At 64.6% G+C, this 57,377-nt stretch carries 50 protein-coding genes, 1 tRNA gene and 1 pseudogene (1 of these 52 only partly in view); 25 read left to right on the top strand and 27 right to left on the bottom strand.

Translation table 11 applies throughout. From position 1 onward, the window contains the following. The 3 genes from BHK69_RS31810 to BHK69_RS31220 all read right to left on the bottom strand — a co-directional run. Positions 1-260, bottom strand: the start of a protein-coding gene (locus BHK69_RS31810) for a B12-binding domain-containing radical SAM protein (RefSeq protein WP_148663284.1). Its footprint begins 1,708 nt before the window's first position; the window shows 260 of its 1,968 coding nt (coding positions 1-260); its start codon is at positions 258-260; the stop codon falls past the left edge of the window. 1,143 nt (positions 261-1,403) lie between these two features. After that, the gene (locus tag BHK69_RS31225; protein WP_083269044.1) at positions 1,404-2,069 is read right to left on the bottom strand and encodes a putative 2OG-Fe(II) oxygenase; all 666 of its coding nucleotides are present in this window, start codon (positions 2,067-2,069) and stop codon (positions 1,404-1,406) included. A 1-nt stretch (position 2,070) separates the two neighbouring features. Then, positions 2,071-3,210 carry a JmjC domain-containing protein gene (locus BHK69_RS31220; protein ID WP_083269043.1) on the bottom strand — a complete coding sequence of 380 codons (1,140 nt, stop codon included), beginning with the start codon at positions 3,208-3,210 and terminating at the stop codon, positions 2,071-2,073. A 361-nt stretch (positions 3,211-3,571) separates the two neighbouring features. On the opposite strand from BHK69_RS31220, the gene BHK69_RS01020 reads away from it, so the two are divergent. The 3 genes from BHK69_RS01020 to BHK69_RS31215 all read left to right on the top strand — a co-directional run bounded on the left by BHK69_RS01020 (position 3,572) and on the right by BHK69_RS31215 (position 7,591). Further along, a complete protein-coding gene (locus BHK69_RS01020; RefSeq protein WP_069688486.1) occupies positions 3,572-4,750 on the top strand; it encodes a JmjC domain-containing protein in 1,179 nt (392 codons plus the stop codon). Between the two features lie 153 nt (positions 4,751-4,903). After that, positions 4,904-5,095, top strand: a complete 192-nt coding sequence (locus tag BHK69_RS01015; RefSeq protein ID WP_069688485.1) for a hypothetical protein — start codon at positions 4,904-4,906, stop codon at positions 5,093-5,095. Positions 5,096-5,737: 642 nt separating this feature from the next. Next, positions 5,738-7,591, top strand: coding sequence for a YcaO-like family protein (locus BHK69_RS31215; protein WP_158516137.1), 1,854 nt, complete (start codon positions 5,738-5,740; stop codon positions 7,589-7,591). Here the strand turns inward: BHK69_RS31215 and BHK69_RS31210 are convergent. Beyond that, positions 7,536-8,744: a radical SAM/SPASM domain-containing protein gene (locus BHK69_RS31210; RefSeq protein WP_244548568.1), complete on the bottom strand. Its 1,209-nt coding sequence runs from the start codon at positions 8,742-8,744 to the stop codon at positions 7,536-7,538. The two genes, BHK69_RS31215 and BHK69_RS31210, sit on opposite strands and share 56 nt — an antisense overlap. Positions 8,745-8,955: 211 nt before the next feature. Beyond that, positions 8,956-9,192: pseudogene (locus BHK69_RS31205) on the bottom strand (IS3 family transposase); the annotation flags it as partial. Positions 9,193-9,266: 74 nt separating this feature from the next. On the opposite strand from BHK69_RS31205, the gene BHK69_RS32515 reads away from it, so the two are divergent. After that, positions 9,267-9,422: a hypothetical protein gene (locus tag BHK69_RS32515; protein ID WP_158516135.1), complete on the top strand. Its 156-nt coding sequence runs from the start codon at positions 9,267-9,269 to the stop codon at positions 9,420-9,422. A gap of 242 nt (positions 9,423-9,664) precedes the next feature. Here the strand turns inward: BHK69_RS32515 and BHK69_RS32510 are convergent, their stop codons facing one another. Beyond that, positions 9,665-9,811, bottom strand: a complete 147-nt coding sequence (locus BHK69_RS32510; protein WP_158516134.1) for a hypothetical protein — start codon at positions 9,809-9,811, stop codon at positions 9,665-9,667. Positions 9,812-9,975: 164 nt separating this feature from the next. On the opposite strand from BHK69_RS32510, the gene BHK69_RS00995 reads away from it, so the two are divergent. Next, positions 9,976-10,479: a hypothetical protein gene (locus tag BHK69_RS00995; RefSeq protein WP_069688482.1), complete on the top strand. Its 504-nt coding sequence runs from the start codon at positions 9,976-9,978 to the stop codon at positions 10,477-10,479. A gap of 249 nt (positions 10,480-10,728) precedes the next feature. On the opposite strand, the gene BHK69_RS00990 is transcribed toward BHK69_RS00995, so the two are convergent. From BHK69_RS00990 to cpdR, 3 genes are all read right to left on the bottom strand, one after another. Then, positions 10,729-11,034: a hypothetical protein gene (locus tag BHK69_RS00990; protein WP_069688481.1), complete on the bottom strand. Its 306-nt coding sequence runs from the start codon at positions 11,032-11,034 to the stop codon at positions 10,729-10,731. A 177-nt stretch (positions 11,035-11,211) separates the two neighbouring features. After that, positions 11,212-11,286, bottom strand: a tRNA-Val gene (locus BHK69_RS00985). Positions 11,287-11,415: 129 nt separating this feature from the next. Continuing rightward, entirely contained in the window at positions 11,416-11,775 is a 360-nt protein-coding gene (cpdR, locus tag BHK69_RS00980; RefSeq protein WP_054143348.1) for a cell cycle two-component system response regulator CpdR, read from the bottom strand. A gap of 261 nt (positions 11,776-12,036) precedes the next feature. On the opposite strand from cpdR, the gene BHK69_RS00975 reads away from it, so the two are divergent. Further along, complete coding sequence (locus BHK69_RS00975) at positions 12,037-12,957, top strand: N-formylglutamate amidohydrolase (protein ID WP_083269039.1); 921 nt, start codon at positions 12,037-12,039, stop codon at positions 12,955-12,957. Positions 12,958-13,346: 389 nt separating this feature from the next. Beyond that, positions 13,347-14,129, top strand: coding sequence for a histidinol-phosphatase (hisN, locus tag BHK69_RS00970; RefSeq protein ID WP_069688480.1), 783 nt, complete (start codon positions 13,347-13,349; stop codon positions 14,127-14,129). Here the strand turns inward: hisN and BHK69_RS00965 are convergent. Beyond that, positions 14,034-15,089 carry an alpha/beta fold hydrolase gene (locus tag BHK69_RS00965; RefSeq protein WP_069688479.1) on the bottom strand — a complete coding sequence of 352 codons (1,056 nt, stop codon included), beginning with the start codon at positions 15,087-15,089 and terminating at the stop codon, positions 14,034-14,036. The genes hisN and BHK69_RS00965 overlap by 96 nt on opposite strands. 326 nt (positions 15,090-15,415) lie before the next feature. On the opposite strand from BHK69_RS00965, the gene BHK69_RS00960 reads away from it, so the two are divergent. Further along, a complete protein-coding gene (locus BHK69_RS00960) occupies positions 15,416-15,886 on the top strand; it encodes an Hsp20 family protein (RefSeq protein ID WP_069688478.1) in 471 nt (156 codons plus the stop codon). A gap of 81 nt (positions 15,887-15,967) precedes the next feature. On the opposite strand, the gene BHK69_RS00955 is transcribed toward BHK69_RS00960, so the two are convergent. Further along, a complete protein-coding gene (locus tag BHK69_RS00955) occupies positions 15,968-16,846 on the bottom strand; it encodes a hypothetical protein (RefSeq protein WP_069688477.1) in 879 nt (292 codons plus the stop codon). A gap of 83 nt (positions 16,847-16,929) precedes the next feature. Next, positions 16,930-17,991 (bottom strand): threonine aldolase family protein, encoded by a 1,062-nt coding sequence (locus tag BHK69_RS00950; RefSeq protein WP_069693263.1) that lies wholly within the window; start codon positions 17,989-17,991, stop codon positions 16,930-16,932. A 614-nt stretch (positions 17,992-18,605) separates the two neighbouring features. Here BHK69_RS00950 and gltB point away from each other — a divergent pair. Continuing rightward, a complete protein-coding gene (gene gltB / locus BHK69_RS00945; RefSeq protein ID WP_069688476.1) occupies positions 18,606-23,306 on the top strand; it encodes a glutamate synthase large subunit in 4,701 nt (1,566 codons plus the stop codon). 4 nt (positions 23,307-23,310) lie between these two features. Beyond that, the gene (locus BHK69_RS00940; protein ID WP_069688475.1) at positions 23,311-24,732 is read left to right on the top strand and encodes a glutamate synthase subunit beta; all 1,422 of its coding nucleotides are present in this window, start codon (positions 23,311-23,313) and stop codon (positions 24,730-24,732) included. A 158-nt stretch (positions 24,733-24,890) separates the two neighbouring features. Here BHK69_RS00940 and BHK69_RS00935 read toward each other — a convergent pair whose 3' ends face one another. The 3 genes from BHK69_RS00935 to galE all read right to left on the bottom strand — a co-directional run bounded on the left by BHK69_RS00935 (position 24,891) and on the right by galE (position 28,531). After that, positions 24,891-26,105: an SGNH/GDSL hydrolase family protein gene (locus BHK69_RS00935; RefSeq protein ID WP_069688474.1), complete on the bottom strand. Its 1,215-nt coding sequence runs from the start codon at positions 26,103-26,105 to the stop codon at positions 24,891-24,893. Positions 26,106-26,164: 59 nt separating this feature from the next. After that, positions 26,165-27,397 carry a lytic murein transglycosylase gene (locus BHK69_RS00930; protein WP_069688473.1) on the bottom strand — a complete coding sequence of 411 codons (1,233 nt, stop codon included), beginning with the start codon at positions 27,395-27,397 and terminating at the stop codon, positions 26,165-26,167. Between the two features lie 144 nt (positions 27,398-27,541). Then, a complete protein-coding gene (gene galE, locus BHK69_RS00925) occupies positions 27,542-28,531 on the bottom strand; it encodes a UDP-glucose 4-epimerase GalE (protein ID WP_069688472.1) in 990 nt (329 codons plus the stop codon). 180 nt (positions 28,532-28,711) lie between these two features. Here galE and BHK69_RS00920 point away from each other — a divergent pair, with 180 nt between their 5' ends. The 6 genes from BHK69_RS00920 (at position 28,712) to grxD (ending at position 33,905) form a co-directional block, all read left to right on the top strand. Then, positions 28,712-29,593, top strand: coding sequence for a UTP--glucose-1-phosphate uridylyltransferase (locus tag BHK69_RS00920; protein WP_069688471.1), 882 nt, complete (start codon positions 28,712-28,714; stop codon positions 29,591-29,593). Positions 29,594-29,635: 42 nt separating this feature from the next. Then, entirely contained in the window at positions 29,636-30,517 is an 882-nt protein-coding gene (locus BHK69_RS00915) for a methyltransferase domain-containing protein (RefSeq protein ID WP_069688470.1), read from the top strand. Then, positions 30,514-30,951, top strand: coding sequence for an acyl-CoA thioesterase (locus tag BHK69_RS00910; RefSeq protein WP_069688469.1), 438 nt, complete (start codon positions 30,514-30,516; stop codon positions 30,949-30,951). The genes BHK69_RS00915 and BHK69_RS00910 overlap by 4 nt, the downstream gene beginning before the upstream one ends. Positions 30,952-31,065: 114 nt before the next feature. Continuing rightward, positions 31,066-33,273, top strand: a complete 2,208-nt coding sequence (purL, locus tag BHK69_RS00905; RefSeq protein ID WP_069693262.1) for a phosphoribosylformylglycinamidine synthase subunit PurL — start codon at positions 31,066-31,068, stop codon at positions 33,271-33,273. An 11-nt stretch (positions 33,274-33,284) separates the two neighbouring features. Further along, complete coding sequence (locus tag BHK69_RS00900) at positions 33,285-33,521, top strand: BolA family protein (RefSeq protein WP_069688468.1); 237 nt, start codon at positions 33,285-33,287, stop codon at positions 33,519-33,521. A 48-nt stretch (positions 33,522-33,569) separates the two neighbouring features. Next, positions 33,570-33,905: a Grx4 family monothiol glutaredoxin gene (grxD, locus tag BHK69_RS00895; RefSeq protein WP_069688467.1), complete on the top strand. Its 336-nt coding sequence runs from the start codon at positions 33,570-33,572 to the stop codon at positions 33,903-33,905. Between the two features lie 79 nt (positions 33,906-33,984). Here grxD and BHK69_RS00890 read toward each other — a convergent pair whose 3' ends face one another. The 6 genes from BHK69_RS00890 to tlpA all read right to left on the bottom strand — a co-directional run bounded on the left by BHK69_RS00890 (position 33,985) and on the right by tlpA (position 39,325). After that, positions 33,985-34,626, bottom strand: a complete 642-nt coding sequence (locus BHK69_RS00890) for a glutathione S-transferase family protein (protein ID WP_069688466.1) — start codon at positions 34,624-34,626, stop codon at positions 33,985-33,987. Beyond that, positions 34,623-35,228 (bottom strand): ATPase, encoded by a 606-nt coding sequence (locus BHK69_RS00885; protein WP_069688465.1) that lies wholly within the window; start codon positions 35,226-35,228, stop codon positions 34,623-34,625. The genes BHK69_RS00890 and BHK69_RS00885 overlap by 4 nt, the downstream gene beginning before the upstream one ends. A 37-nt stretch (positions 35,229-35,265) precedes the next feature. Beyond that, a complete protein-coding gene (locus BHK69_RS00880) occupies positions 35,266-35,514 on the bottom strand; it encodes a DUF1272 domain-containing protein (RefSeq protein WP_069688464.1) in 249 nt (82 codons plus the stop codon). A gap of 73 nt (positions 35,515-35,587) precedes the next feature. After that, positions 35,588-37,318: a carbamoyltransferase family protein gene (locus BHK69_RS00875; protein WP_069693261.1), complete on the bottom strand. Its 1,731-nt coding sequence runs from the start codon at positions 37,316-37,318 to the stop codon at positions 35,588-35,590. 71 nt (positions 37,319-37,389) lie between these two features. Continuing rightward, positions 37,390-38,391, bottom strand: coding sequence for a hypothetical protein (locus tag BHK69_RS00870; RefSeq protein WP_069688463.1), 1,002 nt, complete (start codon positions 38,389-38,391; stop codon positions 37,390-37,392). Positions 38,392-38,695: 304 nt separating this feature from the next. Next, complete coding sequence (gene tlpA / locus BHK69_RS00865; RefSeq protein WP_069693260.1) at positions 38,696-39,325, bottom strand: thiol:disulfide interchange protein TlpA; 630 nt, start codon at positions 39,323-39,325, stop codon at positions 38,696-38,698. A 31-nt stretch (positions 39,326-39,356) separates the two neighbouring features. Between tlpA and argH the strand changes: the two genes are divergently transcribed. The 4 genes from argH (at position 39,357) to BHK69_RS00850 (ending at position 45,436) form a co-directional block, all read left to right on the top strand. After that, positions 39,357-40,748 carry an argininosuccinate lyase gene (gene argH / locus BHK69_RS00860; protein WP_069688462.1) on the top strand — a complete coding sequence of 464 codons (1,392 nt, stop codon included), beginning with the start codon at positions 39,357-39,359 and terminating at the stop codon, positions 40,746-40,748. 219 nt (positions 40,749-40,967) lie between these two features. After that, entirely contained in the window at positions 40,968-41,213 is a 246-nt protein-coding gene (lptM, locus tag BHK69_RS31805) for an LPS translocon maturation chaperone LptM (RefSeq protein ID WP_158516133.1), read from the top strand. A gap of 106 nt (positions 41,214-41,319) precedes the next feature. Next, on the top strand, positions 41,320-42,624 hold the full coding sequence (gene lysA, locus BHK69_RS00855; RefSeq protein ID WP_069688461.1) for a diaminopimelate decarboxylase: 1,305 nt from the start codon (positions 41,320-41,322) through the stop codon (positions 42,622-42,624). 130 nt (positions 42,625-42,754) lie between these two features. Continuing rightward, positions 42,755-45,436 carry a TIGR02302 family protein gene (locus tag BHK69_RS00850; RefSeq protein ID WP_069688460.1) on the top strand — a complete coding sequence of 894 codons (2,682 nt, stop codon included), beginning with the start codon at positions 42,755-42,757 and terminating at the stop codon, positions 45,434-45,436. 125 nt (positions 45,437-45,561) lie between these two features. On the opposite strand, the gene yddG is transcribed toward BHK69_RS00850, so the two are convergent. Next, on the bottom strand, positions 45,562-46,416 hold the full coding sequence (gene yddG / locus BHK69_RS00845; RefSeq protein WP_069688459.1) for an aromatic amino acid exporter YddG: 855 nt from the start codon (positions 46,414-46,416) through the stop codon (positions 45,562-45,564). A gap of 224 nt (positions 46,417-46,640) precedes the next feature. Between yddG and BHK69_RS00835 the strand changes: the two genes are divergently transcribed. Further along, positions 46,641-47,849, top strand: coding sequence for an MFS transporter (locus BHK69_RS00835; RefSeq protein ID WP_148663282.1), 1,209 nt, complete (start codon positions 46,641-46,643; stop codon positions 47,847-47,849). 52 nt (positions 47,850-47,901) lie between these two features. On the opposite strand, the gene BHK69_RS00830 is transcribed toward BHK69_RS00835, so the two are convergent. Further along, positions 47,902-48,945 carry a MerR family transcriptional regulator gene (locus BHK69_RS00830; RefSeq protein ID WP_069688457.1) on the bottom strand — a complete coding sequence of 348 codons (1,044 nt, stop codon included), beginning with the start codon at positions 48,943-48,945 and terminating at the stop codon, positions 47,902-47,904. A gap of 143 nt (positions 48,946-49,088) precedes the next feature. Between BHK69_RS00830 and BHK69_RS00825 the strand changes: the two genes are divergently transcribed. The 3 genes from BHK69_RS00825 (at position 49,089) to BHK69_RS00815 (ending at position 52,201) form a co-directional block, all read left to right on the top strand. Then, entirely contained in the window at positions 49,089-50,225 is a 1,137-nt protein-coding gene (locus tag BHK69_RS00825) for a serine hydrolase domain-containing protein (protein WP_244548368.1), read from the top strand. Between the two features lie 87 nt (positions 50,226-50,312). Further along, positions 50,313-51,134, top strand: a complete 822-nt coding sequence (gene aidB / locus BHK69_RS00820; protein ID WP_069688456.1) for an AidB family quorum-quenching N-acyl homoserine lactonase — start codon at positions 50,313-50,315, stop codon at positions 51,132-51,134. 212 nt (positions 51,135-51,346) lie between these two features. Beyond that, a complete protein-coding gene (locus tag BHK69_RS00815) occupies positions 51,347-52,201 on the top strand; it encodes an arginase family protein (RefSeq protein WP_148663281.1) in 855 nt (284 codons plus the stop codon). 262 nt (positions 52,202-52,463) lie between these two features. On the opposite strand, the gene phbB is transcribed toward BHK69_RS00815, so the two are convergent. The 3 genes from phbB to BHK69_RS00800 are packed head-to-tail and all read right to left on the bottom strand — an operon-like array spanning position 52,464 to position 54,626. Next, the gene (phbB, locus tag BHK69_RS00810; RefSeq protein ID WP_069688454.1) at positions 52,464-53,186 is read right to left on the bottom strand and encodes an acetoacetyl-CoA reductase; all 723 of its coding nucleotides are present in this window, start codon (positions 53,184-53,186) and stop codon (positions 52,464-52,466) included. A gap of 36 nt (positions 53,187-53,222) precedes the next feature. Further along, a complete protein-coding gene (locus BHK69_RS00805; protein WP_069688453.1) occupies positions 53,223-53,438 on the bottom strand; it encodes a DUF1737 domain-containing protein in 216 nt (71 codons plus the stop codon). 9 nt (positions 53,439-53,447) lie between these two features. Next, complete coding sequence (locus BHK69_RS00800) at positions 53,448-54,626, bottom strand: acetyl-CoA C-acetyltransferase (RefSeq protein ID WP_069688452.1); 1,179 nt, start codon at positions 54,624-54,626, stop codon at positions 53,448-53,450. 313 nt (positions 54,627-54,939) lie between these two features. On the opposite strand from BHK69_RS00800, the gene phaR reads away from it, so the two are divergent. Continuing rightward, complete coding sequence (gene phaR, locus BHK69_RS00795) at positions 54,940-55,536, top strand: polyhydroxyalkanoate synthesis repressor PhaR (RefSeq protein WP_069688451.1); 597 nt, start codon at positions 54,940-54,942, stop codon at positions 55,534-55,536. A 63-nt stretch (positions 55,537-55,599) separates the two neighbouring features. On the opposite strand, the gene BHK69_RS00790 is transcribed toward phaR, so the two are convergent. Continuing rightward, entirely contained in the window at positions 55,600-57,291 is a 1,692-nt protein-coding gene (locus tag BHK69_RS00790) for a bifunctional diguanylate cyclase/phosphodiesterase (protein WP_069688450.1), read from the bottom strand. Positions 57,292-57,377 lie beyond the last annotated feature (86 nt).

Raw genomic sequence — 57,377 nt, 5'->3', positions numbered from 1 at the left:
GGATTGCCCGGCGCTGGCGCATAGTCGCGCTGAGAAACCGAATCGGCTTGCCTAACGTGGAATCCGATAAGGCTCGGACTGGTATCGATAATGGCTCGGGAGATGGCATCCTCGTAGCGCGGCTGGGGTAGACCCAATAGGTCCAAACACGAGACGGTAATCCCTTGCCGGCGGGCCAGCGCACTCAGTTGCACGAACGCGTAAGGGTAAATCGGGTTTGCCGGAAAATTTGAGGCGTTTATCAGAAGCAGGTCAGCCATCAGGGCTCTGCGCTCCGCAAGTCGATCTTGAGTACGTCATCTGCACGTCCTCTCATTGCGCCGCGACAGTTGGAGGACAGGGTCGTTCAGCGCTGAAGGCTGAGTGCTAGATCGGGGCCAACCCACGGCTGCCTCCGGCCATGGCCGGCTACGCCCTGCCATTGAACCACAGGGTCGCACCACCGTCTGAGATGGAACACGAGAGCGACGTCGTCGATGCACGGAAGCGTGGCCCCGAACAGTCGCTGTGCTCATTGTCGCGAAACACGTTCCGAACGCATCTACCGTCCTCCAACCTTCCGACGCGCACCCTGCTGTGACTGGAGCGGCTTCTGTAAGCGCGCAATCCGGTGCCCGAACTCTGACAACTTGTCCCTATTTTCCTAGGCTCGCCGCGCTATCACGTACGCGAGCGGCGGAGGTTTACGCACAAGGCAAATTATTGCCACACCGAAAGGGGCGCGGTGACAAGATCAGGTAAAGCCGGATCGGAGCAGAACCTCCAAGGACACACCAATGCGAATAATAGGTCCAATCAGTCCCACCTCTTGGGGCTGTGCGTAAGTTAGCACGTGAGCGGGATGTAAAATGAGCATACCGGGCTGAAGCTCAACACGGATATCCCCCTCTGGGTTTAGTTGCTGATACCAATTCGGGGCTGCAGTAGGAGCACTTGGCCGCATGAGCGCAAGTTCCAAGGCGCGGTCATCATCGTTCGTCGAGGCCCCACAATGATACCACCCGACGATAAGGGAGCCCGCTGGTACGTGGGAGATGGGCGGGAATCCATATCCATCTCGGTTAGGTAGAAGTCGGTTCAACATCAGATCGTCTGTGGTGACCTGAAACTCGAAGCCGGGCTGAATCCACCTTAGGAACGAGTTGATTTCCGAGCAAAAGAAGGCGAGCAGGTCAGGTGAAATAGCTCCAGCCTCAATGTTCTTCAGTGCCGCAGCTTGGCGCATCACGGCAGAGGTGTCGACCTGCTCTACCTCCAAAAAGCGATCTTCCAATTCCCTGCTGGTCAGCTCTGTGTCTGTCGGGGATCTCGTACTCCTTTCATACCGAGCTTTTCGCATAGGCGTGGCCCATAGAGCCCGAAAATCGATCTCGGGCTCACCGCTCCTACATGAAGCTGCCCATTCAAAAATCGGCACTGCCCGTTCCTCCGGCTAGCGCTGCCTTCGAGACATTGAACGAAATTGAGTATCGGACGGCTGTTGTCGATCTATGAGGATAAACGTAGTGCACCACGTGTGGAGGAAACAGTACAAGCTTTCCAGGGACAGGCTGAACGATATACTCGCTTGCACCGTGGAATTTGTTATACTCAGCCGAGGCGCTAATTCGTCCCCTCGGATCCATCAGCGCCAAACAAGCCTCTAATTCACTGCGCACTTCCGGAACGCCAACATAATACGTGCCGACGAGTACGGACCTCTCAAAAGAGTGGAAGTGAGGCGCGTGGAACTCGCCGATACGATGAATATTCGGCCACAATTCCGAGACCTGTTTGCTGCCAATCGGGTATAAGCCCGGACGTACGGCAGCAAGGTGTGCCTGTATGCTCTTCAGAACGAAGGTCCACCATTCTCTTGGCAGGTCCTTCCGTATTCCCACAAGCTCCGGCCGCATAGTCAACTCAGGCAGGCGGCCAGTCTGGCCAGAGACCCCGGCGCGGCTCGCTGCCCTCTCAATTATGTTTATAAGAGTGTCACGGTATTGGTCCGCCTCCTCGAATACGGCCTCGCTTATGATGGTTGGCCAAGCAAGATCCATCGCGACGTTTTGTTCCGCTGCTGCGTACATATCATTCGTCCGGAACGATTTCTAAGCAACCACCCACCGCTAGGCGTTTGAGCAGATGGAGCGCTGCTTCGATTGTCAAGGCCTGCGAAAAGTCTGTGCTGGAGAAATGTGTCTTCGTCAGCAGTGCTCGTACGGCAGGCTCGATCTTTCTTGGAAAAGGTAACGCAAAATCATGGGCAAGCAGAAACAATCGATCACCGTCGAGGACGCATCGAAATCGAACTCCTGGCCTACGCCGAAACAGAGTACCCGCCCCGGCGGAGTCGATTTTCCGAACCGTGTTAAGGTAATTACCAGGTAAGGGATTCTGCCGTGAAAGGTCCCATCTCAGAAGTTGTAGAACATGTTCGCCTGCATCTCCACAAAGTGCAAATTGCTTGATCTCTTGCGCGAGCGATTCCAATTCTCGCCCGATACCCCCCAGGTCTTGGACGGATATCGGCTGATCAGCGGTCGTGAGACCTCGGCGAGGACTGAGGAGGCGAGTTCCCAGGTCGCCAATACGGACTGGGTGAATTCCAAGCGCGGTATGAGTCGAACCGCAATCGGCAGCGCTTACGCTATGATAGTGGCCGCGAGGCACATACAGGCATCGTCCGGATGAAAGTTTAGTCTCGATTATGGGCGGCCCGAGATGGTCAATCGACACAGATGGGTCGTCGCTGACTTCCCATTTTCGAAATACCCGCCACTGCTTCTCACCCTCCGCTTGAAGAATGAAAAGATCTTGGGTGTCGTAATGGAGCGGGTAGGCCTGCCCCCCCGAGAGCGCAATAAATACATTCACGACAACATGGCTGCCGAAATACTCCCCCACTTCTGATGCGAAGCGCCCAGCCGCCGGCCATCGGCGCTGGATTCCATGTAGCGAAAGGGTTGATCCTGCCGAAAGACCACGCAATATGTCATCGGTCGAACTGACCGCGAGCGGTCTCCCATTATGCGCCATACTGAACAGGTCGGGGTCGGCGGCAACGCCGGCCGTGAAAAGGTAGGTCTCAAGATCGTCCGTTGAGAAAATCTGCTTTATGAAATCGCTGTCGAGTTCGAACGCGAGTGGACGTCCGGAATGGTAGATTTCTAGTAGGGTTCCAGACCGCGAATTACCGGCGCTTTCCAACCGCGCGAACGAATCGAGCATGACGAAGCTCTCCGTTTGATCCCCATGGGCAAATGCCCCGAGCTAGCTCGTTTAGCTTCACTTGTCTGCTTTAGCGGAGATTCGACACGGTGTTTACCCTCCTGCTGGCACTGCCGAAGAAATCTATATCTCGCGACGTGTGGGTCCCGTGCCAGTCTTATCCGTACCCTGGCTGTCCAGTCCATACTGAAGCTATCGCGCTTTCCCACGCCATGAACCATCGTTGTTGATTCGCGAGGGCTCCAGAAGGGTTCCGAAGGTGTCCAGGTCATCTCGAAAGAGGGAAAGGGATTTGGTTGCGGTGGGCGGGGCTCCGGGGCATTCTCACTAATGCGCATACTTGGATTGTAGGCAAAGGCAGATGGACGCTCTCTCCTCTCTGTTCCCCATGCTTCGAAGGGAGGGCTTCTTGCTGGGCCCATACCTTCGATATGCATGCTCAGGTACGGGCGGGATTGATCGGCTAGTGGGATTGCGCGAGATTTCGGAGATTACAGGGCAAGAGATACTCGCTCGCTTGATCCCTCCTATCGAGTTGATCGTTTACGAGCAGCGAGACGGATTTATCCCACGGCAGATTAAAAGTAACCCGAGAGACGCTTCCCGTCTCCTCGCAGAGGGCCATTGCGTAACGATCGAAGACGGGGAAGCCGTTTTTCCAATCCTACGCGACTGGAAAAACCGATTCCAGCTTGAACTTGGCTTGATTGGGCCGGTTGCTCCGGCGTCGATTATAATCTCTCCTCCAGGGTCTAGAGTTCCAATTCATCATGATGGGGTGGAGTTGGTTGTTATTCAGTTGGCTGGCGAGAAGCTCTGGTGGTACTGCTCGCCGAGTTCTGATTACAACGCGGACTACACGTACTTCCCATCCGAGCGCGGGCCTGGACCACGCGGCGGAACTCGGCCTCAGCACCGCCTCATGGCCGACCATCCGCCCCCAAACGAGAATGGCACTGAGTTAGTCATGTCGCCGGGCGATTGCCTGTTCCTTCCGTTCGGGTGGTGGCATGAGACTGAGGCTTTGGGCAATTCCATCAATCTAGTATTTCGCCTTCAAGCAAAGCCAGCGTATTGGCTGGCCGCCAATGCCATAGCTGAAGCGCTCAAGGAGCATTCACACTGGAGGACGCCGATCCCCGGCCTGAACGGTGGCGAAGGCCTCAGGTTGCTTGCTATGAAATCCTTGATTGATCTTGCTCCGCGCCTCATTCACGACTTGAATCTAACAGATATCGCATCCCCACAAGCGTTGTTGCGCCATCTGTCTGGAGCGGAATTTCGTCATCTTGAAGGACAGTCTGGCAGAGACCTCATGGAGCTTGCGCAAACCGATTGCAACTCACCTGGAGATGGGCTCGGCCTCGCGCCGGCAGCCTTAGAAGCTGGACTCGAATGGATTTCGGCGCGGACACGGGCGTTCACCGAGTCGGATTTCTACTCGGCTACCGGCATAGACATCGAAAATGGCTCGTCTCTGCTCAGGAATCTTGTCAACGCGAAGGTATTGAGTGCGTCAGGGCCGCTCCACTTTATTTGAACGCATAGAGCAGAGTTGGCCCTCCATATGACCCATTGAAGAGGGCGTGCCGGCGCTCGACTTGGCGGTTGAAAGGCTCCCCCCGCCGGCCGCTCTTGACGCATCTTCGCGGGCACAATAGGCTCTAGTAATTGGCAATCTTGGGAGCTTACAATGCAACCTGAGGATAAGAAGGACGAAGACGTCGTAGAGATTGACGTGAACGAACTGAAAGAAATTTTGGCCGGTGTCGATCGCGTCACGGTGCCAAGAAATCTTCGAGAGAGGTTGGCCCAACAGGACGACCCGGCGAAGGTGAAGGCGGAAATAAGTCTGAATTTTCGGAGCAACATCGCTTGGCAGTAAGGATGAGATTACTGCTTCGCGTGAAGAGTAATAAGTCCTCGCTGATGCCTTCGGTGCCAGAGTCGAACCCGTGCTTTTGAGAGTGGAAGGGCCGCGTTGCGCAGTGTGAGCCGTCTAAGTGTTGCTTGGCTGTAAAGTGAGCTTTAGTATCGATCTGACCCCCGGTATGACCGTGTAAATTCCAATAAATTGATGTATCTCCGTTGATGGGAGAGCGCAAGCGTCTGTAGATGGCTAGGCCATCTCACTGCCTTCTCGCGGATTGCCGACCGGATCCTAGCCGATCTACTACGAGAGTTGGCTGTCACGCCGCAAGGGTCTGTGAAGTAGGGCTGGGTAGACTGCAGGCCGATGGTCGGATTGGCACGCTTGATTTCTCCAGCCCCACGCGAGGCGGTGGCGCGGAGAGGATCCGCGCATAAGAGACGCTGCAACGCTGGCCTAGCGCATCTCGGCTGTAGAAAGCTTCGGCCTCGCCTGTTGCAGAAAACCCTTTACTTGGAGCGTGCAAGCTTGACAGCGGAGCACCACGGAGACTTGGGCCAGGATTGGACAATTTTCTGCGGGCCGTCGATAGCTGCCGCCGAGGTTGGCACGTCTCTCCCATTCGCTCGCTGTGAGCCTCCTATCAAGCGAGGCGACTTGCCACGCCTGTTTTCAGACGGGCGAAGGCGCTTCGCTATCATCGACGGAGAGTTTTCGCAGTCTCTTTCCGTATCCGTCCATGAAATCCGGGCGGCGATTGAAGGAAACGCTGCCGTTGTGGGGGCGTCCTCGATGGGTGCACTTCGTGCCGCCGAAGCTTGGCCAATAGGTATGGTGGGAATTGGCTGGGTCTATGGGATGTACAGAAACGGCGAGATTGAAGCTGACGCCGAAGTCGCGCTTGAGTTTGACCCCCGAACTGGCGTGGCTCTTTCCGTCCCACTCGTGAACATCCGGTGGGCGCTGAAGCTAGCAAAAAAGGCGGGTCTGATAGGCTGGGAGGAAGGCGATTTGATCGTGCGCCTCTGTAGGTCGCAGCATTACAGAGAACTCAGTTTCGATATTTGTAAGGACCTTGGCGGGGCCCAGCTAGGGGTAGATCATCCTCTTTGGGACTTCCTTGACAAACATAGAGCATCTTTCGACCGAAAGCATTCCGACGCTAAGTTGCTGATTCAGTATATACGCCGCTCTCCGTGGACGGAGATGCCCATACCGTCTCAGTCGCCCGTAATATTTCGGCGTGACGCCAGTCCACCGCCGACCGCTGCTGTGTTCCTTATGTCTGAGCAGGAAACACAAAAATCGCCTGGTATTCACAGGCAGATTTATCCAGAAGATTTCCTAAAAATTGCTTTGAAGGACGCAAAAGCGCTGGGTATGTCGAGGCTAGCTGATCTAACTGGCCTTGATCCCTGTAGGATACCTGTCGTTAGCGCAGTTCGCCCCTTTGCTGACTACCGCGATGTGACAGTAAATGGGGGCAAGGGCATCTCCCTCACCGAAGCGAAGGTTGCTGCATTGTGCGAGTCAATCGAGCGGAGCTGTATGAGCGTGTCTGGACGACCGCTTATGCGCGGAACATTCGGCGAGCTAGCCGCGACAGGTCAGGAGGTCGTTAATCCTAGGGAGTTGATTTTAGATCACAGAAGCAACTGGCGTGAAGACCAGGAGATAAACTGGTGGCCGATGCGCGACCTACTGAGTGACAAAGTCGTTTGGGTCCCAGCGGAAGCGGTATTTTACCCTTACGACGAATCGCCCTTTTTGTTCGGGACGTCCAGTGTTGGCTTGGCAGCCGGAGGGTCTCCGGCTGAGGCCACTCTTTACGCGTTGCTTGAGGTCATCGAGAATGATGCGGAGGCTTTTTCGTCAATGCTCCGAGAAGCCGATTCCATCGATCTCAAAAACGTCTCCGACGGTGAATGCTGTCGGCTGATCGATGCTCTTCGCAACGCGCAACTGAATGTGTTTGCTTGGCAGATTGGGGGCCAAGTTAGTGTGCCAACTGTGCAGGTTGCCGTTGAGGATTTCCTCCGGCGAGATGCGATGTATCTCACTGGAGGGCGCTGCTCTCATTTATCTCCAACCGTTGCGCTGAGGGGAGCGCTTCTGGAGGCAGTGTTTAGCCGGTTGACGACTATCTCAGGAGCGCGCGAAGATCTCGCGCAACACGCCGCCGCAATTAAAGAATTAGACTACTCGATTTTTCGAGAGTATGTCTTATCCTATTCGCCGCGCGCGCATCGTCGCTCATTGTCTATCGAGTCAGATCTTAGTACGCAATCAATTTCGGAAGACCTAGATCGCGTGGTACTTGCATTATCAGAGGCCGGGTTTGCCCGCGTGCTTGTTTGTACCCTCGCCCCTCCAAGCATAGATACCTGTGTGGTGAAGTGCGTAGTCCCAGGTGCTGAACGGCTTTGCGCTGGGCGAACCAGAATCGGCTTGAGACTTATACGAGAGATGAAGATGAAGATCGGTCGCTCCAGTCCGCAGCGTACCAACTAAGATAGTCAAGATCGGGCGCACTACGCTTCACCACGGCGACGTAGGTCTTGAGTTCGTTGCGATCCCGAGAGCGGAGGACCTCGACGTTCATGCGCACCAGTCCGAGGTCGTGGAAGCCAACCCCGTCGTATCCCTGCCCAACCGAGGGGTAGATAGTGATAGCTTCGCCGATGTTTAAGGCGGCCGTAGTCCAAATTTCGACCTGCCGGCTTTCTGTTGACACACCCGTTACGGCCGCGGAGAAAGTGACGCCATCCTCGCGTTCGCACGTGATCCCATTGGCGACAAAACTCTCGCACGCTCCGCTGCTTCCTGCCGGAGCAAGGTCCCCCGCATCTCCGAGGACGCGCTGAACGTATCGGCGTCGGTCCACTGCTCTGCAAGGCGTGTCACATTTCTCGCACTGCGCTAAGTCGCGTATTTGTCCCTGCATACTTTTGAGGCGCGCTTTTTGTAAATTGTCACAGTTCCAAACCTCTTGGATTGTTTGACGGTTGAGATCACCATAGATTGTCTCATGAGACCAATCGTGACAGCATAGAATCACTTCGCCTGAACCCAGGATTGACATCGTATCTATAGGAAGAGAACAATGTCCGAAATTTTGATCGATACGATCGATTTCTGAGGTGGCCAACCCAAAATTCGCACGGTTCACGAGCGGATTGATCCGAATGCCGTATCCGTGATCTGCGCTGAACCGCTTGATATCCTTTGCTTCGAGCGCACCCTCCGGCGAATCTTGGATCACAGCAGAGAGGCAAACTCGCCTTCGATCTCCTCGCCAACCTTTAAGCGTATTCGTGAGTCTATCATAGTTGTCGCGACCGTGTATTCTTTTGTAAACATCGCGATTAGTTGAATTAAGGGAAATTGTCAAATAAAATCGGTTGTTAGACATGAGTTCATCGAGTAGAGATTCGCTCAAGGTGCTTCCATTTGTGACGGTATGAATAGATGTAATGTTTTCGCATTCTGATGCTTGTTTCACTAAAGTCTGAAATCTTTTGTCCAAAAGAGGTTCATTTTGCAGCATCCAGCATAACTCTACGTTGGACGCTGAGTTTGAGATTTCGGTCAAAATCTTTGTTAGAAGCGCATCCTGCATGTATCGATTTTCGCGCTCGGCTGATAGCTGAGGATGCGGGCACATGGTGCAAGCGAAATTGCACATGTTGTGGGTCTGAATTTGTAATCTGCCGGGAAACTTGTTGCTCCGAGCTTCTCGCATGTGCGCTGGCCTTCGAGCAGGGCGGGACTAGGTTTCGAGATTGCTTCAGAATCTGCCTCCTTGGCAACAGGCACAGTCACAGTGACGCCCATGGTTGCTCTGACGTTGCCCGCAATTTGCCCTCGTTCATAACTGGGTCTAGCCCGATCAGTCCGCACGCCGACGCTGCGAGTAGCTCTTCTCTTCGATCGCCCAGGTCACGAACGCTCTCCGCGATCCGGGCTTCAGAAGTTTTTCCGAGTCCCTCGCGCAGCATGGCGATGTCCAGCATGGATCCCGCCAGTAGCTTCTTAAGCTTGCGGTTCTCGTCGTCGTGCGCCTTCAACCGGAGGGCGTCGTACACCTCCATCCCGCCATAGCGATTGCGCCAGTTAATGGGATGGGCCGCTCCCCCGATCTGCCTTGAGTTGAAGTAGACGTCCGCGAGAGGAAGGAGAGGATCTCATGACCGTGCTTGTGGTCGGGATCGATCAGGCCAAGAGCGTGATGGGATTTAACCACCAGGTGGAGATGAAGCTGGACCAGCAGTCCCTGCCGGAGCCTCTGCATAAGATTGAAAGCTGGTGCGCCGATTGGCAGCTGGGTTCCCGTGTCCTCTAACCCGGCTGCGGTATGGTTCGCGTAGTCTTTGAAGACCCGCGGTTCGCCTGGGCATTCCATAGCCACTTCGGCGGCGTCATCGTGCCGGAGGACGAGGTTTCCACGGCCCTGGATGCCGACGCGGCGCCGAGAACGTCTACGATCGGCTCGCGAAGGAATATGACTTCGAGGCCTGATCACCACTCGCTTTCGGGGCGTCCGGTCTTGCTCCGCCCGGGCACCACGCCCGTCCGCCTGGCAACCTACCTCGCAACACGGCCCCAGAGACGCTCCGCATCCGGATCGCCCTTCTCACGGGCCAGCCAGACAATCTGGCGAACCATGTAATAGCCGGCGCTGCCCTCTGTTTCGACGAGCCGGGTTGCCTCGGCCGCGACGAGGTCGTTCAATGCTCTGCGCCGAGCGAGGAAATGACCCGAAACCAATATCCGACATCCGCCCAATCTTATTTCTGGAGAGCCCGCCAGCGCGTCCTGGAGGGCAAGGTTGAATCCCTTTTCTACGCTGCATTCGAGCTGCGAGCGTGCGTTGAGGCGCAGAGTATGCTGAGGCCTTGCCAAATATCAAAGGCAAGAAGGTGACATCCTGGCAACTCGCCAAGGCCCGAGTGGTGCTTCAGAAAGCCGTCCCCGATCGACGCTACACGTTCCTGACGATAAAGATCGGAATTGTTGAGCACACAGTGACCCATACCCCGAGACCGAACGAGCTCTGGAAGAACGTCGGGAAGCTCGGCGACTACCTGCACTATCGTCATGAGTTCGACGGGAATGATCGTCAGCAGATCCTCACCTTCGTCGAATTTGTGCTGACGGTGTACAAAGATGCCTGGGTTGCTTGCAAGGGTGACTTGATCGGGCCTTTGCTGAGCAAGGGTAGGCCGGGATCGCAGGTAACGACCTTGATCCGCCTCGATAGTCCTGACGCCTTAGCGTTCAACGAAATCATCAAGAAAGCTGTGGCGGACGAGACCCCGGCTGTCATGGGAGTCGAGCATCCCAAACATCTCCCTCCCGACTGGGATCTCGATCTTCCTCCGGCTTCAACGCGGAGATGATGTTGGCGATAGCCACGGGAGACGCCGGCGTTCCGCGTCTGTCTTAGATGTCGACGCAGCGGACTTGGACGCCCTCGACCTTCTCCAGCTTCGGGTGCCGGCCGGGCTCGATCCCGGGGGAGTAGAAGAAGGCGTAGCGATGCCGGGCGGGATCGCCGGCGAGACGTTTCAGATCCTTGTCGAGCTTGCGATTGCTCTGCGGGCTCGTCGCTGCGAAGGCCTCACCGCCGACGAGATCCGGCTCGATACTCAGATATCCAGCCGCTGCGACGCGTGCGCTCCCGGAGCCAGGGAAAACCCGCCGGCGTCGGGATGCGCCTCCAGCAGCCACTTCGCTGCGTTGAGCGCCACCAGATAGCTGAAGGTCTGATTGATCTGCTCGACGATGTTGAGGGCTCGGTCCTCGATCGGATGGCGCCCGGTCTTCCCGAACTTCATCTGCCGGAGCGCGTCTGCCGGCGACGTGAGGGCGGCGAGCGCCTGGATCGCGTGCTTGGTCGATAGCTCGATCGTCGCGAGGTGCCGGTCGATCTCGACGATGGTGTCAACGATCATAGCGGTTCCTTCCCGTCCCATGACGCGGGCAACGGGTGCCATGCTCTCATACGGGTTGACCGCCTGGGAGCCCGGCTCGCCGGGCCTCCTTGCGTTGTTTCCGACCCAGTCTCCGGCCAAGCAAAAAGGCCGCCCTTTCGAGGCGGCCTTTTGTCCCTATATCTCAAGGGCTTCATATGGTGGGCGCGACAGGGATCGAACCTGTGACCCCTACGATGTCAACGTAGTGCTCTCCCGCTGAGCTACGCGCCCGTCTGCCGCGTCGGGATATCGTCGCGGCTGCCGGAACAGGGTGTCACCGTTGCCGGCTGACCATGTTGCGAGGTGTGCGGCTATAGCGGCTCATGCGGCGCCTTGCAAGCCGCTTGAGCTGCAAAAGCGTCAGGCCGCCAGAAGCTTTTCGACCTCGCTGACGAGCTCGCGCAGATGGAAGGGCTTGGACAGCACCTTGGCATCCTTGGGCGTCTGCGAATCGGGGTTCAGGGCGACTGCCGCAAAGCCGGTGATGAACATCACCTTGATGTCGGGGTCGAGCTCGGTGGCGCGCCGCGCCAGTTCGATGCCATCCATCTCCGGCATCACGATGTCGGTCAGGAGCAGCTCGAAGGGCTCTTCGCGCAGGCGGTTATAGGCGGAGAGGCCGTTGTCGAACGAGGCCACGTCATAGCCTGCATTCTGCAAGGCCTTGACCAGGAAGCGGCGCATGTCGTTGTCGTCTTCGGCGAGAAGTATCTTCGTCATGGGCCTGCTATGTCCGTCCCGAAAGGCCTGTCTCAAGATGAAGGCCGCCGGGCGCGGCGGTTTCCATCCGGTCGTATTGTCTGGCGCCTGCGCCTTATCCCGGGCCGGCGAGCAGCCGGGTTAGCCGGCCGGCTGCGGGCTTGGAACCATGTCCTTCTATAAGGCATGGGCATGGTAAACAACGCGTGAATCCGGTCTTGGTTAAACAGCCGCGCGGGTAATGCTTCTACAGCGTCGTTTTGTGTGCTTCAGTTCGGTGACATGAGCGTCCCAACCGCCTTCTTCAAAGCTGATCCCGAGGATGTCGTCGCCGAGATCGAGCGGCCCTTCACGCTGCATCAGCCGGCGCTGCAGGTCGTGCCCGTGGTGGTCGACGTGCCCCATGCCGGACGGCGCTATCCCAAGGCCTTCGTCGAGCGGGCGCGATTGCCTCTGCGCAGCCTGCGCCGCTCCGAGGACGCCTATATCGACCTGCTCTTCGCCCAGGCCGTGGCGCTTGGAGCCCCGCTCCTGGTCGCCGAGTTCCCGCGCGCCTTTCTCGACGTCAACCGCGAGCCCTATGAGCTCGATCCGCGCATGTTCGATGGCCGTTTGCCGGCCTTCGCCAATACGCGCTCGATGCGGGTCGCGGGTGGGCTCGGCACGATTCCGCGAATCGTCGGCGATGCGCATGAGATCTATTTCGGCCGCATACCGGTCGAGGAGGGGCTGGCGCGGATCGACGCGCTCTACCGGCCCTATCACGCAGGCTTGCGCAGCCTGATCCAGCGCACGCATGGCGCCTTCGGCACCTGCATCCTGGTCGATGCCCATTCGATGCCGTCGAGCGGGCTCGACCGCGACGGGCTCGCCAAGGCCGACGTCATCCTGGGCGACCGCTTCGGCACCAGCGCCTCGGGCTATATCGTCGACATCGCCGAGGAGGCCTTCCGGCGGCTAGGCCTGAGCGTCACGCGCAACCGGCCTTATGCCGGGGGCTTCATCACCGAGCATTACGGCGCGCCGACCTCGGGCGTGCACGCGCTGCAGATCGAGATCAACCGCGCGCTCTACATGGACGAGGCGACGCTGGAGCCGCATGCCGGCTTCGTGGAGCTGGAGCGGGGCATGACCGCGGCGATGGCGGATTGCTTCGCGCGCTGGAGCGGCTGGCTCGACGAATGGCGCGAGGCGGCCGAATAGAGCATCGGCTACGAAAAGCGGGTTGCGGTCTTCGGAGCAGGCCGATGCGAAACAAAAAATTCCCGGCGGCCGGATTGCTTGCCACCGCAACCCAGAAAAAAGGGCCGCACACTTGCGTGGCGGCCCAAGTCTAGGGAGGAAACGCCCAAGGAGGGCAACGAAGGCTTGAGGTGATCGCCCCTTCGCAGTGCACAATATGACGGTGCAGCGCAAAAACGCAAGTGGTTTTGCGTAAAGTCTTATGCGCCATGCGTCAGACGCAAGAAGGATGGCGAATTAACGGCCGATTCCCTTGTTTTCCGATGATTCCACTTGCATGACAGGCTCGTGCCGGAGGGCTCCGGTCGGGTGCAATGCTGCGCAGCAACAAAATAACGGGAGGCTGGTATATGAGCACTGTCGATTTCGGCGCTTTCATCGCCGAACTGGCGACGCAGTCCGGCCAGGCGATCCTGCCGTTCTTTCGCGCCCATCATGCCACCGAAGACAAATCGCTCGGCGGCGTGTTCGATCCGGTGACGGAGGCCGACCGGGCCGGCGAGAACGTGATGCGCCATCTGATCAAGCGCAGCTTCCCCGCCCATGGCGTGCTTGGCGAGGAGTTCGGCAATGAGAACATCGACGCCGAATATGTCTGGGTGCTCGACCCGATCGACGGCACGCGCGCCTTCATCTCCGGCATTCCGGTCTGGGGCACGCTGATCGGGCTGACGCGTGGCGGCGTGCCGGTCTATGGCATGATGCACCAGCCCTTCACGGGCGAGCGCTATTCCGGCGATGGCCGGCAGGCGCGCTATGAGGGGCCCAACGGCCCGCGCGTCCTGCGCACGCGCCAGATCACGAATCTTAGCGAAGCGACGCTGATGACCACGTCGCCAGGGCTGTTCAAGGGCGCGGAAGCTGAAGCCTATGCCCGTGTCGAAAGCCAGGTGCGGCTGCCGCGTTATGGCTGCGATTGCTATGCCTATTGCATGCTGGCGGCCGGCCATGTCGATCTGGTGATCGAATCCGGCCTCAAGCCCTATGACATCGTCGCGCTGATCCCGATCATCGAGGGCGCGGGCGGCATCGTCACCTCATGGGATGGCGGCAGCGCCGCCGGGGGCGGCACGGTCATCGCCGCCGGCAACAAGACGCTGCATCAGGCCGCGCTCAGCCTGCTCGCCGGTTGAGCTGGCCGCGGCATTGTCCTCGCCGGGAATGAAGGCGTCGAAGGCCGCCCAGAACTGGGCGCGGATCTCGTCGCTCTCCATCAGGATCTCGTGGCGCGCGGTCGGCAGGACGAGCGCGGCGCCGGTCTTGAGCCGCGCCGCGAAACGCTCGATCGCCGGGGTGGAGACGATCGGGTCCTGGCCGGCGGCGATGACCAGCGTCGGCACGCGGATCTCGCGGGCGGCGGAGGGAGCGTTCAGGCGCGCCATCAACTGGAAGGCCGTATGCACCCAGGCGATCGTCGGGTCGCCGATGCACAGATGCGGCGCGCCGGCCGAGAGCGCGCTGTTGCGGGCATAGCGGGCGGGGTCGCTGGTCAGCCGGTTGCCCTCGAAGGGTTTGGTCGCGATCGCGGTGTCGCCGCCGCCGGGCACGAAGGATTTGCCCAGACCGAGCCAGAACAGCAGGTTTGCCAGCCGCCGCGCCATATCGGGGCGCTCGATCATCGAGAGGCCCAGCATGGGAGCGAGAGCCACCAGCCGCGAGACCGGCAAGGCGTCGCGGCGCGCGGCGTCCAGGCACAGGGCCGCGCCCATCGAATGCGCCAGCGCGAAATAGGGCTCGGGCAGTGTCTCGCGCATCTGCGCCTGCGCCAAGGCGAGGTCGTGCTCAAAATGTCTGAGCCAGCCGACATGGCCCTTGCGCCAGCGCCGCACGAAGCGTTGCGAGCCGCCCTGGCCGCGCCAGTCGAAGCTGATCACATGGAAGCCGCGCCGGCGCAGCTCGACGATCGTCTCACTGTAGCGCTCGATGAATTCGGCCCGGCCCTGGACGAGGAGAATGGTGCCGCGCATCAGCTTGACCGTCGGTCGCCAGCTCGCGAAGCGCAATTGCGCGCCGTCGCGCGTTTTCGCGAACCAGGCCTTGCCATGCCCCGGAACGGGATAATCGGGATGGGCGAAGAGCTGGGCCTCGGCCATCACGACGTGGCGCGAAGAAGAGGAAGCCGGTCTTTCGCGTGAGCCATGTCTTTCGCGTGAGTCATGCGCTTAACCCCGAGTTGACGACCACGTTTCGCACTCGGACATGACAGCCCGGATGCGAAGCGATCGAAGGGCTTCCGAATCGGACGGGCCTTCGCGGCCGCACCGGCTTATTTATGCCTGTCTTCGCACCCCCTTGAAAAGCCGAAAAGGCGAGACCAGATCATCTCTGCGCAGGCCGAGACCGGCTGCGCGAACTAAACCAGGCCCGTGCTCATGATGAGGCGGGCTGGACTGAACTTGTCGCTTCCCAGGAGGACATCATGCGTCACTTCGATCTTTCCCCGCTCTATCGCTCGACCGTTGGTTTCGACCGCCTGTTCTCGCTGCTTGACCAGGCCACCGCTGCCGAGGCCGCGCCGAGCTATCCGCCCTACAACATCGAGCGCACTGCCGAGAACGCCTACCGCATCAGCATCGCGGTCGCGGGCTTTGGCGAAGCCGACCTTGCCATCGAGAGCAAGGAGAATGCGCTGACGGTGCGTGGCGAGAAGCAGAGCACCGAATCCGCTGAAAAACGCGAGGTTCTGCACCAGGGCATCGCGGCGCGCGCTTTTGAGCGTCGCTTCCAGCTTGCCGATTATGTGCAGGTAACCGGCGCCAGCCTCGAGAACGGCTTGCTCCATATCGATCTCGTCCGCGAGATCCCCGAGGCCAAGAAGCCGCGCCAGATCGCGATCAGCGGGGCCAAGCCCGCCAAGGTGCTCGAGGCCAAGGTCGCCAAGGCCGCGTAACGCGCCTGACCTGATGCCTTGCAACGAATGGGGCGTCCCCGGGTGACCGGGGACGCCCTTTTTCTGGCCGAAAGGCTGGCCTCAATCCAGCGGCGTAACCGGAACGGCAGGCGTCTCAGGCTTCGGCGTCGAGGGCGTCGCATCCGGGAGCTGGACGGGGGGCAGTTCGACGGGCGCTATCGTGATGCCCGATGGGTCGGCCCGGGCCAGCGGCGGCTTGCGCTCCGCCTCGTCCGTGCCGCGCACGTCGTTGGGGTTGACGAACTGGGGGTTGACGAGCTGGGGATTGACGAGCGCGGGCTTGTCCGCGCCGGTCGCGGGATTGACCGGGCCGGGTGTCGGTAGCGCCGGGGCCGCTGGCGAGCTCGGGGCTGTCGTCGCGGGGGCGCTGGCCGTCGCGGCAGGTTTTTCCGCTGGGGTGAGCGGTTCGGTCGCGCGCGGCGGTGCGGCCGGGCTCGGCGGCAGGATCGTCGCCGGGGCGCTCGCCTGGCCTGGCGGCTTCAGCGCGGGCGGGCGTTCGGGCGGGCGTGGTACCAGCCGCGGCGCCGGCCTGTCGTCGCGCGGATCGACGCGAGCGATATGCGGGGCCGGTGCGGGCCTCGGCCGTGCATCGGGCAGGGGGATGCGGTCGATCAGGTCGCCGCTATGGGCGTCGAAGATCAAGCGGGCGCGGCCGCCATTGGCGGTCTGACCGTCGAGCACATAGGAGGAGCCGGTGCGCACCATCCGGTCGACCCGGGCGAGGCCGAAGTCGCGCGCGGCGATGCGGCCGATTGCGCGGGGCGGGACCGGAGCGGGAGGCAGCGGCGCGTAGCGTTCGTAATAGCCGCGCGGATAGGCCTCTTCCTCCTCATAGAGGTAGTACTGCGCTGCCGCTCCGCCAACGGAACCTGCGAGCGCGCCGGCTACCGCCAGGCTCGTCAGGACCAGGCGCGAGGGCGCGGTCGATCGAAATACCATGTCGTCTCCTTTGGGCGACTGAACTGGGTCTTCAGTCTTCCTTAGGGATTACGGCGTGCGTGGGGCTGAAATCGGGGGAGAATTCAGCCTTTTGCCGCGGCGAACACATTGATCAGGCGCTCGACATCCGCCTCGCGGGTCGAGAACGCCATGACGAAGCGGCCGATGGTCTCGCCCTCCGCGAAGGGGATATCCTTTGGCAGGGCGGTCTGCGACCAGGGCAGGTAGCCGACGCCGGCCGCTTTCAGCTTCGTCTGGAGCTCCGCCGACAGAATCGGAAACACTTGATTGACCTGGCAGGGCCAGGCGAGCGGGATGTCCAGGGCGATGAGCGCATCGGCCAGGCGCTTGGCCATCGCATTGGCGTGGCGCGCCAGTTCGAGCCAGTGGCCGCCACCGAGCAGGCCCTCGAACTGCGCCCCGATCAACCGGCCCTTGGACAGGGTATGGCCCGCGCGCTTGCGCCGCCACTTCATCTCGGCGGCGGCCTCGGGCTGGAAGAAGATCACGGCCTCCGCCGCCCAGGCGCCGTTCTTGGTGCCGCCGAACGTAAGTACGTCGACGCCGGCCTGCCAGGTGATCGCGGCCGGCGAGCAGCCAAGGGCGACGAGCGCGTTGGTGAAGCGGGCGCCGTCCATATGCATGGTCAGGCCGCGCGGCGCGACGGCGTCCTTCAGGGCGCGCACTTCGGCTTGGGTGTAGATCTGCCCGCATTCGGTCGCCTGGGTGATCGAGATCGCCTGCGGCTGGACCTGATGCAGCGCGCCTTCGCGCATGCGGGCGAGGGTCTGCGTCACGGGGCCGGGCGAAATCTTGTTGCCGGCGCCTGGCAGGCCGACGAGCTTGGCGCCGTCGCTGAAGAATTCCGGCGCGCCGCATTCATCGTCGGCGACATGGCTTTCCTCATGGGTCAGCACGGCGCCCCAGGGGCGGGTGATGCTGGCGAGCGCCAAAGAGTTGGCCGCCGTGCCGCTGGTGACGAGGAAGACCGCGACCTGATGCTCGAAGATCTCGGCGAAAAGGCGCTCGACGCGGCCCGTCCAGGCGTCGGTGCCATAGGCTGTCGCGGTGCCGTCATTGGCGGCCGCCAATGCTGCCATGACAGGAGCGCTCGCGCCGGCGGTGTTGTCGCTGAAGAAGTTCATATCCAAGGGGTAGCGCCGGGCCATGACGCTAACAAGCGCGTCGGTGGATCGCCGGTCTGCATGCGACGATGGTCGAAACGCGGCGGGGTTGGAAAACCGGCGGAAAACAAGAAGCGTGCTGGCAATGTTGGGCTTTCGCTCCGGATATGTCCCAGGGGCGAGCGATATCGCAATAAAATTTCAGCCTCGCTCGCAATCGGCGCTTGTGCCGAGATTAGAATTCTGGCAAATTCATCGCGATAGGACAGTGTTGCTGTCCCATTTTCACTGCGCCGACCGTGAGCCGCCTAGCGCTTGCGGCGGCCGATCGCAACGGAGCGGACACATGACGAGGGGTAAGGCCACGACCGCCAAAACCAATCGTACGCGCGCCGCCCGTAAAGCGGCGGCTTAGACAGGCGCGGCAGGGCGACAAGCCCGAGGCGCCTGCGGAGGACGCGGGCGCCCCAAGACAGCGCAAGCCACCCTCCCCAGGAATGACTTGGCCATGTTGGCCCCATCCTTGCTGCATGCCCGATCGGGCTCGGCAAGCGGGCTGGCGCGGCGAAGGACGGTGTGGACTCGAAGGCGACTGTTGGCGGAAGCTGGCAGGCAGCGTGAAGCGGGGTTTGACGATGAGCGAAACCAGCAAGTCGAGCGTGGCGGCGGCAGCTGCGGCTTTCCCGGCAGTGCGTGATCCTGCAATGCCCGAGCGCCAGGGGCTCTACGACCCGTCCTATGAGAAGGATTCCTGCGGTGTCGGCTTCATCGCCGACATGAAGAACCGTAAGACCCATGCGATCGTCCAGCAGGGCCTGCAGATCCTGCATAATCTCGACCACCGCGGCGCCGTCGGGGCGGACCCCAAGCTCGGCGACGGCTGCGGCATCCTCGTCCAGATCCCGCATGGCTTCTTCATGGAGGAGTGCGCCAAGCTCGGCATCGAATTGCCGGCGGCCGGTCACTACGCCATCGGCCAGTTCTTCATGCCCCAGGAAGCTGAGGATCGCGCCGTCTGCGAGGAGATCGTGGTGCAGGCCGTCACCGAGGAGGGGCTGATCTTCCTGGGCTGGCGCGACGTGCCGGTCGACTCGTCGGATCTCGGCGAGGCCGTGAAGGAGAGCGAGCCGGTCCATCGCCAACTCTTCGTCGGCCGTCCCGCCGAGATCGCCGACGAGGACGATTTCGAGCGCAAGGTCTATGTCCTCAGAAAGTCGGTCTCCAACAAGGTCTATAAGCGCCAGGATCGCGCCACCGCGACCTATTACCCGGTCTCGATGTCGGCCCGCACCATCGTCTACAAGGGCATGGTGCTGGTGACCCAGCTCGGCTCCTATTTCAAGGATCTGACCGATACGCGCTTCGTCAGCGCGCTCGCGCTGGTCCATCAGCGCTTCGCCACCAACACCTTCCCGTCCTGGCGGCTCGCCCACCCCTACCGGATGGTGGCGCATAACGGCGAGATCAACACGCTGCGCGGCAACGTCAACTGGATGGCGGCGCGCCAGGCCTCGGTCGATTCCGAACTGTTCGGCCCCGATATCTCGAAGCTCTGGCCGATCTCCTATGAGGGCCAGTCCGACACCGCCTGCTTCGACAACGCTCTCGAATTCCTGGTCCAGGGCGGCTATTCGCTCGCTCACGCCATGATGATGCTGGTGCCCGAAGCCTGGGCCGGCAATCCGCTGATGGATGAGGAGCGGCGCGCCTTCTACGAATATCATGCCGCGCTGATGGAGCCCTGGGATGGGCCGGCCGCGATCGCCTTCACCGATGGCCGCCAGATCGGGGCGACGCTCGACCGCAACGGCCTGCGTCCCGCGCGCTATCTCGTCACCGATGACGGGCTCGTGGTGCTGGCCTCCGAGTTCGGCGTGCTGCCGATCCCCGAGGAGCGCATCGTCCAGAAGTGGCGCCTGCAGCCGGGCAAGATGCTGCTGATCGATCTCGAACAGGGCCGCATCATCGGCGACGACGAGATCAAGACGAGCCTGTGCCTCGCCAACCCCTACAGGGACTGGCTGAAGCGCACCCAGATCGTGCTGGAGGAACTGCCCCCGGTCGAGGCACGGGCGCAGCGCACCGATGTGCCGCTGCTCGATCGCCAGCAGGCTTTCGGCTACACTCAGGAAGACACCAAGATCCTGATGGCGCCGATGGCCGTGACCGGCCAGGAAGCTGTCGGCTCGATGGGCACGGACACGCCGATCTCGGCGCTCTCGTCGAAGTCGAAGCTGCTCTACACCTATTTCAAGCAGAACTTCGCGCAGGTCACGAACCCGCCGATCGACCCGATCCGCGAGGAGCTCGTGATGAGCCTCCTCTCCTTCATCGGGCCGCGTCCCAACATCCTCGACCTGGAGGGCACCTCGCGGCGCAAGCGGCTCGAAGTGCGCCAGCCGATCCTGACCAATGACGATCTCGAGAAGATCCGCTGCATCGGCCATTACGAGGACCGGTTCGACACCAAGACGATCGACATCACCTACCCCGCCCGCGATGGCGCGGCCGGCATGGAGCATGCGATCGAGCGGCTCTGCGAGCGCGCCGAGGCTGCCGTCAACGGCGGCTACAACATCATCATCCTGTCCGACCGGCAGGTCGGCCCGGACCGCATCCCGATCCCGGCGCTGCTGGCGACGGCGGCCGTGCACCACCACCTGATCCGCAAGGGTCAGCGCACCTCGGTCGGTCTCGTGCTGGAATCAGGCGAGCCGCGCGAGATCCATCACTTCGCCTGCCTCGCCGGCTTCGGCGCCGAGGCGATCAACCCCTATCTCGCCTTCGAGACGCTGGAGGCCCTGTTCGAGGCCGGCGAATTCCCGAAGGAAGTCGACCGCTACGAGGTGGTGAAGCGCTTCATCAAGTCGGTCGGCAAGGGCATGCTCAAGGTCATGTCCAAGATGGGCATCTCGACCTACCAGTCCTATTGCGGTGCGCAGATCTTCGACGCTGTCGGGCTCAAGACCGAGACGATCGAGAAGTATTTCACCGGCACGATCTCCTCGATCGAGGGCGTCGGCCTGCCCGAGATCGCGGAAGAGACCGTGCGCCGCCACCGCGACGCTTTCGGCGATTCGCCGATCTATCGCGACTCCCTCGATATCGGCGGCGAATACGCCTACCGCCTGCGCGGCGAGGACCATGCCTGGACGCCGGAGAACATTGCGCTGCTCCAGCACGCGGTGCGCGGCAATGCCCAGGACAAGTACAAGGCCTATGCCGAGCTGGTGAACGACCAGAGCTCGCGCTTCTCGACCATTCGCGGCCTGTTTGAGATCAAGGACGCGTATGCGCTCCAGCGCAAGCCGATCCCGATCGAGCAGGTCGAGTCGGCCGCCTCCATCGTCAAGCGCTTCTCGACCGGGGCGATGTCCTTCGGCTCGATCAGCCATGAGGCGCATTCGACGCTCGCCATCGCGATGAACACGATCGGCGGCAAGTCGAACACCGGCGAGGGCGGCGAGGAGCCGGAGCGCTTCGCGCCGATGGCCGACGGGCGCTCGATGCGCTCGGCGATCAAGCAGGTGGCGTCGGGCCGCTTCGGCGTGACGACGGAGTATCTCGTCAATTCGGCGATGATGCAGATCAAGATCTCGCAGGGCGCCAAGCCGGGCGAGGGCGGTCAGCTTCCCGGTCACAAGGTCGATGCCCGCATCGCCAAGGTGCGTCATTCCACCCCTGGCGTCGGCCTGATCTCGCCGCCGCCGCATCACGACATCTATTCGATCGAGGACATCGCCCAGCTCATCTTCGATCTGAAGAACGTCAACCCGGCTGCCGACGTCTCGGTCAAGCTCGTCTCCGAGCTCGGGGTCGGCACGGTTGCGGCCGGCGTCGCCAAGGCGCGGGCCGACCACATCACCATCTCGGGCTATGAGGGCGGTACGGGTGCGTCCCCGCTGACCTCGATCAAGCATGCCGGCTCGCCCTGGGAGATCGGCCTCGCCGAGACCCACCAGATCCTGGTGATGAACAAGCTGCGCGGCCGCATCGCGCTGCAGGTCGATGGTGGCCTGCGCACGGGCCGGGATATCATCATCGGCGCATTGCTCGGGGCCGACGAATTCGGCTTCGCGACCGCGCCGCTGATCGCGGCCGGCTGCATCATGATGCGCAAATGCCATCTCAATACCTGCCCGGTCGGCGTCGCGACGCAGGATCCCGTCCTGCGCAAGCGCTTCAAGGGCGCGCCCGAGCACGTCATCAACTTCTTCTTCTTCCTCGCCGAGGACGTACGCGAGATCATGGCGAGCCTGGGCGTCGCCAATTTCGACGACCTCGTCGGCCGCTCCGACTGGCTCGACAAGAAGCAGGCGATCGAACACTGGAAGGCCAAGGGGCTCGATTTCTCCCGCATCTTCCATAAGCCCGATGTCGGCCCCGAGGTTGCGATCCGCCATGTCGAATTGCAGCAGCACCCGATCGACACGGTGCTCGACCGCATGCTGATCGCGCAGTCGCAGGGCGCACTCGAAAAGGGCGACAAGGTCGTGATCGAAAGCCCGATCCGCAATGTCGACCGCTCGACCGGCGCGATGCTCTCAGGCCAGGTCGCCAAGCGCTACGGCTATGCCGGCCTGGCCGAGGACACGATCACGGTGAAGCTCACCGGCACCGCCGGCCAGAGCTTCGGTGCCTGGGTCGTCAACGGCGTCACGCTCGATCTCACCGGCCAGGCCAACGACTATGTCGGCAAGGGCCTCTCGGGCGGCAAGCTGGTCATCAAGCCCTCGCCCGATGCCCGGCCGCTGGCCGAGCAGTCGATCATCGTCGGCAACACCGTGCTCTACGGGGCGATCTCGGGCGAGTGCTATTTCCGCGGCGTCGCCGGCGAGCGCTTCGCGGTGCGCAATTCCGGCGCGATCGCGGTGGTCGAGGGCACGGGCGACCATGGCTGCGAATACATGACCGGCGGCGTCGTCGTCGTGCTCGGCCAGACCGGCAGAAACTTCGCCGCCGGCATGTCGGGCGGTGTCGCTTATGTGCTCGACGAGGACAAGAGCTTCGCCAAGCGCTGCAACCTCTCCATGGTCGACCTCGAACCGGTCATCGAGGAGGAGGAGCTGATGCAGCGCATCCACCACCATGGCGGCGACCTCGAATTCAAGGGCCGCATCGACGTGATGGCCAATATGTCCGGCTACGATGCCGAGCGCCTGCATCAGCTGATCAGCGATCACCTGCGCTATACCGGCTCGCTTCGCGCCAAGGACATTCTCGACAACTGGGTGGAGTACCTGCCCAAATTCGTCAAGGTGATGCCGGTCGAGTACCGGCGTGCGCTACAGGAAATCGAGCAGGCGCAGGCCAGCATGTCGGTCGCGGCGGAGTAAGACGATGGGCAAGGTAACCGGCTTTCTCGAGATCGACCGCCGCGACCGGAAGTATCTTCCGGCCTCGGACCGGATCCGGAATTACAAGGAATTCGTGATCCCGCTCGGGGTCGAGGCGACGCGTGACCAGGCGGCACGCTGCATGAATTGCGGCATCCCCTATTGTCACAATGGCTGCCCGGTCAACAACCAGATCCCGGACTGGAACGACCTCGTCTACAACGACAAGTGGCGCGAGGCGCTGACCAATCTGCACTCGACCAACAACTTCCCGGAGTTCACCGGTCGCGTCTGCCCGGCGCCCTGCGAGGCATCCTGCACGCTGAACCTCGAGGACACGCCGGTCACCATCAAGTCGATCGAATGCGCCATCGTCGACAAGGGCTGGCAGGAGGGCTGGATCACGCCCGAGCCGGCCAAGGTCAAGACCGGCAAGAAGGTCGCGCTGATCGGCTCCGGCCCGGCGGGCCTCGCTGCCGCGCAGCAGCTCGCGCGCGTCGGCCACGAGGTGCATCTCTATGAACGTCAGGCCAGGGCCGGCGGGCTGCTGCGCTACGGCATCCCGGACTTCAAGATGGAGAAGTCCCATGTCGAGCGCCGCGTCCGCCAGATGGAGGCCGAGGGCGTCATTTTCCATTACGGCGTCAATGTCGGCGTCGATATCGACCCCGCCGAGCTGCTCGCGCAATATGACGCCGTCGGCCTGACCGGCGGCGCCGAGAAGCCGCGCGACTTAGCCATCGAGGGCCGCGAGCTCGACGGCGTCCAGTTCGCGATGGACTTCCTGCCGCAGCAGAACCGCCGCGTCGGGGCCGAGCCCGCGACCGGCAACGCCAAGCCGATCCTGGCCTCGGGCAAGCATGTCGTCGTCATCGGCGGCGGCGATACCGGCTCCGACTGCATCGGCACCTCGGTGCGCCAGGGCGCGCTCTCGGTGACGCAGATCGAGATCATGCCGGAACCTCCCGTCAAGGAGAACAAGGCGCTGACCTGGCCGAACTGGCCGCTCAAGCTGCGCACCTCGTCGAGCCATGAAGAAGGCGCCGAGCGCGACTTCGCCATCGGCACGATCAAGTTCATCGGCGAGAACGGCCAGGTCCGCAAGCTGCGCTGCGCCAGGGTCGACGGCCAGTTCAAGCCGATCGAGGGCACCGAGTTCGATCTCAAGGCCGATCTCGTGCTGCTCGCCATGGGCTTTGTCTCGCCGGTCCATGAGGGGCTGCTGGCGAAGCTCGGCGTCACGCTCGACAAGCGCGGCAATGTCGAGGCCAATACGCTCGCCTACAAGACCTCGGTCGAGAAGGTCTTCACCGCGGGCGACATGCGGCGCGGCCAGTCGCTGGTGGTCTGGGCCATCCGCGAAGGCCGCCAGATGGCCCATGCGATCGACAAGCATCTGATGGGCGAGACGATCCTGCCGCGGTGAGCCTGCCGCGTAACTCTACTCCGGCGGCCGTTTGACGCGGCTTTCTGCGCTTCCGGTGCTCACGGACATGAAGTCCGCTGCGCTCCGGTTCTCGAAAGCCACGCCAGCCGACTCGCCGGAGCGAGTTTCGCGACAAGCTCCCAGGAGTCGGCCCGGATTCAGCGGGGCCATTTGTAATCGTCGAGACGCCCGGGCTTCGGCTCGGGCGCGATGCCTTCACCGAAGATGCGGTCGAGCTGGGCTGCAGCCTCGCCGCGTCCGCGGGCATCCGGGATCGAGGCCAGCAGCGCCTGTTCTCCGACGCTCGCTTGCCCGGTCAGGGGCTGGATCGGCCCGGCCAGCGGCTTGACCTGCAAGGCGGTCGGCAGCCCCGGCGCGGCGGGCAGGTTGCCGACCATGGCGTCGATCAGGCGCTCGATGCCGCCGGGCTGGAGCTCGGGATTGGTCGGAGCACCGGTTCCCGGCGCTGCCGGCACGGCGCTGAGGCCCGGCTGCGGCTGGCTTTCGATCTGCCGGCGGATCAGCACATCGACGAAATGCGCGGCCTTGCGGGCTCCTGGCGTGGTGAAATGGATGCCGTCGCCGAGCCGCAGCCGCATGGCCTGGCCCGACACATCCGGCCCCATCGCCGTGTAGCGGTTCTCGGCGTCGACGAAGGCGCCCCAGAGATCGACATATTGCCCGCCGGCCTTCTCGGCCTGCTGGCGGTAGAGCTCGTTGAAGGAGACGAAATCGGCGGAGAGGCGGGGGTTCTGGACGGGTGGTGCGCCGACCCAGATCAGCGGAACCCGCCTCGCCGCGAAGGCGTTGGCGACCGCGTCGATGCGGGCCTTGTAGAGTTCGCTCCAGCGTGGGCTGAGCGGCTCGTGCACCGTCTCGCCCTCGCGGATCGCCTGCCGGTCGTTGAGGCCGAGCAGCATCACGCCGAGGCTGATTTTCGAGTCACTCGCCAGCAGATCGTTGGCGGCCTTGGGCCAGTCGTAGAAATCGCTCCTGACCAGGCCGGAATCGGGCTTGGCCTTGTTGACCACCACCACGTCGGGCCTGTCGTTCAAGGCATCGTCGAGCCCGCCGGCAAGGAGCACGGCGAGCGAGTCGCCGATCACCACGACATGATGGGCGACATCGACCTTCGGAATGACGGGGTCGTCCCTGACGATGACCGGCGGCGCACGTCGTTTCACGACCGGCGGCGGCACGAAGCGCGGACGCCTCGGCACGACGGCGGGAGGTGGTGGCGGCTGCTGCCAGAAGAAGGAGAAGAAACCGCGCTGCTGCGGCGGGGGCGCGCCTTGGGCGAGCGAGGATGGCCCGCCGGTCATGAACAGCAGGCAGGCCGCACCCAGCACTGTGACGAGGGAACGCAAACGCATGAGTCTTTCGATCCTGCGCCGTGGCTTCGCAGCCATCATAGCCCAGGATCGGGACAGCGTCAGCGGGCGTCGCGCATCTTGGCCAGCAGGGCCGGTGTCGGATAGCCGTCGGCGATCTCGCCGGTCTTGAGCTGGTATTGCCGCACGGCCTCGCGCGTGCCGGTTCCGATGCGCCCGTCGGCGTCGTGATTGTAGAGGCCGACCGCCTTGAGCCGGCGCTGCACCTCCTGCAGCCCCGTCTTGTCGAGGCGCGGCGCCTGGACCGGCCAGTCGGCCTGGATCGCCGGCCGGCCCATGATGCGGTCGCCGAGATGGCCGACGGCAAGCGCATAGGCGTCGGAGGAATTGTACTTCTTGATGACGTCGAAATTCTCGGTCAGCAGCATGACCGGTCCGCGATGGCCGGCGGGGAAGAACAACCGCGCTTCGCCGGAGGCGGGCAGCGGCCGCCCATCCGCCCGGCGCACGCCGGCGGCGGCGAAGGAAGAGAAGCTCGCCTTGTTGATGCGATAATCGAACCGCTCGGGCAATGTGACCTCGAGGCCCCAGGGCAGGCCCGGCACCCAGCCATAGCCCTTGAGGTAATTGGCGGTGGAGGCGAGCGCGTCGCTGGTCGAGGTCCAGATGTCGGCATGGCCGTCTCCGGTCCAGTCGACGGCGTATTTCATGTAGCTCGACGGCATGAACTGGGTGTGGCCCATCGCGCCGGCCCAGGAGCCGCGCAGTTCGGCGCGCTCGACATGGCCCTTCTCGATCAGCTCCAGCGCAGTCAGCAATTCGTCGCGGAAGAAGTCGCCGCGATAGCGGATCTGCGCCAGGGTCGCGAGGCTGCGGATCGTGTCCTTGTCGCCCTTGAACGAGCCGTAATTGGTCTCCATGCCCCAGATTCCGAGCACGACCTCCTTGGGCACGCCGTAGCGCGCCTCGACCTGCGCCAGGACGCCGGCATTCTCATTTGCCGCGTCGCGCCCACGCGGGATGCGCGTGCCGCCGAGCGCGCTGTTGAGATAGCCCCAGATCGGCGCGGTGAACTCGGATTGCTTCTTGGTCAGCGCCACGATCGAGGCATCAGGCGTCACGCCGCGAAAGCCGAGGTCGAAGGTCGCGCGCGAGATGCCGCGCGCCTGGGCCTGCGGCCAGAGTCCCTTCAGGAAGGCGTCAAAAGAGGCATTGGCCGGCGCCGGCTTGGCGTCCTTGGCGCGCGCCGCCGAGAGGTTGATCGAGCCGGTGGTCTGCGCAAGCGCGGGGGCGAGGCTGATGATGGCCGCGGCGGCGATCACGGACAGGCGCATGACGAACCTCGCTCGGGCAAGCTAGTGGGAAAGAGACCTTTCCCCACAGCGCCCGAACAAGATTAACCAAGGGTAAACGGCGCGCAATCGCGCGCCGGTTTCGCAGGTAGTTTTGCTTGGCCGCAAGCTTATTTGGCCGCGGGCTTATTTCGCGTTGCGCGTTTTCAGCTGGTCTTCCCAGGCCAGGGCCTGGCGCACGATCTGCTCGAGATCGTCATGCTCGGGCTGCCAGCCGAGCTCGGAGCGGATGCGATCGGCCTTGGCGACGAGCGAGGCGGGATCGCCGGCGCGGCGGCCGGAGAGCTTGACCGGGAAATCGACGCCGGAGACCTGCTTCACCACATCCACCACCTGCTTGACCGAATAGCCGCGCCCATAGCCGCAGTTCAGGGTGAGGTTCGCGCCACCTGCACGCAGATGGTCGAGGGCGGAGAGATGCGCCCGCGCCAGGTCGGTGACATGGATGTAGTCGCGCACGCAGGTGCCGTCGGGCGTCGGATAATCGGTGCCGAAGACCTCGAGCCCGGCGCGCTGGCCGAGCGCCGCCTGGCAGGCGACCTTGATCAGATGAGTCGCGTTGGGGGTCGACTGGCCCGAGCGGCCCTTGGGGTCGGCGCCGGAGACGTTGAAATAGCGCAGCGCGACATAGGTCAGGGGAAAAGCGCGCGCCACGTCGCTCAGCATCCATTCGCTCATCAGCTTGGAGCGGCCATAGGGGTTGATCGGATTGAGCGCGATCTCCTCAGGCACGGGGCTGACCGGCGGCTCGCCATAGACGGCCGCCGTAGAGGAGAAGATGACATGCTTTACGCCGCCGCGGACCGCGCTTTCCAGAAGCGCGCGCGTCTTCACTGTGTTGTTGAGATAGTAGCCGAGCGGGTCGGAGACGGAATCGGGCACCACGATCTTGGCGGCGAAATGCGCGATTTCGGTGATACCGTGCTCGGCGATGACGCGCTCGACGAAGGGCTGGTCGCCCATATCGCCCTGGACGAGGGTGGCTTCCTTCGGCACCGCCCACCAGAAACCGGTCGAGAGATCGTCAAGTACGACGACCTGCTCACCACGATCGAGCAATTCCAGAACCATATGGCTGCCGATATAGCCGGCGCCGCCCGAAACCAGAATCGCCATTACACATCCTCATCCGTCACAATCGTTTCGACTCATCTAAGCAAAAGATGTTGACGAGCCATCAAGGTCGTCCTGCTATTTGCCATCATCGGCGGGCTCAGTGAACATGTGAGCCAAGTCGCCACCTCCACCCCACCCGCCGCCGTCATCGCACGGCTAAGCGCGCGAAATGGATTCTTCATGACGAAACGCATTCGCAAGGCCGTTCTTCCCGTCGCCGGGCTCGGCACACGCTTCCTGCCCGCCACCAAGGCGATCCCCAAGGAGATGCTGACCGTCGTCGACCGTCCGGTCGTGCAGCATGTCGTGGACGAGGCGAGGGCCGCCGGCATCGAGCATTTCGTCTTCATCACCGGTCGCAACAAGGGCGTGATCGAGGATCATTTCGACCTTGCCTACGAGCTCGACGACACCTTGCGCAAGCGCAACAAGCTCAAGGAGCTGGAAGGGCTCCTGGCCGATCTGCCGGCCGCCGGTGCGACCAGCTTCACCCGCCAGCAGGCTCCGCTCGGCCTGGGTCACGCCGTCTGGTGCGCGCGTGACATCATCGGCGACGATGAGCCTTTCGCGCTGCTCCTGCCCGACATGCTGCATCACAGCCATGGCAAGGGCTGCCTCGCCGAGATGATGGATGCCTATGAGAAGCATGGTGGTAACCACGTCGCGGTGGCGCCCGTACCTGAGGACCAGACCCATCAATACGGCATTGTCGGCGTCGAGGATCGCAACGCCAAGGTGTCCAGGGTGACGAAGATGGTCGAGAAGCCGGCCAAGGGCACGGCGCCCTCGAACCTGCACATCACCGGCCGCTACATCCTGCAGCCGACGATCTTCAACCTGCTGGCCAATCAGGAGCCGGGCGCCGGCGGCGAGATCCAGCTCACCGATTCGATGATCGCGCTGTCGCGGCTAGAGCCGTTCTATTCCGTGCGCTTCGACGGCGATATCTACGATACCGGCTCGAAGATCGGCTTCCTGACCGCCAACATCGCCTATGCGCTCGACCGCGGCGATCTCGGCCCGCAGCTGCGGGCTGAGATCGAGCGGCTGCTGGAGCGTTGATGGGGCGCACTGGCGAGGAGCCGTGCGCGAGGAGCCGTGCGATTGAGCGAGAACCCGCCCGTCTTCGATCGCGATCTTGGCCGGCGCCGGCTGGCGCGGGCGCTTGCGGCCGGCTATCCGGACTTCCTGCTCGTGCGGGCGGCCGGGGATCTGGCTGAGCGGCTCGACGCGGTGCTGCGGCGCTTTACTCTGGCGGCTGATCTCGGCACGCCCTTGCCGGTTGCGGCACCGATGCTCCGGGCCAAGGCGGAGGCGCTGCTGCGCATGGCCGAGGTGGCGGATGCGGATGCCGACATTGTCGGCGATCTCGAGCGCCTGCCCTTCGCGGCCGGCTCGCTCGACCTTGCCGCCTCGCTTCTGGCGCTGCACGGCGTCAACGACCTGCCCGGCGCGCTGATCCAGATCCGGCGGGCCTTGCGGCCGGACGGGCTGTTCATTGGCTGCCTGCTCGGCGGACGCACGCTGCAGGAATTGCGGCAGGTGCTGCTGGAGGCGGAGGCGGAGACCTCGGGCGGGGTGAGCCCGCGCGTCGCCCCCTTCGCCGATCTGCGCGACATGGGCAGCCTGCTGCAGCGCGCCGGTTTCGCGCTGCCCGTCGTCGACAGCGAACTCGTTACGGTGCGCTACCGCGACATCTTCGGCCTGCTCGGCGATCTGCGCGCCATGGGCTGGGCCAATGCGCTGACGCAGCGCAGCCGAACCTGGTTGCGGCGTGAAACTCTGGCGCGGGCGGCTTTGCTCTATGCGGAGCGCTTCGCTGATGCCGATGGGCGCTTGCGCGCGACCTTCGAGATGGTCTGGCTCTCCGGCTGGGCCCCGCATGAAAGCCAGCAGAAGCCGCTGCGCCCGGGCTCGGCCAAGGCGCGATTGGCGGATGCGCTGGGCGTGCCCGAGATCGGGGCAGGCGACAAGGCTCCCCTATGAGCGCCCGCGAGCCCCGCCTCTCCCGCGACGACTTCAAGCTGTTCCGAGCGATCCCGACGCGCTGGCACGACAATGACGTGTTCGGCCACGTCAACAATGTCGTCTATTATGGCTGGTTCGATACGGGCGTGAACGCCTGGCTGGTCGAGCAGGGTTTTCTCGACCCGGCGACGAGTCCGGTTGTCGGCCTCGTGGTCGAGACGAGCTGCACTTATTTCGAGAGCGTCGCTTTTCCCGAAACCGTCGAGATCGGGCTTGCCGTGGCGCGGCTGGGAACCAGTTCGGTGACCTATAGGCTCGGGATTTTCCGCCAGGGCGGGCAGGCAGCGGCGGCTCAGGGCCGCTTCACCCATGCCTATGTCGAGCGGCTGACGCAGAAGCCGGTGCCGATTCCGGGCCCCTTGCGCGCGGCGCTGGAGGCACTTTCCGCCTGAACAGCGCCATTGCAGGTCGGGAATGCGTTGTCTCGCGCCCGCAGGCGCGCTATGCCCCGCCCATTGAGGGCCGGCCCTTCTTCATGCCGGACGATCAGGAACCGTCGCGCCGTGATTCCCAACGAGATCAAGATCACCCCGCAGCTCGTGGCCGAACATGGCCTGAAGCCCGACGAATATCAGCGCTTCCTGCATCTGATCGGCCGCGAGCCGTCGATTACCGAGCTCGGCATCGTCTCGGCGATGTGGAACGAGCATTGCTCCTACAAATCCTCGAAGCTGCATCTGAAGACGCTGCCGACCAAGGCGCCCTGGGTTATCCAGGGGCCAGGCGAGAATGCCGGCGTCATTGATATCGGCGACGGCCTCGCCATCGTCTTCAAGATGGAGAGCCACAACCACCCCTCCTTCATCGAACCCTATCAAGGTGCGACCACCGGCGTCGGCGGCATCCTGCGCGACGTCTTCACCATGGGTGCGCGGCCGATCGCGGTGCTCGACGCGCTACGCTTCGGTTCTCCCGATCATCCGCGCACGCGCCATCTGGTCTCCGGCGTCGTCGCCGGCATCGGCGGCTACGGCAACTCCTTCGGCGTGCCCAATGTCGGCGGCGCGACCGGCTTCCACAGCCGCTATGACGGCAACATCCTGGTCAACGCCATGGCGGTCGGCATCGCCCGCGCCGACGAGATCTTCTACGCCAAGGCCTCGGGCGTCGGGAAAGCCATCGTCTATCTCGGCTCCAAGACCGGCCGTGACGGCATCCATGGCGCGACCATGGCCTCGGCTGTCTTCGGTGAGGGCGGCGAGGAGCGCCGCCCGACCGTGCAGGTCGGCGATCCCTTCGCCGAGAAGCTCCTGCTCGAGGCCTGCCTCGAGATCATGGCGGCCGGCCATGTCGACGCGATCCAGGACATGGGCGCGGCCGGCCTGACCTGCTCGGCCGTCGAGATGGGCGCCAAGGGCGATCTCGGCGTGGAGCTGAACCTCGACGCCGTGCCGTGCCGCGAGGACGGCATGAGCGCCTATGAGATGATGCTCTCGGAGAGCCAGGAGCGCATGCTCATGGTAATCAAGCCCGGCCATGAGGAGCCGGCCGAGGCCATCTTCAAGAAATGGGGCCTCGACTTCGCCGTCGTCGGCTACACCACGGATAATCTGCGCTTCGTCGTGAAGCATCAGGGCGAGGTCATGGTCGACCTGCCGATCAAGGAGCTCGGCGACGAGGCTCCCGAATATGACCGGCCCTGGATCGAGACGCCCAAGCTGCCGGTGATTGAGGCCGCCTCGGTGCAGCCGCCGCTGTCGCATGCCGATGCGCTGCTCAAGCTCGTCGGCTCGCCCGATCTCAGCTCCAAGCGCTGGATCACCGAACAGTACGACACGCTGATCCTGGGCAATTCGGTGATCACGCCCGGCGGCGATTCCGGCCTGATCCGCATCGAGGACGGGCCCAAGGGCCTGGCCATGACGGCCGATGTGACGCCGCGCTATTGCGAGGCCGATCCGTTCGAGGGCGGCAAGCAGGCGGTGGCAGAAGCCTGGCGCAACCTGACCGCCGTGGGCGCGACGCCGCTCGCCATCACCGACAACCTGAATTTCGGCAATCCCGAGCGCCCGGAGGTGATGGGCCAGCTCGTCGGCTGCATCAAGGGCATCGGGGCGGCCTGCAAGGCGCTCGATTTCCCGGTCGTCTCCGGCAATGTCTCGCTCTACAACGAGACCAATGGCGTCTCGATCCTGCCGACCCCGACCATTGGCGGCGTCGGCGTGCTGGCGGATGTGACCAAGCATGCGACCGTCGCCTTCAAGGCCGCGGGCGAGACCATCATCCTGGTCGGCGAGACCGCGGGCTGGCTCGGCCAGTCGGCCTATCTCGCCACAATCTGCGGCCGGGAAGAGGGCGCGCCGCCGCCCGTCGATCTCGCGATCGAGCGCAGGAATGGCGACGCCGTGCGGGCGCTGATCACCGCCCAACGCGTCAGCGCCTGCCATGACCTGTCGGATGGTGGCCTTGCTGTCGCGCTGGCCGAGATGGCGATGGCGGGCGGGCTCGGGGCGACGATCGACGCCCTGCCGGCTGGTCCTGCCCATGCCGTGCTCTTCGGCGAGGATCAGGCGCGCTATCTTGTCACGGTGCCGGAGGCTTCGGCGGCCGGGGTGCTCACTGAGCTCGAGGCGGCCGGCGTTGCCGCGCTCGCGCTCGGCCGGACCGGCGGGGATGCGCTTGCCCTTTCCGGCGAGGCGGCGATCACGATTGCGGCCCTGAAGTCCGCGCATGAAACCTGGCTGCCCGCCTATATGGCCGGCAAGGCCGCCTGAGGAGAGCCACGATGGCGATGGATGCGCGCGATATCGAGGCGATGATCAAGGCGGCGTTGCCCGACGCCACCGTCGAGATCAAGGATCTCGCGGGTGACGGCGACCATTACGCCGCGACCGTGACCTCGTCAGCCTTTGCCGGGAAGAGCCGGGTGCAGCAGCACCAGATGGTCTATGCCGCGCTCAAGGGAAACATGGGCGGCGTGCTGCACGCCCTTGCGCTGACGACTTCGGTTCCCCAGAATTAGAGCAAGACCATTCCAGCGGGCCTTGAACCCGCCGCAGGAGATCAGATCATGAGCGACGTCAACGCCCGCATCGATGCCGAAGTGAAGTCCAGCGATGTCGTGGTCTTCATGAAAGGCACGCCGCAATTCCCGATGTGCGGCTTTTCCGGCCAGGTCGCGCAGATCCTCGGCTATCTCGGTGTGCCCTATAAGGGCGTCAACGTGCTCGAGGATCAGGAAATCCGCGAGGGCATCAAGGCCTATTCGAACTGGCCGACGATCCCGCAGCTCTACGTCAAGGGCGAGTTCATCGGTGGTTGCGACATCACCCGCGAGATGTTCCAGGCCGGCGAGCTCCAGGCGCTCTTCGAGGAGAAGGGCATCACGGTCAAGCAGGCGAGCTGAGGGCTCGTTCTCGCTCACCCAGGCCCGCCTCTCGCGAGCGCGAGGTGGGCTACTGGTGCTCTCCAAGCCGCAGAGCCATTCAGGCTGGTGGGGCAGTTGCATGCATGGCGGGCCTCTGGCTCATCCCCGCCCACCAGGCCTTGATCGCGGGTTCGTCGTCGAGCAGCTGGCCTGCTTCCGGCGCCAGCGTGAAATAAGCGAACATCGGCGCGGCATGCAGATCGGCCAATGTGAGCGCGGCGCCAGCGAGGCAGGGGCCGCCATCCATCAGCTCGCCGATCGCGCGCAGGCAGAGCTGCGCTTTCGGCAATGCGGCCTGGATGCGGGCCTCGTCAGGCAGACGGCCCTTCCTGGGATTGGAAACGCGCTCGACATAGATATCCCAGACCAAAGTGCGGTAAGCGTATGAGTCGAGGATGCTGATCAGCTGATTGACCCTGGCCCGCTCGCGTGGAGCGGACGGCTGCAGGGCCGGTCCCGGGAACGCCTCATCGACATAGCGCTCGATCGCTCCCGCCTCGTACAGCTTGAAGCCGTCATGCTCGAAGGCGGGTATGCGGCCGAAAGGCTGCCTTTCGAGCAAGGCAGCCGGCGGCCCGGTTTCGGCAAAGACATCGATCGGCTCCAGCCGATAGGGGACGCCTTTTTCTTCCAGCGCCAACCGGACGGCCCGGACATAGACACTATAGGGCGCGCCATAGAGGACGGGTGCGGACGTCATTCGGCGCAAGGCGGCAGCGTCTCGAGCGCCGTCCATAGGGCCGCCGGCAAGGTCGGCGTCTTTTCGATCAACGCAATGCAGCCACGCCGGCCTTCGGCCACGACTTTCGGCTTCAGCGTCGCGTTGTCGAAGACCCGCCATCGATCGACCTGATCGATATAGACAGGAAGATTGGCGATCGCGCGATCGAAGCGCCGACGGACGTCGACCTCCATCACGTCATGTCCGCCTTCACTGACCCGCCGCGCGATCCGCGACAAGGATATCTCCGGCGAAGCGACCAGAAAGAACAGCAAATTCACATCGAAGCCTGCTTCGCGGGCTGTGGTGATGGTACGCAGATGCGCTTTTTTGGATAGCGTCGTCTCGATCGAAAACGGCTGCTGCTCCGCGATCAGCGAGCGGGTCATCTCCAGGGCGACACGTGCGGCACGTTGCTGCTCCGCTGCCGGATCAAGCGGCGAAAGCCCTCGCGCGATCTCGTCGAGGTTGACGAAACGGGTGCTGCCGGAAACGGCCTTGATGTGCCGGAACGCATAGGTCGTCTTGCCGACGCCATCAGGGCCGGCGACGATCCAGAATTGCGGCTGTGTGCTGTTCATCCAGCTTGGCCCGCATGCGGAGCTTTCCGCCGCCACATCACGCCGCCGCGCATTCCGGATGCGGCTTCCTCACCCGCTCCTGCGAGGCCGGATATGTCTCCAGCTTGCTTGCTGGCCTGACCGGCCGGCGCACCAGTTCGCCGCCGCAATTCGGGCAGGCGCCCTGGAAGCGCGTATCGGCGCAATCCGCGCAGAAGGTGCATTCGAAGGTGCAGATCATCGCGTCGCGCGAGCCGGGGGCCAGGTCGCGGTCGCAGCATTCGCAGTTCGGGCGCAGTTGCAGCATGGCTATCTCCTCCTCGCGCGGAGAATGCGGCCAGCCGCAGCTGTCTGCCAACGCTTCTTGCTGATGAGTTGGATCACTTCACCAGCAGCCAGTCCTCCACCACCAGCGCGTCGAGGCCGCTCGTATAGAACATCAGGATCGCGTCCTCCGCCGTGTGCAGGATCGGCTTGCCCATGATGTTGAAGGAGGTGTTCAGCACCACCGGCACGCCGGTCAGCGCATGGAAAGCCTGGATCAGCGCGTGGTAGCGCGGATTGCGCTCCGCCGTGACGCTCTGGAGCCGGCCGGTCGCATCCTCATGGACCACGGCCGGCACGCGCTCGCGCATGGCCTGTTTCCAGACCAAAGTGCGCTCCATATAGGGCGCGTCCTGGTAGTTCTCGAACCAGTCCGGCCCGTGCTCGGCCAGGATCGAGGGCGCGAAGGGGCGGAACGCCTCGCGATACTTCACCTTGGCGTTGAGCAGATCCTTGGCGTTGGCAGGGCGCGGATCGGCCAGGATCGAGCGGTTGCCGAGCGAGCGCGGGCCGAACTCGGCCTTGCCCTGGACCCAGCCGATCAGCTTGCCCTCGGCCAAGAGTTGCGCGGTGACGGGGGCGACCTCTTCGGGCGCGAGCTTGCGCAAGCGCGGCTCCCAGGCCGCCATGCGCTCCAGCGGCTCGGTCGAGACGGTCGAGCCGAGATAGGGCGATTGCGGACCTGCGGGCGCGCGCCAGTCCGGATTGGCCTGCGCATGAGCGAGCCAGGCGGCGCCGATCGCATTGCCGTCATCGGCAGGAGCGGAGGGGACGTGGACGCGGGCGAAACCATGACGACCGACGATCTTGCCGTTGAAGGAGGAGTTCAGCGCGCAGCCGCCGGCGAGCACGAGATTCTCGGCCGGCACCAAAGCGGCGGTTTCCGAGAGGAGGGCCTCCATCATCTCGGCGAAGACGTCCTGGCCGCAGCGAGCGAGGTCGGCCCAGCCCTGATCGAGCGCATCGGTCGGGCGCAGCGCCAGAATCTCGGCGCTGACCTCGCGCATGGTTGCGGCATCCGCGAAGGAGAGCTTGTAGCCATCGATCCGGTAGAGCCGGCGCAGCAGTGCCATCAGCGCGGCGTCGGTCTTGCCATAGGGCGCGAGCCCCATGATCTTCCATTCCTCGCCCTTGGCTTGGTCGAAGCCGGCAAGGTCGGTGACGAGGCCGAAATAGAAGCCAATCGACTCACGCCCGCGATGGCGCTTCACTTCGGTGATCTTGCCGTCCGCGAGTGCGAAGATTGCCGAGGCCCCGGTCTCGCCCATGCCGTCGACGATCAGGCAGGCGGCGTCGGTGAAGGGCGAGGACCAGCAGGCATAGGCGGCGTGGCTGAGATGGTGGTCGTAGCGCGTCAGGCCGGTGACATTGGCCTTGCCGAAAGCGCGGTCGAGCCCGAGCAGTGTGCCGAGGCCCGCGCGCTGCTGGCCCAGATGCAGCGAGGCGATCAGCGCGCGCTCGGTGCGCTCGGGCACCAGCGAACGGTTCAGTTCGGGCGAGAGCTTGAGCACGGCGTCGAGCGAGAAGGAGCCGGCGCGGCTCATCTGGTCGAGGAAGCCGGTGAAATCCTCGCTCCAGCTCGTGGCGATCTGGACCTCGGCGTCCCCGGGGATGTAGCGCTTGAGCAGCCCTTCCATGCGCTGCACCGGATCCGGCTCGCAATTGGGCGCGCGCTTATATTGCAGGTAGCGCTCGGTCGCCTCGGCGAAGATGACCTCGCCATTGGGGCCGATGATGGCGAGGGCGGGGTCGTGGAAGGTGGTGGCGAGGCCGATGGTGTAGGTCATGGCCGGCAGCGTATGGCGCAGCTGCAAGCGGGAGGCAATCGACGCAAGCGGTCGACGCTCCCGCTATCGGCCTATTTTCCGGCCGCGAAGGCCACGCTGCCGGCAATCGCCGCGATCGTCGGCTGCAGCTTTTCGAAGCTGGCGTCGTCGGCCGAGGCGATCATGCGGACGAACCGGCCCTTGGGGTCGAACGCCATATACTGCACGAACCGCTTGGCGATCCCATTGGCATGGTCGAATGTGCCCGACAGCAACACCCCGTCGGTGCCGGCGAAGCGGGTGCGCTCGCGGGCCGTGATCTTGGCCGTCCGGTAATCGCGCGTCTGTCTCAGCGTGGCTTCCGCCGTCGCTTCGAGCGTGCTCGCTGCCGTTGGGGCGGAGAGCTGGTAGGCGACGATCAGCAGCGGCTGCTTGCCGGCGGGATCGGTATCGAGTTCGCCTGCCGTCATCAGCACGCCGGAGCCGGCGATCGTATCGATGATCCGGAACGGTTCGGCCGGTGTAAGGGTGAAGGGGAGCGCGGCGAGCCTTTCCGCCAGCGTCGGCTCCTTGCCGAGCGAGACCGACGCCATCAGGGCCAGCACCGTGGCATGCCCGAGCTTCGCGGCCTGCGGAGCCTGGACCGTGACCATCACGGTCTTCTCCCCCTTGAACAGGCCGATCCATTTGTCGAGGCGAGCGCCGCCCGCGGTCTGCGTTCCGCTGATCACCGGCGCGTTGTCGCCACCGGTGGGCGCTACTTCGTCGATGCGGTCGATGGCGATGTTCTGCTTGGCGAAGTTGGTCTTGGCCGTCGCCATGTCGGAGAACAGCGGAACGAGCTGGGGATGGGCGATGGCGGGCATCTCCATGATCAGGACGCTCGCCTGCGTGGCCTGGTTCGCCAGGCCTGCGAAGCCGGTCGCCGGCGTGAAGCCCTTTGGTGCGACCAGCGATACGCTGGTGCCGACGATGGCCTGTCGATCCTGAGCGACGGCGTTCGGGCAGGCGCCGAAGCTGACAGCAAATGCGGTGAGCAGCGCGGTAACGAGATGCGAGGCGCCCCGGTTGAAACAGATTTTGTTGGAATTCATCAATTCTTTCCTCCGCTAGAGCCGGATGATTTCAGCCGGGATCATCAAGTGATCCCGGCTGAAATCATCCGGCTCTCATCCAAAGAGCGAGAGCAGGATCAATTGCGAAAAACCGGTTCCCACTTTTTCGCATCCTGCTCTTGTCATCGGTGAGCGCGAGCGCTCCTGCAGCTGCAACGCAGCCATGACTGGCATTGGATTATGATCGGCCGATCACACTCCGAACAGCAAGGCAAGCGGTTGCCGGCGTTGCAGGTTGCGGGTGACTGAACCGGACTATGCTACCCGTTCGGAGCCGCTTGTTTCAGCGGCCCATTGCGGCGGCGATCAGCGCCTTGGCATCGGCACTTGCCCAGTCGGCCGGGCCCTGGATCATGCCGAGTTCGCAGCCCTGGGGATCGACCAGCAGGCTCACCGGCATGCCTTCGATCTTCCGCGCGGCGCGCAGGTCCTGGAAGACCTTGGCCTGGGCGTCGGCGTAATAAGGCAGGTGCGTGACCTTGTTCTCGGCGAGCCAGGATTTCGGCTTGTCGAGATTGCGCGTGTCGATGTTGATCGCGACCACCGCGAAATCGGGCCCGCCAAATGCGCCCTGCAGGGCGTCGAGCGCCGGCATCTCCTTGAGGCAGGGCGCGCACCAGGTCGCCCAGAGATTGACGAGCACGGTCTTGCCCCTGAAGGCGGACAGCGTCGTCGGCTGACCGTCGGGGCCTTCGAAGGCGAGATCGGGCGCCGGCTGCGGGCTCGTCCGGACCTCGACGGCCGCGACCTCGCCCTGCGCCAAGGGCTGCATCTTCGCAGCCCGCGCCGCTGCTGCGCCGCAAGAAGCGGAATTGCCGGCACGGCCCTGGCCGGAGTAGAAGGCCGCCATGCCTGCGAGGCCGAGCGCCGCCACGACCCCGAGGGCCAGACCTATCTTCGTTCCAGACGTCATCATACGTCCTTTGAAATCAGGAAAGACCGCCGTGAGCAATCGCATGTGGGGTGGGCGTTTCGCCACGGGTCCCGACGCCATCATGGAGGAGATCAACGCCTCCATCGATTTCGACAAGCGCCTGTGGCGGCAGGATATCCGAGGCTCGCTCGCGCATGCGGCGATGCTGGGCGAGACCGGCATCCTGACCAGGGACGATGTGGCCGCCATCAGCGCCGGACTCAAGAGCGTCGAGGGGGAGATCGAGGCGGGGAGCTTCACGTTCTCGCGCGCGCTCGAAGACGTCCATATGAATGTCGAGTCGAGCCTGAAGGACAGGATCGGCGCCGCCGCCGGCCGCCTGCACACGGCGCGCTCGCGCAATGACCAGGTCGCGACCGATATGCGGCTCTGGGTCCGCGATACGCTCGACGCCATCGACGAGCAGATGGCCGATCTCCAGCTTGCCTTGGCCGAGAAGGCCGATCTCCATGCCGGCGCGGTGATGCCGGGCTTTACTCATCTGCAATCGGCGCAGCCGGTCACGTTCGGCCATCACCTGCTCGCCTATGTCGAGATGATGTCGCGCGATCGCGGTCGCGTCCGCGATGCGCGTCAGCGCCTCAACGAGTGCCCGCTGGGGGCCGCGGCGCTTGCGGGCACCTCCTTCCCGATCGACCGCCATATGACCGCCAAGGCGCTCGGTTTCGACCGCCCGACGGCGAATTCGCTCGATTCGGTTTCGGATCGCGATTTCGTGCTCGAGACTTTGTCGACAGCCTCGATCTGCGCGATGCATCTGTCGCGTCTGGCCGAGGAGATCGTGCTCTGGGCGACGCCGCAATTCGGCTTCGTCAAGCTCTCCGACAAGTTCTCGACCGGCTCCTCGATCATGCCGCAGAAGCGCAATCCCGATGCCGCCGAATTGGTGCGCGGCAAGGCGGGCCGGGTTTTCGGTGCGCTGCAAGCCATGCTGACGATGATGAAGGGCCTGCCGCTGACCTATTCCAAGGACATGCAGGAGGACAAGGAAGGCACCTTCGACGCCCTCCAGACGCTCTCGCTCTGCCTTGCCGCCATGGCCGGCATGGTGCGCGACATGGAACCAGACCTGAAGGTGATGAAGAAGGCGGCGGGGTTGGGCTATGCCACCGCGACCGACCTCGCCGACTGGCTGGTGCGCGTGCTCAAGATGCCGTTCCGCGACGCGCATCACGTCACCGGCCGGCTCGTGGGCATCGCCTCTGCCAAGGGCGTCGGCCTGGAGAAGCTGACACTCGCCGAGATGCAGGAAGCTGAACCCAAGATCACGGAAGCTGTCTTCGCCGTGCTCGGCGTGACGCAATCGGTGAAGAGCCGCGTCAGCTATGGCGGCACGGCTCCGGTCAATGTGCGCCGGCAGGCGAAGTCATGGCTCAGGCGGCTTGCGAAAGAGCGCGGCTGACGAAACCGTCACGCTCGGGCCTGACCCTGGCATCTCCGCCAGGGATTTTTGGGCCTGCGCGGAGCCTCACCCTGGGCTGGCCAAAAGCCCGATCCGGGGACTCCGCCCGAGAATGAGGTTGCAGCGCCTTCAAAAGCTCGCAACAGGTTGCTCCATTCGCTACAGTCTCCGCCACGCTTCGTCCGAGGGTTTCCTTTCGTGCCGCATTCCAGCCTGAAATTGGGCCGCGCCATCGTTCTGGCCGGTCTGCTCGGACTTGCTTTGACAGCTTGCGGCCGCAGGGGGCCGTTGGAGGCGCCGCCGAAGGCGACCAGCGCACTCGACCTGCCCGACCGCGACATCGGCGGGGAGGAGCAGCAGCAAGCTGAGATCCAGGCCGGCGGTGCGCCCTTCGGCAAGCCGCCGAAAGCGGACCGGAACTTCACGATTCCGGAAAAGAGCTTCGTGCTCGATCCGATTCTCTAGAGCAAAGCGTTTGCAACGGGAGCCCTCGCGCTTCGAGACGCTGTTCCGGTCGGAATAGCTCTTTAGCGAGGGCCATCGGCATTCTTGAACAGGCACTGAGCGTCCCATGCACCATTTCAATTATCGCGACGGTTCGCTTTTCGCCGAGGACGTCGATCTCAGGCAGATCGCTGCCGAGGTCGGCACGCCGGTCTATGTCTACTCCTCGGCCACGATCGAGCGGCATTACCGCCTGTTCGCCGCGGCGGTGAAGGCGAACGCTCCGGCGGGGACGGCCCATGTCTTCTATGCGCTGAAGGCCAACGGCAATCTCGGCGTGCTGAAGACGCTGGCCGCGCTCGGGGCCGGGGTCGATACGGTGTCCGAGGGCGAGGTCCGCAAGGCGCTCGCCGCTGGCTTCCCGCCCGAGAAGATCGTCTTCTCCGGCGTCGGCAAGAGCGAGAGCGAGCTGCGCTTCGCTGTCGGGGCCGGCATCTACCAGGTCAATATCGAGACCGAGGGCGAGCTCGATCTGCTCTCGCGCGTCGCGGCATCACTCGGCAAGCGCCAGGAGGCGGTGTTTAGGGTCAATCCCGATATCGGCGCCGGCGGCCATGCCAAGATCACCACGGGCTCGTCCGAGAACAAGTTCGGCGTCTCCTTCGAGGAGGTCGGCAGGCTCTATGCTCGCGCCGCCAACATGGAAGGCGTCAGGATCATGGGGCTCGCGCTCCATATCGGCAGCCAGATCCGCGAGACCGATTCGTTCGAGGCGGCCTATGTCAAGATGGCGACGCTGGTCGGGACCCTGCGCGCGGAGGGCCACCGCGTCGAGCGGCTCGATCTCGGCGGCGGCCTCGGCATTCCCTATGAGATTCCGCAAGACTTCAACAATCGGGATTTCGACTATGGGCCCGATCTGATCGAGGCCTATGCCGCCATGGTCGGGCGGGTCACCAAGGGGCTCGATGTCGAGCTCGGCTTCGAGCCCGGCCGCCTGATCGTCGGCAATGCCGGCATCCTGCTGACGCGGGTTTTGTATCTCAATCCGCGCCCGACCAAGCAGTTCCTGGTGGTCGACGCTGCGATGAACGACCTGATGCGGCCGGCGATGTACGAGGCCTATCACGAGATCTGGCCGGTTTCCGAGCCTGCAGCGGATGCAAGCCGCATCGCCTATGACGTGGTCGGGCCGGTCTGCGAATCAGGCGACACCTTCACGACCGGGCGCGTCCTGCCCGAGCAGAAGCCCGACGACCTGATCGCCTTCATGACGGCGGGCGCCTATGGCGCCAGCATGGCCTCGACCTACAACCAGCGCCTGCTCGTCCCGGAAGTGCTGGTGAAGGGCGGGCAATTCGCCGTGACCCGGCCGCGCCAGAGCTATGAGGAGCTTCTCGGCACGGATCGTGCACCGCCCTGGCTGGCCTGAGCTCTCGATCACGATGCGCTGAGGCCCCTGTGGGCGGAGCGCCTTCGCTCTGGCCTTGCCACATTCACGTGTTAGCGTGTGCTGAGTGGCGAAGGTTCAGGATGGTGCGCAGGCAGCTCGGAGCGACGGCATGAATGAGGCTGAACGCCGCAAGGCGTCCGATCCGATCGAGGGAATCCGGCAGCGGCTCGGCCGGCTCACGACCGCTTCACGCCTTTCGCTCGGCTGGGAGCGGGTTTGGCCGCGGCTCTGGCTGTCGGCCGGCATCATCCTCGCCTTCCTGGCGCTCTCCTGGTTCGGCTTGTGGACGCTGCTGCCCTGGCAGGGTCGTGCGCTCGGCGTCGTGCTGTTCCTCGCGGGCCTGGCGGCGAGCCTCTGGCATGTCGCGATGACGCCGCTGCCGACGCGGCGCGACGGGCTTTCGCGGCTCGATCATTCGCTCGAGGGCGGCCATCGTCCGGCCTCCTCGCTGGAGGACAATCTCGCCGTCGGCTCCGGCGATCCGGTCTCGCAGGCGTTGTGGAAGCTGCATGTCGAGCGCCAGAGCCGGCAGGTCGCCGGGCTCAAGGTCTCGGCCCCGCATCCGCTCATGGCTGGGCGCGACCGGCTTGCCTTGCGCGCCGTGCCGCTGCTTGCGGCGATCACCGCCTTCTTCGTCGCTGGCCACGAGGCCGCGCCGCGCCTCAGCGCCGCCTTCGACTGGCGAGGGCCGGCTTCAGCCGCGCCCGCCACCCGTATCGACGCCTGGATCGATCCGCCGGCCTATACGCGCCTGCCGCCGATCCTGATCGATTTCGCCAAGCTGGCGAGCCCCAATTTCAGCGCGCCCGAGAAATCCGTCATCGTCGTGCGCATCGCCGGCAAGTCGGGCATGGATGTCGCGACCACGGGCCGGCTCGACGCGTTGCCGGCGAGTGAGGCCAAGGAGGCGAAGCCGGCTGCGGGGACCGCTCCCGCCGTGCTGGAGAAGCGCTATGCGCTGGCCGGCAGCGGCACATTGCGGCTCACCGGCAGCGGCGCGCCCAATGCGACGCTGCATCTCAATGCGGTGCCCGACCAGCCGCCGGAGATCAGCTTCATCGAGCCGCCCAAGCCGATCACCGGCGCGCAGAGCGGCGGTCTCGGGCTGAGCTATCGCGCCAAGGATGATTACGGGGTCGCCTCGGTCGAGGTTCTGGTCTCGCGGCCAGGCCCAGCCTCGGTCGGGCGTTCGCTGGTCGAGCCGCCCAAGCAGTCGCTCAGCGCGCCCTCTTCGCCGACCGGCGAGGAGGAGATGAAGAGCACGGTCGATTTCTCGGCTCATCCCTGGGCCGGCGCCAAGGTCAAGATGACGCTGGTCGCGCGCGACGAAGCCGGCCAGGAGGGCCGCAGCGAGCCGGTCGAGGTGACGCTGCCGCAGCGCACCTTCACCAAGCCGCTGGCCAAGTCCCTGGTCGAACAGCGCCGCAAGCTGGTCATGGATATCGAGACCCGGAGCAAGGTCCAGCTCGCCATGGACGCGCTGTTGATCGAGCCCGAGCTGTTCATGAAGGAGACCGGTGTCTATCTCGGCATGCGGATGATCGCCGAGCGGCTGCGCCGTTCGGCCAGCGACGACCAATTGCGCGACGTCGCCGAACTGATGTGGGCGATGGCGCTGCAGCTTGAGGATGGCGACCTGTCCGACGCCGAGCGCGCCTTGCGGGCGGCGCAGGAAAACCTCCAGCAGGCGCTGGAGCGCGGCGCCTCCGAGGAGGAGATCAAGAAGCTCACCGAGGAGATGCGGAGGGCGATGGACCGCTTCATGCGCCAGCTCGCCGAGCAGATGCAGCGCCAGCAGCAGAATGGCGATCAGAAATCGGCACAGCTGCCGGAGAATTTCCGCTCGGTGACGCCGCGCGACCTGCAGAACATGCTCAACCGCATCGAGGAGCTCTCGAAGCGCGGCGACATGGCCGAGGCGCAGCGCCTGATGGAAGAGCTCAACCAGATGCTTAACAATCTCCAGATGGCGCGCCCCGGCCAGCAGGACCAGCGCCAGCGCGAGATGAACCAGGCGCTGGGCGAGCTCGACAAGATGACGCGCGAGCAGCAGGGACTGCGCGACGAGACCTATCAGCAGGAGCAGCAGCGCCAGAACCGGACCCAGCGCGGGCAGCGCCCCGGCCAGCAGCAGGCGCGCCCCGGCCAGGGGCAACGCCAGCAAGGGCAGCAGGGCCAGCGCGGGCAGCGTGGCCAGCAGCCCGGTCAACAACCCGGCGAGCAGGGCGAGGGCGAAGAGGGGCAGGACGGCGAGGGCCAGCAGGGGCAGGGGCAAGGCCAGAGCCTGTCCGAGCGCCAGCAGGCCCTGCGCGAGCGTCTGCAGGACTTGCAGCGGCGCATGCAAGGCATGGGCGCCCCCAGCCAGAGCGAACTCGGCGAGGCGGAGGATGCGATGCGCGAGGCCGAGGGCCAGCTCGGCCAGGGCCAGGGCGAAGGGGCGCTCGACTCGCAAGGGCGCGCCTTGGAAGCCCTGCGCAAGGGCGGCCAGAACCTCGCCCAGCAGATGCAGGGCCAGCCCGGCGAAGGCGACGGGACCGAGGGCGCCTTCGGGGAGCCCGATGGCCGGCCGGCCGGGCGTCCCTCGGCGCAGCAGCGCGGCCGCGAGGATCCTCTGGGCCGGCCGCAGCGCCAGCGCGACTGGGCCGATGGCCGCGTCCGCGTACCTGGTGCCGATGAGAGCGCGACGCAGCGCGCGCGCCGCATCCTGGACGAGTTGAGGCGGCGCCTCGGCGACCCGTCGCGGCCGAGCGAAGAGCTCGACTATCTGGAGCGCCTGCTCAGGCGGAATTGAGCTCTTCCCGAATCGTGAAGCGCGGGGAACCTCTCCTGCATCGAAGTCGGGTCTACCCGACTTCGACACTTTGAGTGCTGAACTCGGGCAGGCCCGAGTTCAGTGAGAGGTTCCCCGCGCTTCTCTCATGGGCGCCGTTCCCAGCTTGCCACCAGCGCTCCGACCACGATCAGCAGGCAGGACACCGCCAAGAGCCAGCTTGCGGGCGCATAGCCGGCGATCACCAGGATGATCGTCGAGAGCACCGGGGCGGCGTAGGAGGCGACGCCGAGCAGGGCGACGTCGCCCTTCTTCATGCCGATGTCCCAGACGACGAAGGCAAGCCCGATCGCGCCGAGGCCGAGCCCGAGCACGCCGCCCCATTCGACTGAGGTCAGCGACCACAGGGTCGTCTCGAAGGCGAAATGGCAGGCGAAGGCGGGGATCGCGCAGCCGAGCATGGTGACGCTGAGGCTCTCGGAGGGCACGGTACTGAACCGGCGCGAGATCACGGAATAGCTCGCCCAGACGAAAGCGCCGAGCGCCGCCAGGCCATGGCCGAGCGAGATGCCGCCGCCGGTGCCGAGGCCGCCCGAGATCAATAATGCGGTTGCCGCGAGGCCGATCAGCGCGCCGATGAGGTGGCGGGGCTTCAAGCGAGCGCCCGGCAGAAGGGCGGCGAACAGCACGATCAGCAGCGGCCAGAGATAATGGATCAGGTTGGCCTCAGCCGCCGGCGCGGTCTTCATCGCGGCGTAATAGAGCGCCGTGTCGCCGAAGGGGCCGTAGAGCCCGAGCGCGAAGGAGGCCGGGGTTGGCATGACGCGGCGCAACTCTCCGCGCACGGTAGCAATAGCGAGGATCAGCAGCCCGCCGATGACGAAGGTCATGCCGACGAGCTGGAACGGCGGCACCCGGCCGGACATGGCGGCGAACAGCGCCAGCGTCGACCAGAGCAGGATGGCGATGAAGCCGATGAGGGTGGCGCTGCGGGAGGACATGGTTGGGAAGGTTATGGCTCGGCAGGATATGGCTGCGGATCGAAGGGATCTTGCGCCCGCGATATCAGCTTCGGCGGCAAATGCCGATGGGTGGCAAAGGCTGATGGGGGCCTGCCGAAGGCGGCTTTCTTGCACCGCAGCACGGCCTGGGCGCGATAGGCGCCATGCTCCGAGCGCCGCGCTGGAATGTTGACCGCGCGCCTGCGCGGGATCATGCGTCGGTCATGACCACAATCCCGATGCCCACTGCTGCTCCGCGGCGCCCGTTGATCCCGGTGCTGCTGGCGCTGAGTCTGGCCCATCTGCTGAACGACCTCGTGCAGTCGATGATCCCGGCGCTGTATCCGCTGATCAAGGAGACCTACCGGCTCGACTTCCTCCAGATCGGCTTCATCACGCTGGCCTTCCAGGTGACGTCGTCGCTGCTGCAGCCGCTGCTCGGCTACGTCACCGACCGCAAACCCTGGCCCTACGCGATGGTCGCCGGCATGTGCGGGACGCTGGCCGGGCTGCTGCTACTCTCCCATGCGCATAGCTATGCGGTCGTGCTGGTCGGGGCTGCGCTGATCGGGCTGGGATCCGCCGTGTTCCACCCTGAGGCGACGCGCATGGCGCGCCATGCGGCGGCCGGCCGGCAGGGGCTGGCGCAGGGCGTGTTCCAGGTCGGCGGCCATATCGGCTATGCAACCGGCCCGCTGCTGGCCGCAGCCATCGTGGTGCCGCGCGGGCAGGAAAGCCTGTCCTGGTTCTCCGGTGTGGTGCTCGTCGCCATGCTGGTGATGGGCTGGCTCGGCGCGCGCTATGCGGCGCTGCGCCGCGACCAGACATCGTCCAAGGACCATGTCGAGGAGATCGCCAGCCACGGCCTGCCGAAGGCGAAGGTCATCCTGGCGATGACGATGCTGATCGTGCTGCTGATGTCGAAGAACGGCTACACCTCGGCTTTCAGCTCCTATTACACCTTCTACCTGATCGAGCGCTTCGGCATCGAGATTCAGCTCTCGCAGATCATGCTGTTCCTCTATCTCGTCGTCGGCGCGCTCGGCGTGATCGTCGGCGGCATGATCGGCGACAGGATCGGCCGCTACCGCGTGATCTGGCTCTCGATCCTGGGCTCGCTGCCCTTCGCGCTGATGCTGCCCTATGCCGATCTGTTCTGGACAGGCGCGCTCAGCGTCGTCATCAGCTTCATCATGGCGAGCGCTTTCTCGGCGATCCTGATCTATGCGATCGACCTCGTGCCGCACCGCATCGGCCTCGTCGGCGGGCTGTTCTACGGCCTCTCCTTCGGCCTGGGCGGCATCGCTGCGGCGGGGATCGGCGCGCTCGCGGACCAGATCGGCATCGTCAGGGTGTTCGGGCTCTGCGCCTGGCTGCCGGCTGTCGGGCTGCTCGCCATGTTCCTGCCGCGTGCCCGGCCGGCGGTTGCATAATCGTTGTCGTGGGCAAGCGAGCCTGGATTTGTAAGCCGTCTCGCCGGGGCCTTCAGCGAAAGCACGCCATCTGCGGCCGCCAGGCGATGACGCCCTCCGTCCGCGCCCGCACCTCGGGCGAGGCCAGGCAGGTCGCGACGGCCTCAAAGCCTGGGGCGCCGGGATAGGGGGCGACGCGGCTCGGCGGGCTGTGATTGGCGGGGCAGAGAATGATTGCCTCGTCGGCGCCGATGGCGGCGAGATCCAGGATCGCGCAGGAGCGCGTGAGCAGGAAGAGCGGCTTCCCGCTCGGGCCACGGCGGCGCAGATGGGCGCTTACGGCCTCCTGCGTGGCCTGGTCCAGCCCCTGCTCGATCATATCGACGACCAGGATGGCGGGGCCTTCGGCTTCCAGTCCGGCGAGCAGGGCGATGAGCGCGTCCGAGAGCAGAGCGCCATCCTCAGTGAGCCAGGCCAGGGCCTGCTCGACCCGCGCCTTGAGGGCGGGGTCGGCGTCCAGCCGGGCGCGGGCCGCCGCGCCGCCATCGGCCAAGCGATCCAGGCCGAGGAAGGCGGCACTGGGCAAAGTCTCGGCCAGGCGCAGGGCCAATCGCGTCTTGCCGCTGCCCAACGGCCCGATGATGTAGTTCAGCGGCCGGATGTCGCGCAATTCGAAGCGCTCGCCGCCCCAGGGCCAGGGTAGAGCGAAGGCGACGCTGAGCTCGCGAGCCGGCCCCAGCAGGCAGGCGAGCTCTCCGGCGGCCGGGGCCTTGCCCTGGGCGAGGTCGCCGCGCAGCTCTTGGACCCTCTCGATCGCCCCAGCGAGCTGGCGGATCCGGTCTTCGAGCGTTGCCTGATGCGCGGCGAGCGTCGGTTCCAGGCCTCGCGGATCGCCGCCCAGCACCCGCGCCACTTGGGCGAGGCTGAGGCCGAGCCGGCGCAGGGCCGCGATCTCGTTGGCGCGGGCCATCTGGTCGGGGCCATAGGCCCGCCAGCCGGCGGCGCTGCGGGCGGGAGTGACCAGGCCGCGCTGCTCGTAAAGCCGCAGAGCCTTGGTCGAGACGCCGAGCTGCCCGGCGGCTTCGGAGGCGGAGAGGAAGGGGGCGGAAGCGCTCACGAATCACCTCGCTGTTGCTGACAGCCATGCTTATCGAGGCGGTCCCAGGGGCCGGGTCAACCGGCGGCGGCGCTTGTGGCTGCCGCCGGCGCTCCATAAAGATCGTAGCCCCGCGACGCCGTAGATTCCGGAGCATCCGCCAGGTGACGATATCGACAGAAAGCTATGCGCCATCGTCGGATGGCGATGCCTGGGACACCCTTTCGCCGGCACAGGCAGGTTTCGACGCTGCCGGGCTCGCGACTGCCGTCGATTTCGCTAAGGCGCATGAAAGCTCCTGGCCGCGCAGCCTGTATTATCCCGATGGGCGCTATGTCGGCCTGGTCGAATGGGACGAGAGCGGACCCTGGAGCGAGATCGTCGGTCCCGTCCGTGAGCGCGGCGGGCCGGCCGGGCTGATCGTCAAGGGCGGCCGCATCGTGGCCGAATGGGGCGACACGGCCCGCACCGACATGACCTTCTCCATCGCCAAGAGCTACATCGCCATCCTGGCGGGGCTTGCGGCTTCCGACGGCCTGATCAGCGATGTCGATGAGCCGGTGGCGAAGACCGTCGCTGGCCCCTGGTTCGAGAGTGCCCATAACCGCGCGATCACCTGGCGCCATCTGCTGCAGCAATCGAGCGAGTGGCAGGGCGAGATCTTTGGCAAATCCGATCAGGTCGACCATAACCGCCAGATCGGGCCCGGCGCCGACAACAGCCGCAAGGGCGAGAAGCGCCTGCTCCAGCCGCCCGGCAGCTATTACGAATACAATGACGTCAGGGTCAATCTGCTGGCCTATTGCCTGCTGCAGCGCTTCCGCCGGCCGCTGCCGGAGGTGCTGCGCGAGCGCATCATGGACCCGATCGGGGCCTCGCAGGACTGGCGCTGGCAGGGCTATGACAACGCCTTCGTCGAGATCGACGGGCGCCGGGTCCAGTCCGTGCCGGGCGGTGGCCATTGGGGCGGCGGCCTCTTCATCGGTGCACGCGACCATGCCCGGGTCGGCCTGCTGGTGGCGCGCGGCGGGGTATGGGGCGGCCGCGAACTGCTGTCGCCGGCCTGGATCGACGCGATGCTCACACCCTCGCCGACGCTCGCCAATTACGGCTATCTCTGGTGGCTGAACCGGGGCGCGGCGGCAAAGCCGGGCGTGCCGGCGACGGCGGTCTTCGCACTTGGGGCAGGCGTCAACGCGATCTGGCTCGACCCGGCGCAGGATCTCGTCGCGGTGCTGCGCTGGATCGACAAGACCGCGCTCGACGGCTTCGTCGACCGCCTCATCGCCGCGATTCGCTGAGCGGGCTAACTAGAGCAGTTTTGATGCGTTTTCGAGCGAACCGGTAGCCACTTCGCTCGAGAACGCTCTAATCGAAGGTTTTTCGACATGAACCAGTCGTCACGGCGTTTCGGGCGCTACGACATCACCATCCTGCACGATGGCGTTTTCCAGGCCCCGGCGGATGTCCTGATCCATGCGGGAGGCGACGAGGCGCGAAAGCGGGCTCTCGCAGGCTGGAGCAAATCCGCGATCAGCGTCGATGTGAACTGCTTCCTGCTGCGCGACGATACGGGGATCACTCTCGTCGATGCCGGGACAGGCCCTTCCTGGGGCGATGCCTTCGGCCATGCCCGCGCCGCGCTCACGGCTGCGGGCGTAACGCCGGACCAGGTCCAGCGCATCCTGATCAGCCATCTCCATGGCGATCACGCGCTTGGACTCTTCGACGGTGAGACCCCCTATTTCCCACAAGCCGAGATCTGGGTTCCGCAGGTCGAGCTCGCCTTCTTCACCGACGAGCAGGCGCGTGAAGCGCTGCCGGCGTCGCGGCGGAGCGGCTTCGTGATCGCAGCGAAACTGCAAAGCCTCTATGGCGGCCGCATCCGCAGCTTCGGCGAAGGCGAGATCCTGCCGGGCATCGCCGCGCGCAGCTTGCCGGGGCACACGCCCGGCCATACCGGCTTCATCGTGCAGGATGCGCAACACAGCCTGTTGCTCTGGGGCGATCTCGTGCATGTCGAGGATCTCCAGCCCGGCGACCCGGATGTCGGGCTCGTCTACGACCTCGACCCGGCGGCGGCCGCGCGCAGCCGCCACATCATCCTGAAGGAGGCGGCCCGGGACGGTTGGATCGTCTCGGGAGGGCATATAACCGGCTTCCAACGGGTGGAGGTGGTTGCAGACAGCTATCGGCTCGTGCCGGCCTGAGCCCGAGGGCGTCCTTGGCTTGAACCCGCTGGCTTCTCGCGGGCGTCCGCGCTTGCCGCAGTGCCAGCCAGCGCGGCATAGTCAAAAGCCTCAACCCCGATGACGGTCCCGCTTCATTGCCAACCGATACGCCTGTTCCGCCCGCCCAGAGGCCGACTTTCCTCGATTGTGAGGCCGTCGCCATCGATGCCGTGCCGCGAGGCGCGATCGCGGTGATCGGCCTTCCCGGTGCGACGCCCTACGCCATGAGCGGCGCCTATTGCGCGGGCGCGCCGACGGCGATCCGGGCAGCGAGCGCGCATCATGCCGCCCGCCGGACGCATTACGATTTCGATCTGGGGGCGCCGCTGATGACGCCCGACATGGTTCTGGTTGATTGCGGCGATCTCGCCTTCGATGAAACCGATTTCAGCAGCAATCGCGCGAGGATCGAGGCGGCCTTTGCGACGCTGCTGGCTCGTGGCGCGCGGCCCCTTCTGCTGGGCGGCGACGACAGCGTCCAGATCCCCGCGCTGAAGGCCTTCGCCGCTCGTGGCAAGATCACGCTGCTGCAGATCGATGCGCATATCGACTGGCGCAACGAGGTGGAGGGCGAGCGCTTCGGGCTCTCGAGCACGATGCGGCGGGCTTCCGAAATGGCGGGTGTCGGAGCGATCGTTCAGGTCGGTGCCCGGGGGATCGGCAGCGCCCGGGAATCGGATGTGGCAGATGCCGTCGCGGCGGGAGCGCGACTGGTCGATATGCGCATGCTGCGCGCCAGAGGGCTCAGCTATGCCGTCGAACAGGTGCCGGAAGGCCAGCCGGTCGTGGTGTGTTGCGATGTCGATGGGCTGGACCCCACGGTGATCCCCGGCGTCGTCGGCCGAACTCCGGGCGGGCTGGGTTATGGCGATATCGTCGAACTTCTGCACGGCGTCGCCGCCCGCGCGCCGATCATCGGCTTCAACCTCGTCGAGTTCGCCCCTCAGCACGATCTCGGCGACCTTGGAGCCAGGACCGTCTGTCGCCTCGCGATGCTGGGGGCAGGCTTTCTGGCCATGAGCGAACGGGCGCGATCGCAGCGTTGACAGGCAGCTGTTACGCCGTGCACCGCCCACTGGTCGCATAGGTCGCGCCCGTGGCGACTGTGCCGCGCTGTCACAGCGCGTGCTTCAGGATCTTCGCCGCCGCGCCGGCGAGGATGAGCGCCAGCGTCGTCATCCGCGCCTCGGCGGGCACGCCGGCGGCGTCACGGAGAGCGTAGAGCTGCGGCCTGAACTCGGAGCCTCCCGGCCATTCCGGGCTCGATCCTTCGGATCGCCCCGGAATGACTATGGGTCCGACAGAGGCTCAGGCCATGTATTGCCCGCCATTGACCGCGAAGGTCGCTCCCGTCGCGAAGGCGCCGTTGTCGGAAGCGAGGAAGACGACCATCTGGGCGATTTCCTCGGGCTTGCCGAGACGTCCGACCGGAATGCCGGCGACGACACGCTTCAGCGCTTCCTCGGGCATCGCCGCGACCATGTCGGTGCCGATATAGCCCGGCGTGATCGCGTTGACGGTGATGCCCTTATTGGCGTTCTCCTGGGCCAGCGCCTTGACGAAGCCGATATCGCCGGCCTTGGCGGCGGAGTAGTTGACCTGGCCCATCTGGCCCTTCTGGCCGTTGATCGAGGAGATCACGATGATGCGGCCGAAATTGCGGGCGCGCATGCCCTCGATCACGGGACGCGTCATGTTGAACAGCGAATCGAGATTGGTGCGGATGACGGCCGACCACTGGTCCTTGGTCATCTTGTGGAAGAAGCCGTCGCGCGTGATGCCGGCATTGTTGACCAGGATGTCGATGGGGCCGAGCTCGGCCTCGACGGTGGCGATGCCCGCGGCGCAGGCGTCATAGTCGCCGACATCCCATTTATAGACCGGGATGCCGGTCTCGGCCTTGAATGTGGCCGCCGCCTCGTCATTGCCGGCATAGCTCGCCCCGACCTTGTGGCCGGCCTCCTTCAAGGCCTTGCTGATCGCAGCGCCAATGCCGCGCGTGCCCCCTGTGACCAAAGCGACCTTCGACATTCCCGTCTCCTCCCTCTTGGCGGCGTGAGCGCCGCGCTATTGTTCTGCAAGCTTCATCTCGGGCGAATAGGGCCCGTCGACATCCTTGATGATCGCCTGGCCGCAGATGACGCGCCCGCTCGTGGCGTCGAAGGTCAGGGTCGGGAGCCCGTAGAGCACCCAGCCCCGGCTGAGCAGTTCCGAGATTCGATGACAGAACGCGGCGTCATCGGGCCCGGTTATGTAGCGGTAGAGCGTCGTCTGCCTCGCCATATGCAGGGCTCAGCGCTCGACCGTGAGCGCCACGCCCATGCCGCCGCCGATGCAGAGCGTAGCCAAGCCCTTCTTGGCGTCGCGCTTGGCCATTTCGTGCAGCAGCGTCACCAGCACGCGCGCGCCGGATGCGCCGATCGGATGGCCGATCGCGATCGCGCCGCCATTGACGTTGACGATGTCGGTGTTCCAGCCAAGGTCCTTGTTGACCGCCAGCGCCTGCGCTGCGAAAGCCTCGTTGGCCTCGACGAGATCGAGATCACTGATGCTCCAGCCGGCCCGCTCCAGCGCCTTGCGCGTCGCCGGGATCGGACCCGAGCCCATGATCGCCGGGTCGACGCCTGCGGTCGCCCAGGAGGCGATGCGGGCGAGCGGGGTCAGGCCGCGCCTGGCGGCTTCCTTGGCGCTCATCAGCACGAGCGCGGCGGCGCCGTCATTGAGGCCCGAGGCGTTGCCGGCGGTGACGGTGCCCTCCTTCGAGAAGGCGGGGCGGAGCTTGGCCATGGCCTCGATCGTCGCGCCATGGCGGGGATATTCGTCGTCGGAGACGATGATGTCGCCCTTGCGGCCGGCAATGGTGAAGGGGACGATCTCATCCTTGAAGCGGCCGGCCTTCTGGGCGGCCTCGGCCTTGTTCTGCGAGCCGACGGCGAATTTGTCTTGTTCCTCGCGGCTGATCTGCCATTTGGTCGCAACGTTCTCGGCGGTGGTGCCCATATGGTAACCGTGGAAGGCGTCCCAGAGCCCGTCCTTGATCATGGTGTCGACGAACTTCATGTCGCCCATCTTGGTGCCGTTGCGCAGATGCGCGCCATGCTGCGACATCGACATCGATTCCTGGCCGCCGGCGACGATGATGTCGGCATCGCCATTGACGATCTGCTGCAGGCCGATCGCCACCGCGCGCAGGCCGGAGCCGCAAAGCTGGTTGAGGCCCCAGGCGGTGGCCTCCTGCGGGATGCCCGCCGCCATCGCGGCCTGGCGCGCCGGGTTCTGGCCCTGACCGGCGGTCAGGATCTGGCCCATGATGACCTCGTCGACCTCGGCCCCTTCGACCTTGGCGCGGGCGAGCGCTTCCTTGATTGCGGCGGCGCCGAGCTCATGGGCCGGAGTGTTGGCGAAGGCGCCGTTGAAGGCGCCGACGGCGGTGCGTGCTGCGCCGACGATGACGATGTCCGTATCAGCCATGGGAGAGATCCTCGCTGTTGTCGGACGGTCCGCTGTCACGCCGGGCCGCCTGGTTCGTCGGGCACCTTCGAAGCCTGTCGCGCTTGCGTCAAGTCGGGAGAAAGGCGCCGATGCCGGGATTCGGCCGGTCCGTCACGCTCCGTCTGCTGCAAAGACGGGCAAAACAGGTCATGCTTTAGTCTTGTTTTTGCGCTGCACGCTCAAAAAACTTGCGGCAAACCACTGAGCGGCTATCGTCGGGAGGGGAGATCGTTCCGTTTGGTCCGTCGCGGGTTTCGTGGCAGGAGCCGAACCAACGTCATGTAGGGAACTGATGGCTAGCGAAAAAGAACCGACCGTCATCAAGAAATACGCCAATCGGCGGCTCTATCATACCGGCACGAGCTCTTACGTTACGTTAGAGGATCTGGCCGGGCTTGTGCGCGGCGGCGAGGATTTCGTCGTCTATGACGCGAAGTCCGGCGAGGACATCACCCGCTCGGTCCTGGCCCAGATCATCTTCGACGAGGAGGCCAAGGACGGGCAGAACCTGCTGCCGATCGCATTCCTGCGTCAGCTCATCCGCTTCTATGGCGACAGCATGCAGGCGCTGGTGCCGCGCTATCTCGAATTTTCGATGGACCATCTGACCAAGGACCAGGGTCAGTTCCGCGAGCAGATGACCAAGGCCTTCACGGGTGGGGCCTTCGGCACCGGGGCGCTCGACGCGATCCAGCAGCAGACGCGGGCCAATATGACGCTCTTCACCGACGCGTTCCGCATGTTCAACCCCTTCACTGCCGCGGCAGCCGCCGCCAAGGCGAAGGAGGAGGGCACTGCCGCCCCGGCCAAGGGCGATGATCTCGGCGATCTCAAGCGCGAGCTTGGCGAGATGCGCGAGCGCCTGGACAAGCTCACCAAGACGAAGTGAGGCCGGCGCTAGAGCCGGATGAAACAGTGGGAGCCGGTTGATCCGGCTCTGCAGAGCCCGCGCTCAGCTGGCCACGCGCTTGGGCGATCCAGCCTGGGCTTTCGGCCGGATTTCGGCCTTGCCGATCAGGTGACCCTGCAAATAGGTCACCCCCCAATCGGTCAGCATCGTCGCCTGCAATTCGTCATCGACCCATTCGGCGACGGTTTCGACGCCGAGATGGCGGGCGAGGTCGATCAGCGTGCGCACATAGAAGCGGTCGTCGGTCGAGCGGCGCAGATTCTGGGTGAAGGCGCCGTCGAGCTTGAGGATGTCGATCGGGAAGGTGCGCAGGTGCCGCAGCGAGGTGTGGCCCGCGCCGAAATCGTCGATCGCGATGCGCGCGCCCTGAGCCTTGATCTTGTCCAGCAGCTTGGCGACCCGCGCGGGATTCTCGATCGTCGCCGTCTCCGTGATCTCGACGATCAGGCGCTTGGCCACGCCGCGCGCGGCATTGGTGCAGGCAAGGAAGGCGTCGAGCCATTCGGGATCGGCAAGCGAGCGCGGCGAGACATTGACCGAGAGCGACAGGCCGGGCTCGTCGACGAGCATGTCGATCGCGAGTTCGAGGACGCGGTGGTCGAACAGGCGGATCAGGCCGCGCCGCTCCAGCAGCGGAATCAGTTCGGCGGGGGCGAAGAAGAGGCCGTTCTCGCCTTGGCCGACCCGCAGCAGCGCCTCATGGAAGGCGGTGCTGCGCTCGCGCGCGCGGACGACCGGCTGCAGCGCAAGCTGCACGCGCCGTTCGTTCAGGGCGGCCACGGCCTGCAGGTCAAAACCCTGCCGCGCCACGGCGGGTTCACGCATGTCGCTGCGCTTGGCGATGACGGCGGCGTCTATCGCGCCGGCCTTGGCGTTGGCGAGCGCGTTCTCGGCGCCGGCGACCAGGGTCCCGGCATGGGTCGAGAGGGTGGGCGCAATCGCGGCTCCGACGCGCAGGCGCACCAGGGCGATGCCGCGCGCGGTCTCGATGGCTGACTGGGCCACGGCCTTGATGAAGCGGCGCGCCGCCGCCTCGACCTGATTCTGCGGGCAGCCGGTGAGCAGGATGGCGAAGCGGTTGCCGGAATAGCGCACGAGATGGTCGCGCCGGCGCATCACCGAGCGCAGGCGCTCCTGCACCACGCCGATGATCTCATCGGTCGCCTCATGGCCGAAATCGTCGTTGAGGCGGGTCAGTTCGTCGATCGCCGCGACGAGTACGACGACGACGCGCTCGGCCGGCAGATGCTCGGCCAGGGCCAGCTCGACGCGTTCGACCAATGAGGTGCGGTCGCAGAGTTCGCCATTGCTGGCGCTGAGCTCGTCAGGCTTCACCGCGCGCTCCAGGCGCAGCACGCCGCGCGCGCTGGCGGGGCGGCCATCGACTCCGGCGAACCAGCGGCCGGCGTCCTCGATCCACATCTTGCGGCCGGCGAGGTCGGCGGCGTAGCGCGTGCGGTAGACCACGCCCTCGCCCTGGTCCTGGCCGCTGGCGGAGAAGATCGCATCGTAGCGGCTACGCCCGCTTCCGGGCTCGACCAGACCGGCGAAGGAGAGGCCGCGACTCATGACCGCGTCGGAGACGCCGGCGAGGACTTCATGCGCATTGGGCCCCCAGCTCAGGGCGTCATGGACGATGTCCCAGGCGTAGACGACCTCACCGATCGAGGAGAGCAGGCTGCGCGGATCGATGTGGCAGTCGTCGCGGGGGCTGAGGATCGACGGCGCAGGCATCGGACGGGGCCTCAATGGGGCTGCGCGAACGATGCGGATCGATGCCGTCTCGTCCTGGCCCGGGCGGATCGGGAAATGTTTCGAAA

Source organism: Bosea vaviloviae (genome assembly GCF_001741865.1).
GTDB classification, from domain to species: domain Bacteria; phylum Pseudomonadota; class Alphaproteobacteria; order Rhizobiales; family Beijerinckiaceae; genus Allobosea; species Allobosea vaviloviae.
The sequence above is the reverse complement of the archived record's forward strand: the minus strand, read 5'-3'. Positions and strand labels throughout refer to the sequence as shown.

Coding starts and splice junctions, on each gene's coding strand:
- BHK69_RS31225 (WP_083269044.1), bottom strand. CDS start 2,069: ATGTACGCAGCAGCGGAACAAAACGTCGCGATGGATCTTGCTTGGCCA.
- BHK69_RS31220 (WP_083269043.1), bottom strand. CDS start 3,210: ATGCTCGATTCGTTCGCGCGGTTGGAAAGCGCCGGTAATTCGCGGTCT.
- BHK69_RS01020 (WP_069688486.1), top strand. CDS start 3,572: ATGGACGCTCTCTCCTCTCTGTTCCCCATGCTTCGAAGGGAGGGCTTC.
- BHK69_RS01015 (WP_069688485.1), top strand. CDS start 4,904: ATGCAACCTGAGGATAAGAAGGACGAAGACGTCGTAGAGATTGACGTG.
- BHK69_RS31210 (WP_244548568.1), bottom strand. CDS start 8,744: ATGTGCCCGCATCCTCAGCTATCAGCCGAGCGCGAAAATCGATACATG.
- BHK69_RS32515 (WP_158516135.1), top strand. CDS start 9,267: ATGACCGTGCTTGTGGTCGGGATCGATCAGGCCAAGAGCGTGATGGGA.
- BHK69_RS00990 (WP_069688481.1), bottom strand. CDS start 11,034: ATGATCGTTGACACCATCGTCGAGATCGACCGGCACCTCGCGACGATC.
- cpdR (WP_054143348.1), bottom strand. CDS start 11,775: ATGACGAAGATACTTCTCGCCGAAGACGACAACGACATGCGCCGCTTC.
- BHK69_RS00975 (WP_083269039.1), top strand. CDS start 12,037: ATGAGCGTCCCAACCGCCTTCTTCAAAGCTGATCCCGAGGATGTCGTC.
- hisN (WP_069688480.1), top strand. CDS start 13,347: ATGAGCACTGTCGATTTCGGCGCTTTCATCGCCGAACTGGCGACGCAG.
- BHK69_RS00965 (WP_069688479.1), bottom strand. CDS start 15,089: ATGGCCGAGGCCCAGCTCTTCGCCCATCCCGATTATCCCGTTCCGGGG.
- BHK69_RS00960 (WP_069688478.1), top strand. CDS start 15,416: ATGCGTCACTTCGATCTTTCCCCGCTCTATCGCTCGACCGTTGGTTTC.
- BHK69_RS00955 (WP_069688477.1), bottom strand. CDS start 16,846: ATGGTATTTCGATCGACCGCGCCCTCGCGCCTGGTCCTGACGAGCCTG.
- BHK69_RS00950 (WP_069693263.1), bottom strand. CDS start 17,991: ATGAACTTCTTCAGCGACAACACCGCCGGCGCGAGCGCTCCTGTCATG.
- gltB (WP_069688476.1), top strand. CDS start 18,606: ATGAGCGAAACCAGCAAGTCGAGCGTGGCGGCGGCAGCTGCGGCTTTC.
- BHK69_RS00940 (WP_069688475.1), top strand. CDS start 23,311: ATGGGCAAGGTAACCGGCTTTCTCGAGATCGACCGCCGCGACCGGAAG.
- BHK69_RS00935 (WP_069688474.1), bottom strand. CDS start 26,105: ATGCGTTTGCGTTCCCTCGTCACAGTGCTGGGTGCGGCCTGCCTGCTG.
- BHK69_RS00930 (WP_069688473.1), bottom strand. CDS start 27,397: ATGCGCCTGTCCGTGATCGCCGCCGCGGCCATCATCAGCCTCGCCCCC.
- galE (WP_069688472.1), bottom strand. CDS start 28,531: ATGGCGATTCTGGTTTCGGGCGGCGCCGGCTATATCGGCAGCCATATG.
- BHK69_RS00920 (WP_069688471.1), top strand. CDS start 28,712: ATGACGAAACGCATTCGCAAGGCCGTTCTTCCCGTCGCCGGGCTCGGC.
- BHK69_RS00910 (WP_069688469.1), top strand. CDS start 30,514: ATGAGCGCCCGCGAGCCCCGCCTCTCCCGCGACGACTTCAAGCTGTTC.
- BHK69_RS00900 (WP_069688468.1), top strand. CDS start 33,285: ATGGCGATGGATGCGCGCGATATCGAGGCGATGATCAAGGCGGCGTTG.
- grxD (WP_069688467.1), top strand. CDS start 33,570: ATGAGCGACGTCAACGCCCGCATCGATGCCGAAGTGAAGTCCAGCGAT.
- BHK69_RS00890 (WP_069688466.1), bottom strand. CDS start 34,626: ATGACGTCCGCACCCGTCCTCTATGGCGCGCCCTATAGTGTCTATGTC.
- BHK69_RS00885 (WP_069688465.1), bottom strand. CDS start 35,228: ATGAACAGCACACAGCCGCAATTCTGGATCGTCGCCGGCCCTGATGGC.
- BHK69_RS00880 (WP_069688464.1), bottom strand. CDS start 35,514: ATGCTGCAACTGCGCCCGAACTGCGAATGCTGCGACCGCGACCTGGCC.
- BHK69_RS00875 (WP_069693261.1), bottom strand. CDS start 37,318: ATGACCTACACCATCGGCCTCGCCACCACCTTCCACGACCCCGCCCTC.
- BHK69_RS00870 (WP_069688463.1), bottom strand. CDS start 38,391: ATGAATTCCAACAAAATCTGTTTCAACCGGGGCGCCTCGCATCTCGTT.
- tlpA (WP_069693260.1), bottom strand. CDS start 39,325: ATGACGTCTGGAACGAAGATAGGTCTGGCCCTCGGGGTCGTGGCGGCG.
- lysA (WP_069688461.1), top strand. CDS start 41,320: ATGCACCATTTCAATTATCGCGACGGTTCGCTTTTCGCCGAGGACGTC.
- BHK69_RS00850 (WP_069688460.1), top strand. CDS start 42,755: ATGAATGAGGCTGAACGCCGCAAGGCGTCCGATCCGATCGAGGGAATC.
- yddG (WP_069688459.1), bottom strand. CDS start 46,416: ATGTCCTCCCGCAGCGCCACCCTCATCGGCTTCATCGCCATCCTGCTC.
- BHK69_RS00835 (WP_148663282.1), top strand. CDS start 46,641: ATGACCACAATCCCGATGCCCACTGCTGCTCCGCGGCGCCCGTTGATC.
- aidB (WP_069688456.1), top strand. CDS start 50,313: ATGAACCAGTCGTCACGGCGTTTCGGGCGCTACGACATCACCATCCTG.
- phbB (WP_069688454.1), bottom strand. CDS start 53,186: ATGTCGAAGGTCGCTTTGGTCACAGGGGGCACGCGCGGCATTGGCGCT.
- BHK69_RS00805 (WP_069688453.1), bottom strand. CDS start 53,438: ATGGCGAGGCAGACGACGCTCTACCGCTACATAACCGGGCCCGATGAC.
- BHK69_RS00800 (WP_069688452.1), bottom strand. CDS start 54,626: ATGGCTGATACGGACATCGTCATCGTCGGCGCAGCACGCACCGCCGTC.
- phaR (WP_069688451.1), top strand. CDS start 54,940: ATGGCTAGCGAAAAAGAACCGACCGTCATCAAGAAATACGCCAATCGG.
- BHK69_RS00790 (WP_069688450.1), bottom strand. CDS start 57,291: ATGCCTGCGCCGTCGATCCTCAGCCCCCGCGACGACTGCCACATCGAT.